Consider the following 55,480-nt stretch of genomic DNA (forward strand, 5'->3'; position numbering starts at 1 on the left):
GACGGCTTGCCGTGCACCACGACCCGGTTGCCCTCGGCCACCGCGGGGCCGCCGTCGCGCACCAGGCCGATCGGGGCGGTGAGCTGCAGCGACACGTCAGCGGCGGGGTCGCGCAGCACCAGGAACGCGGTGCCGGTGCCGGCTCGTGCCGTCACCTGCGCGAGCTGGCCCTCCACCCACACCGCGCCGAGCCGGTCGACCCACTCGGCGATCTTGCGGGCCACCGTGCGCACCGGCCACGGCTGCTCCGGTGAGGTCGGGGCACTCACCCTTCGGTGACCGTCGTGATCCGGTTGGAGAGCATCGTGACGAACGGCGCCCGGTTGTCGTGCGTGGTCTCCCACTCGAGCAGGGCGCGCAGGTCGTCCGCGGTCAGGTGCCGCAGCCGTCCGCGCAACTGCGGGATCGTCAGGTCCTGGTAGCCGGGAAGCGCGTTCGGCCCGGACCCCTCCGAGACGGGAGGCTCGGCGCGGTCTGGGGTGTCGCCCTCCGCGGCCGCCGCGGTGGTCGCCGCCGCCGTCTCGACGGCGGTGTCGACGGGCGGGTCCGGCTCCCGGTGCGGCCGCAGCTCGGTGACCCCGCCCGACCCGTTGCCGGAGCCAGGCGACTCGTCCTCGTCGTCGAAGGTCGCCCATCCGGGCCGCTCATCGACGGGCCGGAGCGTGCTCAGGGCCTGGTCACCCTTGATCGCCAGCTCCGTGACCTTCTGCTGCACGCGCATGGACGCCTGCAGGGCTTGGCTGACGGCGGTGACGGGCAGCTCGACCACGAGGCGCGGCAGCTCCCTGGCCTGTTCGACGGCGGACGCGACGAGGCCGGCGGCGACGCGGACCGGCAGCGGCAGCGGACTCATGCTCACAGTCTCCCCCGCGGTACCACCCTCACAACCCCCGGGCCCGTCGAAGAAAGTGCGGTTCGTCCCTGTCCGGAGCTGTGCGGGCGGCCGGTCCGTAGGCTGGGGGCATGTCGGGTGCTACGAAGCGCGTCCTGCTGGCCGCGCCGCGCGGGTACTGCGCAGGCGTCGACCGGGCCGTCGAGGCCGTCGAGCAGGCGCTCGAGCAGCACGGACCGCCGGTCTACGTGCGCAAGCAGATCGTGCACAACGTGCACGTCGTCGAGACCCTCATCGAGCGCGGCGCGATCTTCGTGGACGAGGCCGACGAGGTGCCGGAGGGTGCGCTCGTCGTGTTCTCCGCCCACGGTGTCTCACCCGCGGTGCGGGACCAGGCGAAGGACCGCGGGCTGCGCACGATCGACGCCACCTGCCCACTCGTCACGAAGGTGCACGGGGAGGCCAAGCGCTTCGCCCGCGAGGACTACGACATCCTCCTCGTCGGCCACCACGGGCACGAGGAGGTCGAGGGCACGGCCGGCGAGGCGCCCGAGCACATCCAGCTCGTGGAGACCGCCGACGACGTCGCGAACGTCGAGGTTCGCGACCCCGAGAAGGTCGTGTGGCTCTCGCAGACCACGCTCTCGGTCGACGAGACGATGGAGACGGTGCGGGCGCTGCGCGAGCGGTTCCCCGCGCTGCAGAACCCCCCGAGCGACGACATCTGCTACGCCACGCAGAACCGGCAGGTGGCGGTGAAGGCGATGGCGCCGCAGTGCGACCTCGTGCTCGTCGTCGGATCGAAGAACTCCTCCAACTCGGTGCGGCTCGTCGAGGTGGCGCTCACCGCGGGCGCCGGGGCCGGGCACCTCATCGACTACGCCCGCGAGATCGACGACGCCTGGCTGGAGGGCGTCAGCACGATCGGGCTCACGAGCGGCGCGTCGGTACCCGAGGTGCTCGTGCGCGGCGTGCTCGCCCACCTCGCCGAGCGCGGCTGGGAGTCGGTGGAGGAGGTCACCACCGCAGAGGAGACCCTCAGGTTCTCGCTGCCTCGCGAGCTGCGCCCCGCGCGCTCGGCCCGCTAGCGATCAGGCCCCGCCAGTGATCAAGCACTGAGCGGGCGCTGCAGCACGATCCGCAGCAGGCCGAGCACCAGCACGGTCCCGGTGGTCCACGCCATCACCGGGAACGCGTTGACCAGCGGTGCCCCGATCACCAGTAGCTGTTCTGCCACCCCCTGGCCGGGGCGGGGATTGCCGGCCATCAGCACCACCACCGGCACGGCGGCGGCCACGAGCAACGGCGGCTGGACCATCGGTCCGAAGAGCCCGCTGCGGCGCACCCAGATCACCGCGAGCACGCAACCGCTGATGTGGCAGACCGTGAAGACGGTGCTGAGGTTGCCGATCCGGGTCAGGTCGACGAGAACGCCGATCGCGGTGAGCGCCGCCGCGATCCCGACCGCCGCGATCGGCGGCACGCCCAGCACGGTGGGCAGCGCCGAGCGATCGGCCATCGGCCACCGCCCACCCGTTCCACGCTCCGGCTCCGATTTGCTCGCGGGCTTCTCCGGAGGGGTCGGGGACCTGCGCGCTTTCATCGGTGCGCCGCCGTCGGCGGCCCGGCTGCTACGGGCCTTCGTGCCGGGGGCGCCGGACCGGGAGCGGGCGGCGCTGCCACGTGCGGAGTCGGCGGACGGGCGGCGTCGGGGGGTGCGCTCGCCTGCCGGGTCGGTCATCCCGTCACGGTAGCTCGCGACTCACCGCGTCCGTCGCCGCCAGTGCGTTCACCCGGCCGGTCGACGCGGTTGAGCTCGTGCAACGCGATCAGTGAGTCGGCGGCCGACGCAACCAGCTCCGGGGCGGCCACGGTGCGCGGCGCGCGTTCGATCTGGGTGAGCTCGTCGATGTCGCCGTCGGCCGCCCCCAGGTCGGTGAGCTTGCGCGCCGTGACCAGTACCCGCGCCTCGAGCGACGACACTGTCTGGTTGTAGCTCGCCACGGCCGAGTCGAGGCTGCGGCCGAGCTTGGCGACGTGGGTGCCCATCGTCGCGAGCCTGCTGTGCAGCTCCTTGCCCAGCTGGTGCACCTGCGCGGCGTTGCGCGCGAGCGCTTCCTGCCGCCACGTGTAGGCGACGGTGCGCAGCAGCGCGATCAGCGTGGTGGGCGTGGCGATCACGACGTTGCTCGAGAACGAGTACTCCAGGAGTGCCGGATCGGACTGCAGGGCGGCCTCCAGGAACGGGTCGCCCGGCACGAACAGCACCACGAACTCCGGCGACGGCTGGAACGCGGCCCAGTAGCTCTTCGCGCTGAGCGCGTCGACGTGCTGGCGCAGTTGACGGGCGTGGGCGGTGAGGCGCTCCCGATGGACGTCGGGATCGCGGGACTCCACGGCCTCCAGGTACGCGGCGAACGGTACCTTCGCGTCCACCACGACCTGCTTGCCGCCCGCGAGGTGCACGACGAGGTCGGGGCGCAATCCGCCGTCCTCGCCCTGCGCGACGACCTGGGTGGAGAAGTCGCAGTGCTCGACCATCCCCGCCAGCTGCACGATCCGCTCCAGCTGCAGCTCACCCCACCGCCCGCGCACCTGCGGCGCCCGCAGCGCGTTGACCAGCTGCTTCGTCTCGTCCTGCAGCCGCTCCGAGCTGGCGCGCATCGCGGTGACCTGCTCGCGCAGCCCCGCGTAGGCCGACTCGCGCTCCTTCTCGACGGTGCGCAGCTGGCCCTCCACCCGCTGCAGGGTGGCGGCCACCGGGTCCAGCAGCTTGCCGATCGCCTGGGCGCGGGCCGTGGCGTCACCGTCGGCCTTCGCGGTGAGCGCCGCCGTCGCCTCCTTGATCCGGCCCTCCGCCAACGCGACGAACTGCTCGTTGTTGCGGGCCAGCGCGTCGGCCGACAGGGCCTGGAACGCCTGCTTCAGCTCGGCGTCGCGCCGGGTGAGCATGGCCTCCCGCTGCGCGCCCGCTTCCCGTTCGCTGCGCAGCGCCGCCGCGGCGGCCGCAGCCTCCGCCTCTGCCTTGCGAAGCCGGTCGACCGCGAGGTCGTGCGTGGCGGTCAGCTCGTCGAGCCGCTGCACGAGACCGGCCCGCTCGGCGCGCAAGCCCGCGGCGTCGGCCCGGAGCATCGCCGTGGCGTCGGCGGTGGCCCGCGCGGCCTCGGATGCGGTGAGCCGGGCCCGGGTCGTCAGGAGGAACCACACGGCACCCGCGCCGAGCACTGCGCCCAGGATCAGGCCGATGAGCAGCACGGATACGGTCGCGGTGTCCATCCGACCAGCGTCACGGACCGGACGGCCGATCCGCGGAAGGCACGCGGAACGCGGACGGATTGATCGCTGAACGGTCGAACGAACGGTCGAACCCCAGCGAGTCGTGAGTGGATACGCGTGCCATAGCGCGCGTATCCACTCACGACTCCAGATCAGGGCCTCTCGTGGTCCAGGAGCGCCTGCTTGATCTCCACTCCCCAGCGGAAGCCGCCGAGCGTGCCGTCGGTGCGCAGCACCCGGTGGCACGGGACGAACAGGGCCGCCGCGTTGCGGGCGCAGGCCGACGCGGCCGCGCGCACCGCCGCGGGACGGCCGGACTTGGCGGCGTACTCGGTGTAGGTGACCGGCGCGCCGGCCGGCACCGTACGGAGCACGTCCCACGCGTGCACCAGGAACTCGCCCGACCGCTGCCGCACGGGCACGTCGTCGATCGCGGAGAGGTCGCCGTCGTGGTAGCGGACGATCGCGTCGGCAACGGGGCCGATGTCGCCCTCGGCGAGCTCGGTGGGCCGCAGGGTCGGGTGGACCTGCGGGAGCAGCTCGTCGAGCCGCGCGGTCCAGCCAGAGGCCAGCACGGCCCCGTCGGCGTCGACGACCGCGGTGAACGGCCCGATCTTCGTGTCGATCGTGGCCCAGGTGGCGGTGTTCTTCTCAGCGCTCATGACGTCCTCCCGTTCGAGGTGGTGACGGGCATCGCCCGCCAGAGGTGTGTTGCGGCGTACGAGCGCCACGGCGCCCAGCCGGAGGCCCGTGCCGTCAGACCGGCGAGGTCGGACGGGAGGCCGAGAGCGGCTGCGCCGCGGCGCACGCCGAGGTCGGTGGCGAGCAGCTCGTCGGGGTCGCCGAGCAGCCGCATCGCGAGGTAGCCCGCCGTCCACGGCCCGACGCCGGGCATTGCGCAGAGTGTCGTGCGAAGTTCGGTGGGGTCGCAGCCGGGGTCGAGCACGAGCGAGCCGTCGGCCACGGCCGAGGCGAGCCCGAGCACGGTCGCGATCCGCCGCTGCGGTCCGGTGAGCACGTCCGCGGCCCGCTCGGCGATCGCCTCCGGGGTCGGGAACAGCACGCCAGGGCCGTCACCGGCCAGCCCGGGAGGGAGCCGCTCGCCGAGCGCCGCGGCGAGCCGGCTCGCCGCGGTACGGGCGGCGGCCACCGAGACCTGCTGGCCCAGCACCGCGCGCAGCGCCGTCTCGACGCCGTCGACCGTGCCCGGGAGCCGGATCCCCGGCACTGCCGCGACGGCCGGTGCGAGGTCCGGGTCGGCGCCGAGCGCGGCGTCGACGGCCTCCGGGTCGGCGTCGAGGTCGAGCAGCCTCCGCAGCCGGGCGACCGCGGGGCCGAGGTCGCGCGGATCCGCGAGCCGCAGCGTGGCGACGACGTGGCCGTTGCGCGGCGTCGGCGTGAAGTCGAGCGCCACCGTCGCCGCGCCGTGCGGCAGCCGCATGGTGCGCCGGTACGTGCCGTCCTCGACCGACTCGACGCCCGTGATGGCGCGGGCGGTGAAGAACGTGAGCAGCCCGTCGGCGTCGAACGGCTGGCGGTATGGCAGCCGCAGCACCAGCGTGCCGGCGACGGCCGGTGTGGTGTTGCCGCGACGACCCGCCTCCGCGCGCAGCGTCGTCGGTGGCACGCCGTATACCTCGCGGACGGTGTCGTTGAACTGCCGCACGCTGGCGAACCCGGCCGCGAACGCGATGTCGGCCATTCCGAGCGGTGTGGTCTCGATGAGCAGCCGGGCGGTGTGCGCCCGGTGTGCCCGCGCGAGGGCGAGCGGGCCGGCCCCCAGCTCCGCGGTGAGCACCCGGTTCAGGTGCCGCTCCGAGTAGCCGAGCCGGGCCGCGAGCCCCGGCACGCCCTGGCGCTCGACGACTCCGTCGGCGATGAGGCGCATCGCCCTCGCCGCGAGGTCGGCGCGCAGGTTCCAGTCGGGCGAGCCCGGCACAGCGTCGGGCTGGCAGCGCCGGCAGGCGCGGTACCCGCGCTGCTGGGCCGCCCCCGCCGTCGGCAGGAACTCGACGTTGTGCCGCTTCGGCGTCACCGCGGGGCACGACGGCCGGCAGTAGATCCCGGTGGTGCGCACCGCCGTGATGAAGTGCCCGTCGAAGCGGGCGTCGCGTGAGGCGACGGCGCGGTAGCAACGTTCCTGATCGAGCAGCACGCCCATGACTCTGCCACCCGGAACCGCCCTCGACTGGCGGAAATCGGACGCTGCCGCCGGATGAGAGCCCTCTCATCCGGCTCTCATCCACGGGCCACGCGCGGAGTCCAGGATCGGGCCCGTGCGCCTCCCCCTGATCATCGCGACGGCCGTGCTGCTCGTAGTCGGCGTCCTGGCCGGGGCCGTCGCGCTGGGCTCGGCCGCGGACCCCGAACCGCCGCCGATCGAACCGATCACCGTCGAGGCACCCGCCGCGCCGCCCGCACCGCTGCCGGCTCCGGCGGGGCCGGCCCCGCGTGACTCCGAGGGCTACGTCGCCCCACCCCCACCCGTCGACGACGACGATGACGGCCGCGACGACGACCTCCCCGACGGCGACGGCCCCGACGATGACGGCCCGGATGACGACGACTGATCTCCGTGTCAGCGAGGATGTTGGCGCCCAGCACCGTTCCACCTCGCCCGCAAGGACAGAGATGGCCTCCACGCCCGACCCGCCGGTCCACCGGTGGCGCCCGACCCGGGCCAGGACGCGGATCATCGGGTGGGTCCTGCTGCTCGTGCTCCTCGCGCTCGGCGTCGTCACGCTCGTGACGTGGCGGCTGCTGATCCAGGCCACCGACCACCGGATGAACGAGGCTCTGCGATCCGAGGTCGACGAGTTCGCCGGGTACACGGCCGCCGGGATCAACCCGCGCACCGGCCAGCCGTTCCGCACGGTCGACGAGGTGATCGGCGAGGCGATCGCCTACAACGTGGCCCGCCCGAACGAGAAGTTCCTCGGCTACGTCGACGGCGTCTACCGCACCCAGAGCCGGCAGGAGCCCGGCACGCCCGCGGTGCTCGCGGCTGACCCGGCGTTCGCCGCACTGGTGGCGAGGGTCGACGTCCCGCGCTCCGGAACATACGAGAGCCCTGCCGCCGGCGAGGTGCACTACCTCGCGATCCCGGTGACCCTCGTGGGCGACCCGGCCGGCGGCGTGATCGTGGCGGCCTACCTGGCCGACGCCGAGCGCGCCTCCGCGAACACCGCTGCCCAGCTCATGCTCGTCGTCGGCGGCGTCACCGTGCTCGGAGCGGGGGCCGCGGCGTGGCTGGTGGCCGGGCGCATCCTGCGGCCGCTGCGCGACGTCGCCGAGACCGCACGGACGATCACCGACACCGACCTGTCCCGCCGTATCCCCGATGCGGAGGAGTCCGACGAGCTCGGCGATCTCGTCCGCACCGTCAACGCCATGCTCGACCGCGTGGAGTCCGGCGTCGCGGCCCAGCGCCGGTTCGCCGACGACGCAGGCCACGAGCTGCGCACCCCGATCACGATCGTGCGAGGCCACCTGGAGGTCCTCGACCCGAACGACCCGGAGGACGTGCGGGCCACGGTCGCGCTCGTCGACGACGAGCTGGGCCGGATGAACCGGATGGTGTCGGACCTGCTGCTGCTCGCCCGCTCCGAGCAGCCGTCGTTCCTGCACGTGGAGCCCGTGGACGTCGCCTCGCTCACCGCGGAGGTCGTCGAGAAGGTCGAGCAGCTCGGCGACCGGGAGTGGGTGCTCGAGACCGCCGCCGATGTGGACGCCCGGCTGGATCCGCAGCGCATCACGCAGGCCGTCGTCGCGCTCGCCGACAACGCCTGCCGTCACACCGGTCCCGGCGACCGCATCGCCATCGGGTCGCAGGTCACCGGCGGACGGCTGCGGTTCTGGGTGGCCGACTCCGGCGCCGGCGTCGATTCCGCCGACCGTGAGCGGATCTTCGAACGATTCGCCCGCGGCCCGGCCGCCCGCCGCTCGGAGGGCGCGGGCCTCGGGCTGTCGATCGTGCGGGCCATCGCCGTCGCGCACGGCGGGCAGGTGCTGCTGGACAGCGTTCCGGGGCGCGGGGCGACGTTCACCGTGGAGATCCCGGCCGTGGAGGTTCGGTGAGCGAGCGTCAGCGAGCGAACCATAGACACAGCGTCGGCGCGAAGCGTCGGCCGAGCGCCAGCGAGGCCGAACGGTGAGTCGCATCCTGATCGCGGAGGACGAGCCGCGCATCGCCGCGTTCGTCGAGAAGGGGCTGTCGGCGAACGGGTTCGCCGTCACCGTGGTCGGCGATGGGCCATCGGCCCGCGACTACGCGATGACCGGTGGCTTCGACCTGATGGTGCTGGACATCGGGCTGCCGGGCCTCGACGGGTTCGCGGTGCTGCGGTCGTTGCGGGAGGACGGCTGCCCGATCCCCGTAATCGTGCTGACCGCGCGCGACAGCGTGCAGGACACCGTCGCGGGCCTCGAAGGCGGCGCCGACGACTACATGCCCAAGCCGTTCCGGTTCGAGGAGCTGCTCGCGCGGGTCCGGCTGCGGCTGGCCTCGCACCGGACGCCCGAGCTCACCGTGCTCTCGCACGGGGACCTGCAGCTGGACCTGCGCACCCGGCGCGCCCACGTCGACGGGCGCACCGTGGACCTCTCGGCCCGCGAGTTCGCACTCGTCGAGACGTTCCTGCGCCACCCGGGCCAGGTCCTCACCCGGGAGCAGCTGCTCAGCCACGTGTGGGGGTACGACTTCGATCCCGGGTCGAACGTGGTGGATGTCTACGTCCGCTACCTGCGCCGCAAGCTCGGCGCTGAACGGATCGTCACGATGCGTGGGATGGGGTATCGCCTGGATGACGGGTTCAAGGGGCCGTCCAGATAGCTCGATGACGCTAGTTCGACCGGCAGATCTCGCCGCGGATCCGGCCGTCGTCGCAGGCGTCGCGGATCTCGTCGCGCAGATCGTCCCACCGGTCGTCGTCGCCGGCCCGCCGCGCGATGCGCTCGGCCTCGGCGCGGGACTCCTCCTCGATGAGGGCCGCGGCTCGCTCGCGGGCCGGTGCGAGGGCGAGGGCGGCGATCTGTGCGCCGGTGATCGCGGGCCCGGGGGTGGCGGCCGGCTCCGCGGCGGAGGGAGCCTGTTGCTGGGCGGGCGAGGTGATCTCGGGGACCGGCACGGCGGCGGCCTGGGTGTTCCCGGGCATCAACAGCACGGCGCTGCTGCTGGCGGCGACCATGGCGATGGCCGAGGCTACGAGGACGAGTCGGGGCGGGAACCGCACGAAGATCACCCTTCCACACCGGCGACAGCTCCACTCAGACCATCGGCCCGGCCCCGGCCGCGTTAGCGGGGGTCCGCGAACGGCCGATGAGGCGCGACGAGCGGTGCTCGCCGGGGACGGGGTGCGCGGGCCGCCCTGCCGCACGCACCCCTGCAGCCCCCGTCAGTCGTCGTCGGGAGTGTCGTCGTCCGGCGTGTTGTCGTCGTCAGGGGTGTGGTCGTCGGGGCTGTCGTACGGCGACTCGGGCGAGTCGACCGGGCTCTCGAACGGGGAGTCCGCTGACTCGGGGGAGGGGTCGGCGGCGAGCGGCGCCCCGACGGTGTCCGCGGCGGCCGAGACCGAGATCGGCTGCGGCGCCGCCGCGGGGACGCCCTCCTCGGCCGCCGCGATACCGGCGCCTGCGACGCCGAGGCCGGTGAGGGCCGCGCCGATGGTGAGAACCTTCCAGGTGGACATGTGGATGCTCCTTCAGGAGTGCTCGGATTGACGTGATCCACGATCGCGGCGGCCGGTGAGGACCGCGGGAGAGCGGGATGAGGCCGTTCTCATCCGGCCGTCCACCGCTCGGCGAGCTCGAGGCGGGCCCGCGTGTGCTGCGCCCATCCGGCCTGCTGCACCCGGAAGGGCCCGGTGGCGAGGCCCAGCACCGCCGCGGCCACGCGGGGACGCAGCTCGTCGCGCGCGAACCGTTCCTCGGCGTGGGTGAGCACCCGGGCGCCGTAGGGCCGGGCGGCCGCGGTGCCGTGCAGGGCGAGCACGGACAGGTGGGCGAGCAGCGTGGCCCACTCGTCGATGCGGTGACCTGGACCGGCCGTGTCGACGTCGACCAGCCCGGTGATGCCCTGCTCGCCGCAGAGCAGCTGCCCGTCGTAGAAGTCGCCGTGCACGGCGACGTCGGGATGCGTACCCGGATCGGCCCACGCAAGCGCGGTGGCCAGCGCGTCGAGCCGCGCCCGTTCGGCCTCCCCGGTGACCGCGGTGGCGGCCAGCACCGCCGTGAAATGCCGTACTCGCTCCAGGTGGGTGCGGCGGCGCGGCAGGTGGAGGAGCGCGGGCGGGAGGGCGTCGAGCAGCTCGCCGAGGTCGGCCGGGGCCGGCAGCGGGAGATCGCCGCTGAGGCGCGACCGCAGCGACGTGCCATGGCACTCGCTGAGGACGAGCATCCCGTCAGCGGTGGCCGCGAGGGGGCGCGGCGCGGGCACGTGCGCGGCAAGCAGGTCGTGCCGTTCCCGCAGCGCCGCGACGGCCCGTGGCCGGACCACCTTGACGAAGAGCCGCGGCCCGCCGCCGTCGACCTCGAGCACGGCCCGCCGTCCCGGCCGGTAGGCCCGCGTCCGGATCCGCGTGACGTCGTCCCGGGGCAGCCCGGCCGACCTCAGTGCCGCGGAGAGCCGGACCGGATCGGTCGCGGTGGCGAGCGCGGGCAACGCCGGGTCCTGCGGCCAGCGCCACACCCCGACGTGGACACCGTGGCCTGCGAGCACCGCGGCACCATCCGGGATGCGGTCGCCGGTGGTGGCGGCGAGCGTCTCCCGGGTGCGGCGGCCGTCGGCGCGGTCGACATCGGCGGCGTACTGCACGACGGTGGCGCCGCTCGGCTGCACACCGACCGTGGTCACCCGGAGCGCGCGCAGCCTGCTGCCGTAGCCGTCGATGGCCGCGGCGAGCAGTTCGGGTGCCTCGGGACCGAGCAGGAGTGAGAGCGGTGCAGTCGTCACCGATCCAGGCTCGTCGCGCGGCGTTCCATGGAGATGAGGCCTGGATGAGAGGGTCCTCATCCGAATCGCGAGCGCAGCGCCAGCGCCGTGACCAGCACCGCCACCAGCAGGATCGGGACCCAGGCCGCTGTCGTCACCACGAACGCGCCGACCCGGTTGCCCAGCAGCACGAGCGTTGCCGCCCACCCGCTGCCCGACACGATCAGCACCGGCCCGACCATGCGGTACGGCACTCCCGCCGCGCCCGCCACCCGCGGCAATACCGGTCGGGCGGCCGCCGCCCAGTGACCGCACGCCAGGAGCATCGCGGTGGCCGGTCGGCCGCGCTCGGCGAGCCACGTGCTCGCCAGCTGAATGCGCGCATCGGCGAGCCGGCCGCTCGCGGCGCCGGATCGCCCGCGCAGCCATCCGAGGTGAGCGCCGGTGACGGTGGCGACAGCCGCCACCGCGACGGCAAGGGCGAGCGCGTCCGGGGCGGCCACCGTCCACAGCCCGAGCGCGACGAGCAGCGTCGTGCCGGGCAGGAGGATGCCGAGGAGCGATCCGCTCTCCACGATCAGCAGCGCACTCGCGGCCGCCAGCACCACGGGCGGCGGCCATGCGGCAACGGCATGGAGGATGGCCGTCAGCACGGCGAGGGATGGCGACGGATCACTCCGGTCACGCTGCCGTTCGGAGGCCTCCGGCTGCATCCGGGCAAACCCGTGATCGATCTCGGGGGCACCCTTACCCGGGGCAGGGGGAGGTCGGCGCGCCGCGACTACCCTGGAGCCCCGTGTCACTCACCCTCGGCATCGTCGGCCTGCCCAATGTCGGCAAGTCGACGCTGTTCAACGCCCTCACCCGCAACGACGTGCTCGCCGCGAACTACCCGTTCGCCACCATCGAGCCGAACGTCGGGGTGGTGCCGCTGCCCGATCCGCGCCTCGACGTGCTGGCCAAGATGTTCTCGTCGGCGCGCACCGTGCCGGCCACCGTGTCGTTCGTCGACATCGCGGGCATCGTGAAGGGTGCGTCCGAGGGTGCGGGGCTGGGCAACAAGTTCCTCGCGAACATCCGCGAGTCCGACGCGATCTGCCAGGTCGTGCGCGTGTTCGACGACCCGGACGTCGTGCATGTCGAGGGCCGCATCGACGCCGCGAGCGACATCGAGACGATCTCCACCGAGCTGATCCTCGCCGACCTCCAGACCCTGGAGAAGGCCGTGCCGCGCCTGCAGAAGGAGGCGCGCACCCAGAAGGACCGCCGTCCGGCGCTGGAGGCGGCGGAGCGCGCCGCCGAGATCCTGAACGGCGGCACAACGTTGTTCGCGGCAGGCGTCGACCGCGAGCCGCTGCGCGAGCTGTCGCTGCTCACGACGAAGCCGTTCCTCTACGTCTTCAACGCCGACGAGGCCGTGCTCTCCGACGAGGGGCGTCGCAAGGAGCTCGCCGCGCTCGTCGCGCCTGCCGATGCCGTGTTCCTCGACGCCAAGGTCGAGGCCGAGTTGCTGGAGCTGGACGAGGAGTCCTCCCGCGAGCTGCTGGAGTCGATCGGCCAGGACGAGCCGGGGCTCTACTCGCTGGCCCGCGCCGGCTTCCACACCCTCGGCCTGCAGACCTACCTGACCGCGGGCCCCAAGGAGTCCAGGGCGTGGACGATCCGCAAGGGCTCCACCGCGCCGCAGGCGGCCGGCGTGATCCACACGGACTTCGAGCGCGGGTTCATCAAGGCCGAGATCGTGTCCTTCGACGACCTCGTCGAGGCCGGATCGATGGCGGCGGCCAAGGCCGCGGGCAAGGTGCGGATGGAGGGCAAGGACTACGTCATGGCCGACGGTGACGTGGTGGAGTTCCGGTTCAACGTCTGACCGCTGGTCAGGTTCCACACCCGACTCTTCCGCCCGGTCGCTGCTCGTCACCGCGATCCCGCGGCCACCAGCGTCGCGGTGATGGGTTCGAGCGCGGCGACCAGCTCGTCGAGCTCGGCGGGGGAGAGCGCGTCGTACGGCGGGGCGGCGAGCTCGTCGGTAAGGGCTTCGATGCGTTGCTTGGTCTCGCGGCCGGCGTCGGTGAACCAGCCGTCGGCGTCGACGAGCCCGCGCTCGCGCAGCCCGTCCATGACCTCGGCCAGCCGCTCCTTCGGCAGGTGGTGGATCCGCCCGAACGACTCCGGTGGGTGGATGCCCTGCTCCAGCGCGGACAGCACGTGGGCCTCCGCACCGCCGATGCGCGCGCAGAGGAGAGCGGCGACGTGCCCGTCCCCGCGGTGCTCACGGAGCATGGTCGCGGAGTGCCACAGCCGGGTGACCGGGTCGCTGGGCACCGGAAGGGTACGCCACCCGGCGTACATCACCCGGCCTTGCGTGGGCGCGCTCGTCGCGGCCTTGGTGGTCAGGTCGGCGGCGCGCGCCAGGCCGGGGGACTGAGCCAGCTCCTCGCCGAGAATCCGCCGTACGGACGCCGCGCTGCCCCGTCGCCACGCGGCGAAGGAGGCCTCCGGCGGGATCGTCTCCCACGCGCTCGGGATGTGCCGCGCAGCCTCGCCGTCGGCGAAGCTGTAGAAGGCCGCGTGCACGACCTGCGCCGGCACCCGGCCCAGCGGTGCGGCGCGGCTGGCGAAGTAGCCGTCCCAGTAGGTGCGGTGGCCGAGCGCGGCCAGCTCATCGTTGGACTCGTCGGCGAAGTAGGTGACCAGGCAGATCGGCTCGAGGAGCTCGAACATGCGGCGGGCGGTTCTCGCGGTGGGCATGACTGATCAGACCCGGCGAGCGCCCCGGACTCATCGGTGCCGTCGGGTGCCGGCGTCAGTCGAAAGGTGAACGACAACCAACCGAGCGTGTCAGTAGCCACGGTGCGCGGGCTGCTGGATCGGCAGTTCGCGCATTGGGCTGACCGACCCATCACGGAGGGGCCTTCCGCAGGGGCGGGCAACGCGTTGTTTCGTCTCGGTGACGACTTGGTGGTGCGTCTTCCGCTCCATCCCGGGTCGGCGGCGGCCGTCGACATGGAACTGACGTGGTTGCCATGGCTCGCCGCGCAGTTGCCGTTGGCCGTGCCGGTTCCCGTCGCCGCGGGCGCCCCGGATGAATCATTCCGCCGGCCATGGGCGATATTTCGGTGGCTTCGTGGGGTGAGTTTGGACAGCAACCCTCATGTTGATCTCTCAGACCTTGCGGTGCGACTTGGCCAGTTTGTGGCTGCGCTCCGGAACATCGAGGTCGCGGGTGTTCCGGCTTCGTTACGCCCCCACCCTTTGCAGGGCGACCGCGGTGAAGTCCGCTCCGATATACGTGCGCTTGGCGCAATGGGCATGGTTGACGAAGTGCTGGCGGCCGCCGTGTGGGATAGTGCGCTGGCCGTGCCAGCGTGCCAGCTCTCCACATGGATCCACGGGGACTTGTTCCCGATGAATCTCTTGGCGGACGGAGGCGCATTGTGCGCCGTGATTGATTTCGACTTGATGGGCGCGGGCGACTCTGCTGTCGACATGGTGCCGGCATGGACATTACTGACTGCAGAGACGCGGCAGTTGTTCCGTGAAGCATCTGGTGTCGACGACGACACCTGGGTTCGCGGCCGAGGATGGGCGTTGAAGGCCGGGCTCGGCGCGGTACGCAGATACGGTGCGGGTGGCCACCCTCAAGCGGTTGTCGGGCGATACGCACTGTCGCAAACAATCGCCGACCATCGGCAAACTTCTTGACGTCCGGGCCGAGACCGGGCGTTACCGCGGTAGAGCCGGCAGCAGCCGGATGGCGCGAGCCCTCTCCTGCACGTTCTGAGGTCTGTGCGCGTCGCTGGCGCAACTGGTCTGCTGCCTCTCCTAGGGTCGGTCCCATGGGCTCCCCGTCATCAGTGCGTCGTCCTGCCGATCTCGACATCGTTCGCGAGTCCTACGACCGGGTCGCGGACAACTACGTGGAGATGGTGGCGACCACCGGTCTCGGAGACATTCGTGCTCACCCCTGGCTACGAGCGGCGATGGACCTGTTCGCGGACGCGGTCGGCGGGCTGGGGCCGGTACTCGACGTCGGGTGCGGCCCAGGCAGCGTGACGGCGTATCTGGTTGATCGCGGTGTGGCCGCGTCCGGCGTGGACCTGTCGCCTCGCATGATCGAGCACGCACGCCGGCTGTACCCCCAGTGCAGCTTCAGCGTGGCCTCGTCGACCGATCTCGATCTGGCCGACTCCTCGTTGGGTGGAGTGCTGGGGTGGTGGTCGTTGTTCAACCTGCCTCGCGACGTTCTGCCGCAGGTCCTGTCGTCCTTCGCCAGGGCCCTGATGCCGAGCGGGCAACTGATCATCGCGACGCACGTGGGGGACGCCGATGTGGCTCGTACCGAGGCCTACGGCGGTGTCGCTGTCAATTGGACGACCTACCAATGGCAACCGGAACAGCTCGCCGCGCTGGTCGAGCAGGCAGGACTACGACCGGTAGCCGAACTGCGGCTTCCCGCCGAGGGACCAATAGGCCCGGTCGTGGTGCTCGTGGCTCAACGCGATCAGTGACTCGCGGCAACCCAGATCCGGGTGTCGGTTCTGTCCAAGACCCGCGGACACCTGCCGCATAACGTGTGCAGGCCGATGACGTCGACGGCCCGCTCGCCGTCGGACCGGGAAGGGAGAACCGCAGCATGCGCGACCTCGTCTACACCGCCTTCATGTCGCTCGACGGCGTCGTGGACTCCCCCGGCGGTGGCCCGGGTGAGGAGCACCGCAGCGGTGGTTGGGTGATCAAGGACGTCGAGTTCCTGCCCGAGGCGTTCGCGCTCAAGGGTGAGGAACTCACCGAGACCACGGCGTTGATGTTCGGCAGGCGCAGCTACGAGGCCTTCGCCCCGACGTGGCGCGATTCGCAGGACCACGCGGCGTACAAGGACCTGCCGAAGTACGTGGTCTCCTCGACGATCTCCGAGGACGCCATCGTCGAGGGCTGGGGCCAGACCACGATCCTGCGCTCAACCGCCGACGTCGCGGAGGTCAAGAAGGGCGAGGGTGGGGCGATCTTCATCCACGGCAGCGCCGAGTTGGCCCGCAGGCTGTCGGACGCGGGACTGATCGACCGCTACAACTTGCTGGTCTTCCCGGTGCTGCTCGGTGCAGGTAAGAGCCTGTTCAGCGACGCCGACCGCGACAGGCAGAAGTTGCGGCTGCGCGAGTCGCAGGGCTACCCGAACGGCGTCGTGAAGTTGCTCTACGACGTGGTCGGCTGAGGAAGGTCCAGCGCGAGGGCGCCGCCGCTGCCTTCGTGCAGCTGGGTGGCGGTGCGCCCGACGTAGCGGCGAAGTGCTCGCGCCAGGTGCGGCTGGTCGAAGTAGCCGAGCGAGGCGACGACATCGGTGGCCCCTTTCCCCACGGCCAGCAGGTAGGCCGCCTCGCGTGCCCGCTCGATCTGGCGCACGGCACCCCGGGTGAGGCCGGTCGCCGCTCGGAATCTCCGCTCGAGAGTGCGATCCGACATCTGGGGACGGCCGCCACGTACCACCTCGCCGACGATCGGGTCGCGAACGACGGCGCCGTCCCGAACGAGGCGCTCGACCAGGGCTTCAGCGTCGTCCGGGCCCGGTCTCTCCCAGCGCGACCCGGCGAGCTGGAAAGACCTCCGCGTCGTGTCCGGGAGCTCCACCCCACCGTCGGTGAGCGATGAGGGCGGAATACTCCGCAGGGAGGTACCGATCGCGAACTCGATCCCCACGAAGGTCGCCTCCTCCGGGACCGGCGCGGTACCGGTCGCGGTCTCTGGTCCGCTCACCCCCGCGTAGTGCCTCCCGTCGCGCTCCCAGAAGACCAGCCCGCATCGCGTCGCCGCTACCGAGGTCATCTCGCTGACCTGGTCGCTGGTGCACGTCCACACGGCATCGACCCACGGCGAGTCCGACCGGCGTGTGGTGAACCGCAGTCCCATGCGCGCAGTCATAGCCTGCTCTGCCGCTCCGGCGGTATCACCGCCAGCCCAGCTCCGGGGCGAGGTGGGTGAGCACGCTCTCGATGACGTGCGCGTTGTAGTCGACGCCGAGCTGGTTGGGAACGGTGAGCAGCAGCGTGTCCGCGGCGGCGATCGCCTCGTCCTCGGCGAGCTCGGCCACCAGCTTGTCCGGCTCACCGGCATACGTCTTGCCGAACCGGGCGGTGCCGCCGTCGAGCCGGCCGACCTGGTCGGTGCTGCCCCGTTCCCGCCAGAAGAGCTCCCGGTCGATGTCGCTGACGATCGGGAAGATGCTGCGGCTGACGGAGACGCGCGGCTCGCGGGTGTGTCCCGCCACCTTCCACGCGTCCCGGAACCGCTGGATCTGCTCGGCCTGGAGCTGGTGGAAGGGCACGCCTGTGTCCTCGGAGAGCAGCGTCGAGCTCATCAGGTTCAGCCCCTGCTCCGCCGTCCACTCCGCGGTGGCCCGGGTGCCCGCGCCCCACCAGATCCGGTCCCGCAGACCCGGTGAGTGCGGCTCGACCCGCAGCAGGCCCGGTGGGTTGGGGAACATCGGGCGCGGGTTCGGCCGGGCGAAGCCCTCGCCCTTGAGCACCTCGAGGAACACCTTGGTGTGCTCGCGGGCCATGTCGGCGTCGCTCATGCCCTCAGCTGGCACGTGCCCGAAGTAGCGGAAGCCGTCGATCACCTGCTCCGGTGAACCCCGGCTGATGCCCAACTGGAGGCGGCCACCGGAGATGAGGTCCGCGGCACCGGCGTCCTCGGCCATGTAGAGCGGGTTCTCGTACCGCATGTCGATCACGGCAGTGCCCAGCTCGATCCGGCTGGTTCGCGCCCCCGCCGCGGCGAGCAGTGGGAACGGCGAGGCGAGCTGCTGGGCGAAGTGGTGCACCCGGTAGTACGCGCCGTCGGCGCCCGCCTCCTCCGCGGCCACCGCGAGCTCGATGGACTGCAGCAGGGCGTCCGCCCCCGACCGCACCATCGAATGCGGCGAGTCCGACCAGTGTCCGAAGGACAGGAACCCAATCTTCTTCACACTGCAACGAACTCCGTGGCGGTGGGCGACATTCCGACACCGACTGCGGCCGGCTCGCCCCTCAGGGGAGGTCCTCTTCGGCGACCAGCACTTCGAACAGCGGGCGCAGTCGTCGTTCGAGCGCTGCCGGGTCGGTGCCGGCGAGCGCCGGGCTGCCCACGACCTGCCGCATGAGCTGCACCCCTGCCAGTACGGACAGGAACAGCGCGGCCCGCTCCCGGCGGTCCGCCCCGGGCAGGAGCGCTTCGAGCGGGCGCTGGAAACGCAGCTCGATTGCGTTGCGCAGGATCTCCGTGGCCTTTGGGTTGGCCACCGATCGCAGCATCAGCAGGAAGCCGTCGACCGACCGGGGTTCGGCTGCCACGAGTGCGGCGGCGGCGAACCGGCTCATCGACTCGACGTCGTCGGCGATCAGCGTGCGCTGCGCGAACGCCGCCTCGACGACCTCGGCGAACAGCTGCTCCTTCGAGCCGAAGTAGCGGTTCACCAGCATCGCGGTGACGCCGGCGGCTCCGGCGATCTCCCGCACCCCCACCCCGTCGTAGCCGTGGTGGGTGAACGCGACGAGCGCCGAGCGCAGGATCGCGTCCCGAGTGGCGGCCGCATCACGGCGTCGAGGCATGTCTACGAGTGTAGACTTAGGTGACCGAGAGAGGAGAGACCGATGGTCAAGACCTGGCTCATCACCGGTAGCTCACGCGGATTCGGGTGGGAGCTCGCGGGCGCGGTGCTGGAGCGCGGAGAGAACCTGGTGGCCACCGCGCGGCGGCCGGCCGACCTGGACGGGCTGGTGGCCGAGTACGGCGCCCAGGTGCGAGCAGTGGCGCTCGACGTCACCGACGCCGAGGCCGCCCGTGCCGCCGTGCGCACCGCCGTCGACGAGTTCGGCCGGTTGGACGTGGTGGTGAACAACGCCGGCTACGCCAACAGCGCGCCGATCGAGGAGATGGCCGAGGACGACTTCCGGGCGCAGATCGAAGCCAACCTGTTCGGTGTCGTCAACGTGACCCGGGCGGCCCTGCCCGTGCTGCGTGCACAGCGCTCCGGCCACATCGTCCAGTTCTCGTCGATCGGGGGACGGGTCGGCGGCACCCCCGGGATGGGTGCGTACCAGACCGCGAAGTTCGGCGTCGAGGGCTTCTCCGAGGTGCTTGGCGCCGAGGTCGCGCCGCTCGGCATCAAGGTGATCATCGTCGAGCCAGGGCCCTTCCGCACCGAGTGGAGCACGACGTCGATGGTTCGTGCCGACGTCGGGCCGGACTACGAGAAGACGGTGGGCGAGGTCAACCGCGTGCGCGAGGCCACGGCCGCCGGCTGGCCCGGCGACCCGGCACGAGCCGCGAAGATCATCCTCGACGTCGTGGACATGCCCGACCCACCGCGGCGTCTGCTGCTGGGCGCGACCGCGGTCGATCTCGCCGTGCGTTCCGCCGGCGAGCGCACCGCCGAGGCGCAGCGGTGGGCCGACCTGAGCCGTTCCGCCGACTTCCCGGCGGCGTGACCTCCCCGCCCGCCCGGTACCGCTGACTTCACACACTCAGCCCCCGCTTCACACAAGGCCCGCCTTGTGTGAAGTGGGGGCTGGATGTGTGAAGTCCTACGGCTACGTTGCGGGAGCGTCCTCCGGGTCGCCGCCCGATGGATTGTCGGCCGGCACCTGCTGCCCGCCGAGCTCCTCGCCCGCTTGGCCGTTCGTCGACGGGCCGGTGTTCCCCGTGCCTGTCCCGGTCGAGGGCGGCTGGGTTGGGGGCGGCACGGTGGACGGCGGCTGCGTGGTGGAGGTTGTCGGGGTGGACGTCGGCGGAGTCGTCGTTGTCGTGGTCGGTTGCGGGTCGGGCTTGTCGTTCTCGTCCGGTTGCTCCTGCGGTGCAGGCCGGCCGCCGCCGTTCTGCTGCCGCGGCGCCACCCTGCCCTGGTTCTGTGCCGGTGCCTGGTTGCCACCCTGGTTCTCGACGGCCGCCGGCTCGGGGCTCGGGGCGTCCGTGAGCTGGGGGACCTCCACCGCTGAGGTTGCCGTGCCGCTCGTCGGGGCCGGGTTCGGGTTGTCCGGCCCGTACAGCAGGGCGGCGCCGATCGCGGCCGCGACGAGCAGGCCGCCTGCCCCGAACACCACCGCAGGCCGGCGGGATCCACTGCCAACCGGCATCGGCGGCGAGACGGTCGGCGGCAGGGACGGCACCGGCGGCCGCGGCGGGTCCGCGGCCGGGGGCAGCGGCGTCGTCAGGGCGGCCGGCACCGGTGCGGGCACCGGTGGTGCGTACGGCGGGACCGGCGGGATGTTCGCGGCCGGCCACGACTCCGGGCGCGGTGAGATCGACAGTGCGGCGCCGAGCGCGATCGCGTTCTTCGGGTCGGCGTCCACCGCCACCGGACGGTCGAACGCGGCCGAGACCAGCTGGGCGATCAGCGGGATCCGCGACGATCCGCCCACGAGCAGCACGGCGCTCAGGTCGGACGGCGCCAGGCCCGCCGACGCCACCGCGCGGTGCAGCGCATCGACGCTGTCCTCGAGCTGTGGGCGGATCATCGCCTCGAACTCGCCACGGGTCAGGCGCACCGCGGTCTGCAGCCCCGGCAGCAGGACGGCGATCCGCACCTCGGTGTCGGCCGACAGCGCCTCCTTCGCCTCCTTGCACTCGCGCCGGAGCCGGGACACCGCGCCCACCACCGTCTCGTCGGCCGGGTCGAGCTGGTCGAACGCGCCTCCGATGGCCTCGCGGACGTGGGTGAACACCTCGTCGTCGAAGTCGACGCCGCCGAGCCGGTCGATGCCCTCCGGCCGGCCCAGCAGCGTGAACGTGCCGTTCTTGCGGACCACCGCGGAGTCGAACGTGCCGCCGCCCAGGTCGTACACCGCGATCGTGGACCCGCGCTCCACCCGCTCCGCCGCCGCGTAGCTGAGGGCGGCGGCCTGCGGCTCGGCCAGGAACGTCACGTTCAGCCCGCGCGCGGCCAGCGCGCCGTGCAGCAGATCCTTCTTGTGGGGCCCCCACGAAGCGGGGTGCGTCAGGGCGATCCGCCGGGCCGGGGCGCCCTCGCGCTCGGCCACCCGCTGGACGACCCAGGCCACGAGCATCGCGGCCAGCTCGTGGGCCGGGATGGGCCGGCCGCCGACCACCAGCGGGATCTCGTCGCCCAGCTGCCGCTTGAACTCGCGCACCACGCGGTCCGGATCGGTCGCCGCCCGCCGCTCGGCCGCCTCGCCGACGAGAATGCCGCCGTCGGGCGCGAGGTACAGCACGGACGGCACCTGGACCGAGCGGTCGCCGAGCGACACCATCTCCGGGTCGGCGTGCTGCTGTTCCGTCGCGCGGGATACGGCCGCCGCCGTGTACGTCGTCCCGAGATCGATCCCGAGTTGGTAACTCATGGGTGCCCCCTCGCCCTTTCCGAGGGGAGCCTCCATGGCCGTGTGCCCGCGGTCATCCCCCGGAGGGCAAGTCGCCGTCCGATCCCCTAAACCCCCCAAGCCGGAGGGCCATCGGGGTCCGGTCCTGGCGCGTTCCGACTCCGTCGCATCCCTGATTGCAGGCCGCATCGGACTTCGTAGGGTTACTGCGTGTCTGCTGAGCCGAGCGCCTCCATCTGGGAGGTCACGCGGATGATCCTGGAGAGTCCCGGGACCAGTCCGTCTCTGATCGCGCACGCGCACGGGTTCAGCGCGGTCGAGGTCGCCGAGCTCCTCCCCATCTTCCTCGAGAACCTCCGCACCGACTTCTCCTCCGCCGACGGGCCGGCACCCGCACTCGTGCCACCCGCACCACAGCCCGACGAGACACCCGAGGCGCACGCCGACCGCTACCTGAGCGAGCTCGCCCAGAACCAGCACCTCGACGTCGTCGCCTACGACACGCTCGCGGCCATCGACGGCGACCTGGACGGCGACCTGGACCGCGACGACCTGGACGGCGACGACCTGGACGGCGACGGTCTCGAGGACGCCGACCTCGACGACCTCGGCGAGAGCGGGACGTTCCCGGACAGGCCCGCCGAGACCGCCGGTCTCGACGACCAGGTGGACGACCAGGTAGACGACCAGGTGGACGACCAGGTGGACGACCAGGTGGACGACCAGGTGGACGCCGCCGCCGCGGCCGACCAGCCGAATGGGGACCTCGCCGGCCTCGCGGAGGACGACCCGTTCGCCGCGGCGGCACCCCCGGAAGCCGGCACCCCGGACGACTCGTTCGACGAGGGTCTCCCCGACGACCCCGGCGAACCGTTCGCGATGAGCTAACGCCGCGCGCCCTGCGTCCGAGTTGAACAGTGCGCGCACTGTGTATCAGCGCCCGTTCGGGCGTCTCCTGTACCCGGTCGGCTCGCTACCCTGATCGGGCTTCCCGGCTTCGCAGCGACAGCGTCAGGTACGGCGACGGACGACGGCATCGACACGGGAGGGCATGCCTCGGTGCAGACAAGGGGCCGGACCGTCATGGCCGCGGTGAAGTCCGAGAGCGCTGCCTCCGACAGCGCGCTCGCCGGCGCCCCTGCCGCTCGCCGGCTCTACCGGGAGATCGCGTCCGCGCCCACGACGCCCCGCCACACGGTCGTGGTCGGACCGGGTGGCAGCGGCAAGAGTGTGCTGCTCGGCGTGCTGGGCGAGCTCTACGGCGCCGCGGGAGTCAGCGTCCGGCATGAGGCCCCCGGGCCCGACGAGCCGTTCGAGCCGAACGTCGTCCTCCTCCTCGACGACGCCCACGAGCTCGACGAGGTCGCGCTGCAACGGGTGCGGGCCTGGGCCGCCCAGCCCGAGTCGCAGGTCGTTCTCGCCCACCGGCCGTGGCCCCGCGGCGGACCGCTCGCCTCGATCGTGGTCGCGTTCGGGGCCGGCCGTGGACCGGTCGTGCTGGGGCCGTTCGACCGTCCCGGGGTCGCGGCACGCGCGAACCTGCTCCTCGGCGAGCGGCCAACGGCCGAGCTGGTGGACCTGGTGTTCGAGCAGACCGGGGGATCGCCGGACCTCGTCGACCGGCTGCTCGTCGGGCTGCGCGACGAGCGGGCGCTCGACCGCCTCGGCTCGGCGGGCGAGCCGCCCGCAGCCGTCGTCCGGCAGCTCGGATATGAGATCGACGCGCAGCCGGTTGGCGTCCGCGAGCTGCTGCTGGGCCGCACCGTGGGCGCCCCGCTCGACCCGGAGGTGCTCGGCGCGTTGCTCGACGTGGCCCCCGGCGCGGTGGGGGAGGTGCTCGACCAGGCCGCTGCCACCGGACTGATGACGCCCGACGGCGAGGTCGTGCCGCTGGTGCGGCACGCGCTGCAGCGGGCGGTCCCGGCCGCCCACCGGCTGATGGTGCGGCGCAGGCTTGCCGAGATCCAGCTCGACGCCGGTGGCAGCGTGCTCGTCGCCGCTCGGGGACTGATCGGCAGCGGGGCGACCGGCACCCGGGTCGCCGCGGCGTTCGAGCGGGCGGGCGACGAGGCGCTGCGCGAGTGCCTTCCCGTCGCGGCGGACCTGTACGACGCCGCGGTCGAGGCCGGGGCATCGCCGCTGCCACTCTCGGCACGGCGGGCCGAGGCCGCGCTGTTCGCAGGCGACCTGGACGCGGCGCTGCGGCGCGCCGACCAGGTACTGGCCGAACCGGCTGCTGTGGACGGCGACGCGGCGCGGCGGGCGGTGGCGGTGGCGGCAGCGGTGCTCGCTCACCGCGGGATGCTGAGCCGCGGCGCCGAGCTGTACCGGTGGCTCGCCGCGCAGCCGTTCGGCGGTCCCACGCTGCTCGCGGTGCCCACACTCGTCGGCATCGGGGCGCTCGACGAGGCCGGCGAGGTCATGCACGCGGCGTCGGGCCGGGCGCCCACCGTATTGGCCGGTGCGGAGGCACTGCTCGCCCAGGGGATCCACGACACCGTCGCGGGCCCGCGTACCGCGGCGCTCTCCCAGCTCACGCGCGCGTCCGTGCTGCTGGAGTCGTCCGGGCGGGCGGCGTTGCTGCCGGAGACCCCCTGCGCGCTGGCCGCACTGGTCGCGATCCACTGCGGGGAGCTGGACGTCGCGCAGTCCGTGCTGGGGCAGGCCGTCGCCGCCGAGCTCGGCGGCCCGATCTTCGCGGCCCGCCACCTGCTGCTTCAGGCGCTGGTCGCGATGCACCGCGGCTCGAGTGCGCACGCTCGGGCGCTGCTGCAGTCGGCGTCGGGCGCTGGCCGGCTCGAGCCGAGGGACGAGCTGCTGGCGGCCGCGCTCGAGGTCGGTCTCGCGCGCCGGGCGGGTGATCTCGCCGGGCTACTCGCCGGATGGCGCCGGGCCCGCGAGGCGATCGTCCGGCACCCGGTCGACCTGTACTCGCTGCAACCGCTCGGCGAGCTCGTGGTCGGCGCCGCCCGGCTGAACGAGCAGGGCTGGGTGCAGCCGTACCTCGACGAGGCCGAGGCCCTGCTCGACCGGCTGGGCAACCCGCCGCTGTGGGCGGTCGCGCTGCACTGGTCCGGGTTACAGGCCGCGATCGGTTCCGACGCGGGCACCGTCGCGCAGCGGCACGTGGCCGCGCTGGACGACATGGCCCCCACCAGCCGATACGCCACCGCCGTTGCGGCCGCGGGTCGGGAATGGCTGCGGAGCCTCGCGGGTGACGTCGACGCGGACGCGGTCGAGGCCGCCGCGCGTGGCCTGCACTCGGCCGGCCTCAGCTGGGAGGGCGGCCGGCTCGCCAGCCAGGCCGCGATCCGCTGCCGGGACCGCAAGAGCATGAACGCGTTGCTCGGCTGCGCCAGGGCGTTGCAGGCCGGAGCCGAGCCCGTCTCCAGCTCGGCCCCCACGGACGTCGCGCCCGGCCGGGCCCAGCCCGTACGGCGCGTGAAGGTGCCGGAGCAGGCCACGGAGAGCGCGGCGGGCTCGATCAGTGGCCGGGAGCGGGAGGTGGCGGAGCTCGTCCTGTCCGGCCTCACCTACAAGCAGATCGGCGAGCAGCTGTTCATCTCGGCCAAGACCGTCGAGAACCACGTCGCCCGGATGCGGCAGCGGCTGGGCTCTGGCAGCCGCGGCGAGCTCTTCGCCCACCTCCGCATGCTGGTGGGCGGGGGCAAGTAGCCGCCGTCTTCGGTGCCTCAGCCGAGGCCCGCCAGTATCCCCTCACAGCTGCGCACCACCACGCGAGCCGCATTGGCCATGGCCCGGCTGGCCAGCGGGCTCTCCGCCCGCCGCCGCCACGCCGTCAGCCGCTCCAGCGCAGCCGCGCGCAGCTCGTCCCGGCCTGCGTCGGGTGGGAGGCCGAGTCGCTGGCTGGGAGCGTTGCCGTCGGCGCCGATGAGCCGCTCTGCCTCCTCTGCCTGGTCCTTCGGCGGCCGCAGCACCCGGCCGCGCAGGTCGGACAGCAGCCGCAGCTCGGCGAACTCGTGCGCGCCCGCGAGTATCCGCTCGACCTCGCCGGCGAGCGGGGTGGCGGCGGGCCGGGGTTCGCGGCGCAGCACCAGGTCGAGCGCGATGAGCGCGGAGCGGGCCTTGAGCACGTCCCGGCGCTGGGAGAACTGGCTGGCGAGCACCTCGCGCAGCTCGACGAGCCCGCTGCGCTGCACCAGCTCGGCCGCGAGCGCCGAGGCGTCGGCGACGCCCTGCCGGATGAGGGTGGTGGACAGCCGCAGGCCGAAGAGCCCGAACCGTTCGAGCAGCTTCGCCCTGGTCGCGGTCGGGAGTTCGATGACGTCCTCTGAGCTGACGAAGCGGTCGACGGTCAGCAACAGCGCGTCCAGCCGGTCAGGCGGAAGGGCGGCGAGCTTGGTCAGCGCCGCGTACTCGTCCTGACGCATCGTGCGGCCGGTCACGGCGAGCAGCCCGGCCACGGGGACGACGGTCTGGCAGAAGGCACGCAGCGTCTCGTCGGCGCGGTAGCGCGCGGCGATCAGGCGCGCCGAGCGCAGGGCGTCGACGCGGCCGACGCCGATCTCGTCGGCGCGCGACAGCACCGCGATGGTGTTGACCGGTGCCGCCCGCGCAACGCCCTGGTCGTGGAACGACTCCAGGAACCGCATGTCGGCCGAGTGCAGGTGGCGCATCAGGTACAACACCGCGTCGGCGGCGGACGGCGCGTCCTCAGGGGCGAGGAACCGTTCGCTCCGGGCGGAGACGTCCAGCGAAAGGGAGGCGATGCCGGGCGTGTCGATGAGCGTGGTGGACCGGAGACTCGCCGACGGCCAGGTGACCTCCAGCCGGTCAACGGTTTCCGGCGGCACACCCAGGTCGATGTGCAGGGCGCCTTCATCGCGCGCGATCCGCAGCGGGCGGGGCGTGCCGGCCTGCGGGTACATCGTCACGGCCGGGGCGTGGCCGTCCTGGTACCAGGTCACCACGCGGGTGCACTCGCCGGCGTCGGTCGGCGCGATCTCCTCGCCGACCAGCGCGTTGAGCAGGGTCGACTTGCCGGCTTTCACCTTCCCGGCGATGGCGAGGCGCAGCGGCTCGTCGTAACGGTCGAGGTGGTGGCGCAGCCAGCGGAGGGCGTTCGGGCTGTCCCGGTAGGTCCCGACGGCCTGCTGCAGCACCGTGCGGACCGCGTCCCGCAGCGCGGGGGCCCCGCCCGCTGGCGCCGTCACGACGCCTCCATCAGCGCGCGGGCCCGGTTGGCGAGGCTCGCGACGCGCTCGACCTCCGCCTTCAGATCCCCGATGCGGGTGCCGCGCTCGGACTGCGTGGCCTTCACCGCGCTCTGCGCCGCCGCCACCGACTCGGCCATCGACGTCTGCATCTCCTCGGCGATGGCCGTGAAGTGATCACGCAGGGTGCGGTGGGTGCGGCGCAGCATGTCCTTGGAGTCCTTGCCGACCTGGAACTGCACCTCGTCGATGTGCTTGCGCACGAGCATCTTGGCCTCGGCCTGCCGACGCTGCAGCGCTCTCTTCTTCTCGTCGCGGACCTGCTTGCCGCCGAGAAGCAACGCGCCGCCGAGCGCGGCGAACGGTGCGGCGATCGCCAGGCCAGGGATGAGGCTCAGCGGCATGAAGAACATCAGCCCGCCGCCGTAGCCGCCGCGCAGCCCGCTCAGGGCTTTCTCCCCGAAGCTCATGGGTTGGATGTCGGGGCTTTCGAGCGCCGCCACCCGCGGCGCGGGCCCGGCGGAGGCGGTGGGCAGCTCGGGGAGGCTGACCTGCCCGTCCTCGGCGAACAGCGCGGCCACCCTGCGGGCGAGGGCGCCGGCGCGCTCGTTCGCCCATACGAAGTTGGCCGACGCGGCGACGGTGACCTGGTGCTGGACCCACTTGGCGAGCTGGTCCCACACGTCGGCCGGGTCGGCGTCCTCGGCGAGCGTCTCGGCCTCGCGCATCACGGTCCTGAGCCGGTCGCGCAGGTCGTGATCGATGTCGGCGGAGAGGTCGGCGACGGCGTCGTTGAGGGTGACCTGCCACCGCGCCGTGCGCTCCTTGAGTCGGGTGGCCGCGCCCCTTGCCTTCTCCAGCTGGGCCACCAGCTCGTGGGCCTTCTCCGGGTTCTCCTGCGCGGTGAGCTCCGCCTGCATGGTGGTGGTCAGCAGCGCGCAGACCGAGAGGATGTCCTGGCCGGTGGAGCGGCGGGCGAGCTGCTCGGCCTGGCCGAGCACCCGGTTGCGCAGGTAGGTGACCAGCGCGGGGTAGCCGGACTCCTCGTTGAGAGCTTTGTTCTTGGTGCGCAGCGCGAGCTGGCGCACCGCGGACGAGATCGGGATCAGCTCGGTGGCGACGCCCGCGGCGGCGAGGTGCGCACGGTCGAGGTCGGCGATGCGTCGCCACGCCGGGTAAAGGTCGATCTTGGTGAGCACCGCGACGACGTTGGGGCACATCTGCATCGCGGTCGCGAGGAAGTCGAGCTCCGGCTTCGTGTACTCCTGTGCTGCGTCGGACACCAGCACCACCGCGTCGGCGCCAGCCATCGCCGCCATCGTGGCGGCGCCGTGCGCCGACCCGAGCCCGCCGACGCCCGGCGTGTCGACGAGCACCAGCCCGCCGGCGAGCAGGGCGCGGGGCAGGCCCACCTCGGCATAGGAGATCCGTTGCCGGTTGTCCGGGTTGCCGGACTCGGAGACGTGCCGTGCCAGCTCCCCGACCGGGATCTCGGTCCGCTCCGGCTCCCCACCACCGGCCGACTCCTTGACCAGGGCGGCCGTCGGGGTGGCGGCGTGGCGCACCATCGTGGGCACCGCGGTGGCGACGTCGTCGTCAACGGGACACACGGACGCCGACACCAGCGAGTTGACGAGCAGGCTCTTGCCCTGCTTGAACTCCCCGACGACGAGCACCCGGACACTCGGGTCGGACAACCGTTCCTTCGTTCGGGCCAGTTTCGTCGTGAGGTCGGGTCTTCCGTATGCCTCGGTCGCCTTGCGGGCGACGTCGACGAGCTGGATCGCATCGGACAGCGCCACGTTTCCCCCAAGTGAAGAGCTTGCCGCGACGTGCGACCGACTCAGCACCTCTCAGAGGTGCTGAGTCGGTCTGGTGGGTGCCGGGCGTTACCGGGCGCCGGGATCAGAAGTTGATTTCCTGGTCGCTGCCCGTGTCGACCTCGACGTCCGCGCTCGCGTCGGCGTCGCCGCCGTCGCCACCGGTCGCGCTGCCGCCGAAGCCGCTGCCACCCGAACCGCCGTCGCCGCCGTCACCGGCGTCCGACTCGAACGGGAAGTCGTTGCTGTCGCCGCCGTCGCCCCCGTCGCCACCGTCACCGCCGGTGCCGGCTCCGCCGGTCGCGTTCCCACCGTCGGCGCTGGCCGACCCGCCGGTCGTGTCCCCGACGGTCACCTCGCTGTCGTTGTCCTGCTGCTGGTTGGCCTGCTTGTTGTTGTCGCCGACCGCGACGTTGGTGGCCTGCTGACCGCTGCCGAAGTTGTCGTTGCCGCTGCCGATCGTGGTGGCGGAGCCGCCGACGCTGACAGCGCTACCGTCGGTGGCGTCGATGTCGCCGGTGTTGCCGACGTTGTTGTCGCCGTCCTGCAGCACGTTCTCGTCGCCCGTGGCGGCCTGGTTGTCGTCGCCCTGCTGCAGCACGCCACCCGCACCGATGTCGCCCGTGGCGATGTCCACGTCGTCGAGCTCGCTGTCGTCGATGAGCACGCCGCCCTCGCCGACGTTCTGCTCGCTCTGGTCGATGTCGACGTCGACGTCGCCGCCGGCGAGGATCTGCTGGTTGATCGAGTTGTCCTCGATGTTGTTGATCGTCGTGAACTGCTGGTAGTTGTTCACTTCCTGCGTGAGGTACTGCACGTACTCCTCGGGGCTCGCGTCATACGGCGGCGGCGAGTCGGGCACGTAGACCGGCGCGGAGGCGGCGGCGGTCTGCGTCGCGGCCTGGGAGGCGCCCTGTGCGCCGGACTGAGCCGTGTCCAGGTTGTAGTTGCGGCTGAAGTCGGCCTGGGCGAAGAAGGTGTTCCAGCCCTCGGTCAGCTCCTGCGGCGTGGTGTCGTGCTCGGCGGCGAAGTCCTGGACGTTGCCGTCCGGGTGCTCGAGCAGCCACGTGCGCAGAGCCTCGAGCACTCGGCCCAGCTGGTCAGTCGTTCCTGCGGTCATTGTGATCGTCTCCTCGATCTGTTCCCGATTCGCGCTCCGGCGATGTGAGAAAAGCTATGAGCCGGCAGCCGCATGGACATCGGGGATCGGGCGAGCGCACGACCGGCAGGATTGTGGGGTCGGGACGTCCTTGGGGGATGAGGGATTGGGGGATCGACCGCCCCCCGACCCGGCTCGCCGCGGGCGTGACCGACGCCGGACGGATGCAGCCGGGGGCTATCCGGCTCGACGCGTGGGTGGCATCGGTATCCCACCGGTTCGCGGTCCCATGGACTCACCGACGAGCACGCCTACGGCCACCAGCAGCGCAGCACCCGCAGCGACCGGTGCCACCGCCAGGGCAGCCGCGCTTCCGCCCGCGTCGGCGACGCGACCGGCCACGGCCTGCGCGATCGCCGTGCCGATGGGGCCGCCCGCGCTGACCGCCATCAGTGTCGTGGCCGTGCCGCGGCCACCGGACAGGCGTTCCGCGAGGGCGTAGGCGGAGATCATGTACGGGGCGATGGAGAAGCCGGCGACCGTGATCGCAAGGGGCAGCCACGCGGAGCCCGCCGCCAGAACGGTCGTGCCGAGCAGCAGGCCCAGCGCCGCTCCCGCGTAACGATGGGTGTCGCGGATGCGCGACGGCAGCCACGCGTACGCGATGCCCGCGACCGAGCTCCCGACCGCGAGCAGGGCGTAGAGGAGGCCTGCGCCACCGGGCTCTGCGCGTTCAGCGGCGTAGCTGGTCACGCCGGTCTGCACGGACCCGAACACGGCGCCCAGCGCGGCCGCCGCAAGCGCCATCGCGACGAGCGGACCGTACCGGGGCCGTGCCGCAACGGCAGGTCGGCGAGGCGGCGCCGTGCGGGCGTAGAACAGCGCGAATGGCGTCGCCGCGCCCGCGGAAAGCAGCGCGACCGCGGAGAGCGGCGCGACCGGGCCGATGGCGGCGGTGAGCAGGCCCGCGACGGCCGGCCCGACGACGAACCCGATCTCGTCGGCAACGGTCTCGTAGGACAGGGCGGTCGACACCAGATCGACGCGTCCCCGCGCTCGCAGGAGGCGGGCCCAGTGCACCCGCGCCATCGGACCGACCGCGGGCTGCGTGAGGCCCATGGCGATCGCGGCGGCGACCATCGCAGGCCGCTCGCCCCCGCTCGCGGCGACGAGAGCGCCCGCGCAAACGGCATGGGTGGTGGCGGCGGTCAGTCCGACGGCGCGGGGACCGAACCGGTCGGCCAGCGCGCCGAGGCCGATTCCGCCTGCCGCCGTGGCAATGCTCTGCGCCGCGGTCGCCACTCCGGCGAACGTGTGGCTGCCGGTCGCGGCGTACAGGAGGGTGAGCGTGCCGATCGGCGTGATCGAGTAGTGCAGCCTGGCGACCAGGCCGAGGAGAAGGAAGGGCGGCGGAACGGCACGTGCGAGCTCGCGGTAGGACACCGGGCGTCTCCTGGCATGTCGAGGAGACGCGCCATCCCTTCCGCCTAGCGCGCACCTGTCCCGCGTGCTGGAGCCAGGCTAGCTCTTGAGTTGAGCGATCTGGATGAGGTTTCCGCAGGTGTCGTCGAAGACCGCCGTGACGACGGGCCCCAGGTCCGTCGGCTCCTGCACGAACTTGACGCCCGCGGCGCTCAGGCGCTCGTACTCGGCGTGGGCGTCCTCCACGGCGAACTGCGTGAAGGGGATGCCGTCCGCGACGAGCGCCTCCTTGTACACGCGCGCCGCCGGGTGGCCGGTGGGCTCGAGCAGGAGCTCGACCCCGTCGGGGTGGGCGGGGGAGACGACGGTGAGCCAGCGGGCGTTGCCGGCGGGCACGTCGGTCTTCTTCACGAAGCCGAGCACGCCGGTGTAGAAGTCCAGCGCCTTCGCCTGGTCGTCGACGTAGACGCTCGTGACGTTGATCGTCAGCATCATTGCTCCTGAGGGGTCGGCCAGCGCTCGACGATCGAGCGCAGGGGGGTGGTGTCGAGGTGGTGGAACTTGTAGCGGCCCTCGCGTCGGGTGGTGACCAGCCCGGCCTCCTCGAGCACGGCGAGGTGCTGGGAGATCGCCTGTCGCGACGAGCTGAGCCCGTGCTTCATCGCCAGCCGTCCGCAGATCTCGAACAGCGTCTGGCCGTTCCTGTCGGTGAGCTCGTCGAGGATCGCCCGCCTCGTCGGGTCGGCGAGAGCCTTGAAGAGCGTGTCGTACACGCATCTTTATAGGCAAGCGACGACTTGCCTGTCAAGCTGGTGTCGATTCCGGGCGGTCCCGGTTGTCGGTGTGGTGTCCGACCGAGGAGAGCGAGGAGGGACCCAAGATGCAGTACATGCTGTTGATCTGCGGTTACGAGGGCGACGAGGTGGCGCCGGAGGACCAGACGGGCTACACCATCGAGGACTGGGTGACGGAGATGGACGGTCGCGGCGTGCGGCTGACGGGCAATCGCCTGCGGCCGCGGTCCGACACCACCACCGTGCGCGTCCGGGGCGGCGAGGTGCTGATCTCCGACGGCCCGTTCGCCGAGACCAAGGAGCAGATGTTGGGCTTCGACCTGCTGGAATGCGCCGACCTCGACGAGGCCATCGAGGTGGCGTCCAAGCACCCGAACGCCCGGCACGGCGTGATGGAGATCCGGCCGGTCTGGCCGCTCGAGCAGGAATGACCGGGGTCGAGGCCGCGGTCGCCGATGCGTTCCGCGACGAGTGGGGCCGGGTCGTCGCCACCCTCATCCGGATGACGGGCGACTGGGACCTCGCGGAGGAGTGCGCGCAGGACGCCGTCGCGCAGGCGCTGGCCAGATGGCCGCGCGACGGCGTTCCGCGCAACCCAGGCGCGTGGCTGACCACCACCGCGCGCAACACCGCGCTCAACCGGCTCAAGCGCAGCAAGATCGAGGCGGCGAAGCTGAGGGAGGTGGCGACGATGCCCGTCGGGCCTGACGACCCGGGTGACGAGAGCGCTGTGCAGGACGACCGGCTGCGGCTGATCTTCACCTGCTGCCACCCCGCGCTCCCCCTCGAAGGTCGGGTGGCGCTGACCCTGCGCACGCTCACCGGCCTGACCACACCGGAGATCGCGCGGGCGTTCCTGGTGCCGGAACCGACGATGGCGCAGCGGCTGGTGCGGGCGAAGCGCAAGATCCGCCAGGCCGGGATCCCGTACCGGGTGCCGCCGGATCATCTGCTGCCCGACCGGCTCGTGGGCGTGCTCGGCGTCGTGTACCTGCTCTTCAACGAGGGCTACGCGGCTGCCGTGGGTGGGGATCTGATGCGGCACGATCTGTGTGCCGAGGCGATCCGCCTCGCCCGCCTACTCGCCGCGCTCATGCCGGACGACGCCGAGGTGCTCGGGCTGACGGCGCTGCTGCTCCTGCAGTACTCGCGGCGCGCGGCCCGCCTCGATGCGGACGGCGAACCGGTGACGCTGGAGGACCAGGACCGCAGCCGCTGGAACCGCGACGAGATCGCCGAGGGGCTGGCGTTGCTCGATGCGGCGCTGCGCCGTCGGGAGCCGGGCCCGTACCAGGTGCAGGCTGCGATCGCCGCCTGCCACGCGCGGGCCGAACGCGCCTCCGACACCGACTGGCCGCAGATCGCCGCGCTCTACGGCCGGCTCGCCGAGCTCGTCCCGTCGCCGGTGGTGCGGCTCAACCGGGCCGTCGCGGTGGCGATGGCGGACGGCCCCGCGGCGGGCCTCGCCCTCGTCGAGGAGCTGGGTGACGAGCTGGCCGGCTACCGGCACGTCCCCGCGACCCGCGCCGACCTCCTGCGCAGGCTGGGGCGGCACGCGGAGGCAGCGGAGGCGTACCGGGAGGCGCTGTCGCTGACGGAGTCGGAAGCGGAACGCCGCTTCCTGACCCGCCGCCTCACGGAGGTAGGCGGCTGAGCAGGCACTTCACACACCGTGCCCCGGCTTCACACAGGGCCCGCGCTATGTGAAGCGGGTGCTGGATGTGTGAAGTGCGGTCAGTCGCGGCGCCCGGCCCTCGATCGCGGCCCGGACCCACGCCACGACTCGTCGCCCGACCTCGTCGGGCGTGCGGTCGGAGGTGTCCACCACCGTGACCTGCCACCGCGGATCGCCCGTTGGCAGTTCCGTCCAGCGAGCCCACTGCATCGCCTCCCAGCCCTCACCGGTCAGCACGTGCTGCATGTGCTGAGGATCGCTGGCGTGAGCGCGCATCCAATCGGCGAACGCGACGTGGTTGGGGAGGAGGGCGGGGTCGTCGCCGCGGGCGGTCAGCCGCGCGGTCTGCACGTCCGGGCGGGCGTCGAGCAGGCACGCCGCGATTCCGTCGAGTTCAGGGGCCGATGGCACGGCGAGGAGCTCGCCGACCGCGACCGGGTCGCTGGCGAGCAGGAAGTGCGGGCGGTCGAAGCTCAGTGCGGCGCGTACGGCCGCCTCGGTGGCCTGATTCCGCCATTCGATCGTCGGCACGGCGGGAACCGCCGCCACATCCCGCAGCTCCGCGCAGTGCACGACGTCGCCGAGCTCGGCCTCGACGTAGCGTCGGGCCGTCGACTTCCCGACGCCGCTGGCGCCGGTGAGGAGCAGGAACAAGACACCTCCGAGTTCAGCGGGTTCGTTCGCGATCGTGAACGTTCTTGCCGGTTCGGCGATGTGTCCGCCGAACACCGCGCATTCTCTCGAACTGCCCTGGCTGATCGAGGGGGAGCGTTGGCGCGGCTCAACATCAGGGACGACAAGGGGCGATTTGCCAAGCGACCCGGCGGGGGTGCGTTGCTCGCCATCGTCCTGGCCACGGCGATCGGTGCCGGGGGGACTGCGGGCGTCGCCGGTACGGCGGGCGGCGCGGGTGGCACCACGGCGAGCGCGAGCAGCGCCCGTGCCAGCAGCCAGGCTCGGCGACAGGACGCGAACGCCGCCCGCGCGCGCCTGCTCAGGCAGGGGTTGCGGATCGAGCAGCACTTCGACGGCACGGACGACTGCGTCGCCCACTCCTACGGGAAGGTGCGGGAGTTCTTCCAGCGGCAGCCCTGCATGGCGCTGCACCGCGCGTGGTTCGAGGTGCGCGACGGGCGGCGTGGAGTCGTGCTGGTCGCCGTCTCGTGGGTCGAGATGCCGGACACCGGTAGTGCTCAGGAGTTCCACGAGCTGGTCGACACGCACGGCACCGGAAACGTCACAGAGCTGTCCCGAGAACAGGGCCGGTACCGGCGCGTGCGGTTCACGGGTCAGCACTACGTGTCCCGCCGCGACGGCACCATGGTGGTGAACGCCCAGGCCGAGCCGATCGGGCGTGCCTGAAGGCGCACTCCACACATCCAGCACCCACTTCACACAGGGCCCGCCCTATGTGGAGTGGGTGCTGGATGTGTGAAGTGGCAGCTGCGTTCAGCCTCGCCGCGTGGCCACCGCGGCCGCCAGCTGGTCGAGCAGCGCCGCCGTCGTGTCCCAGTCCATGCACGCATCCGTGATGCTCTGGCCCCTCGTCATCTCCGGGCCCAGGTCCTGTCGCCCGGCCACGAGGAAGCTCTCCATCATCACGCCCGCGATGCCCTTCTCCCCGGCGCCGATCCGCCCGGCGAGCTCCTGCACGACGCCCGCCTGCCGGACGTGGTCCTTGCCGCTGTTGCCGTGGCTCGCGTCCACGATCACCCGCGCCGGCAGCCCGCCGCCGCTGAGCCGGTCCAGCGCGCCGGCCACGGAGGCGGTGTCGTGGTTGGGGCCGCTGGTGCTGCCGCGGAGGATGACGTGGCAGTCCGGGTTGCCGGCCGTGGTGATCAGGGCGGCGAGGCCGTCGGGGTTGATCCCCATGAACACGTGGCTCGCCGCGGCAGCGCGGACGCCGTCGATCGCGACCTGCACGTCACCGTCGGTCGGGTTCTTGATCCCGACCGGCATCGAGAGGGCGCTGCAGAGCTGGCGGTGCACCTGGCTCGCGGCCGTGCGAGCGCCGATCGCGCCCCAGCTCACGACGTCGGCGAGGAACTGCGGGGTGATCGGGTCGAGGAACTCGCAGCCGACCGGCAGGCCGAGCGCCGAGACGTCCAGCAGCAGCCGGCGCGCGGTGCGCAAGCCTTTGTTGACGTCGTACGTCCCGTCCAGGCCGGGGTCGTTGATCAGGCCCTTCCAGCCCACGGTCGAGCGCGGCTTCTCGAAGTACGCGCGCATGACGACGCGCAGCTCGCCCGCCACGCGCTCGGTGTGTGCAGCCAGCCGGTGGGCGTAGTCCATCGCGGCATCGGGGTCGTGGATGGAGCACGGGCCGACGACCACGATCAGCCGGTCGTCCCGGCCGTCGAGGATGTCGACGACCTCGGCTCTTGCCCGTGTGACCGTTTCCGCCACGGCGGCGTCGACGGGGAGCTCATGGCGCAGTAGGGACGGGGACAGCAGCGGACTGATCCGGGTGGTGCGGTGCTCGTCAAGTGCGGGGACGGCGGTGAGGGTCATGACGGCGCTCTCTGCTTCAGGCGAGCCGCGCCCGTCGAGAAACCCGCCGAGCCGGCTCGAGATCCGGCTCGGGGTGGAAGGTCAGCGCGGCGGTTCGCCCGCCGACCCATCCCGGGCCGGTCGGATAAACCAGTAGTACCGCTGCACGGGCACGACTCTAGCCGACGTCACCGCCACACGACCGCGGGTCCTCGGTTTCCATTCAGCCGACGGGCTCGGGCATGCGCTGCACGCCGTACGCCAGGTCGAGGGTGCGTCCGGCCACCGGGTCGGCGAGCTCGACGTGCCACCGGTCGGCGAACTGGTCGACGTCCGGCAGCATCGCGATCGTCCCCGAGAGCAGCACCGTGCCGGGTACGAGTAGTTGCGGGATCTCGTCGAGCCAGTAGCGCGGGGGGAGCAGCGCGGCGACCGGGGCGTCCTGGATCAGCTGCTCGGTGCCGCCGTCGTGCGTCACCCACGCGCGCAGGCGCAGCTCGTCGATGTGGTCTTCGACGTCCGCGAGCCGCCAGGCGCCTGCGCCCAGCACGTCGAGTCCCGCGTTCTTGCTCCACGCGACGCCGTGCACCTCGAGCGCGCGGTCGGTGTGGTCGCAGGCGACCGTGAGCAGGAGGTCGTCCGGGCCCGCGACGACGAGCGCCCATTCGGCCTCGCCGGACGTGCGGCCGTGCTGCACCGGGACGGTGTCGGCCTGGGCGGCGAGGTAGGGCGCGACCGGGTACAGGGCCGGTGTCACGGCGGGTGCGGGGACGCCCAGCTCCGCGAGCTCCGCCACGTGCGCGGCGACCTCCTGCTGCTCGCGGCCCGCGTACCCGGCGTTGAGCAGGCGCGTGACGGTGACGGGGACGGATGTCCCGTCCGGCAGGTCGAAGGCGAGCTCGGACATCCAGGACTTGCGCATGCCGCTTGTATACATGAAGTATGACGCGATCCTCCACCTGACAGGAGGAGCGCATGCCCCCGGAGATCGACCGGCGCTCGCTGGTCAAAGCCTTCACCGCGAGCCTCACCGGCACGTCGCTCGAGTGGTACGACTTCGCGGTCTACTCCGCGGCCGCCGCGTTGGTCTTCCCGCAGCTGTTCTTCCCCGGCTCCGACCCGCTGACCGGCACCCTGCTCGCCTTCTCGACCTACGCCGTCGGCTACGTCTCGCGCCCGCTGGGTGGGTTCGTGTTCGGGCGCCTCGGCGACGTCATCGGGCGCAAGCAGGTGCTCGTCGTGACGTTGCTGCTGATCGGGGTCGCGACCTTCCTGATCGGCCTCCTGCCGACCTACGGCACGATCGGCGTGGCCGCCCCGATCATCCTGGTGCTTCTGCGGTTCGCGCAGGGCGTCGGCGTCGGCGGTGAGTGGGGCGGCGCGGTGCTGCTGTCCAGCGAGTTCGGTGACCCGCGCAAGCGGGGGTTCTGGTCGTCGGCGGCCCAGGTCGGCCCGCCCGCGGGCAACCTGCTCTCCAACGGGGTGCTTGCGCTGCTGTCCGCGGTGCTGACGGACGAGGCGTTCCTCGGATGGGGCTGGCGCCTCGCGTTCCTGCTGTCGGCGGTGCTGGTGGCGTTCGGGCTCTGGATCCGGCTGCGGCTGGAGGACACGCCGGTCTTCCGCGCCATCAAGGAGCGCGGCGAGCAGCCGGCAGCACCGATCGGTGACGTGTTCCGCACGCAGGGCCGCGGCCTGCTCGCAGGCGTGCTCAGCCGGATCGGCCCGGACGTCACCTACGCGCTGTTCACGGTCTTCGTGATCACGTACGCCACCACGGTGGTCGGCATGACGCGCGGCCAGGTGCTCGCCGCGATCCTCATCGGGTCGGCGTGCCAGCTCGGCCTGATCCCACTGGCGGGGGCCGTGTCCGATCGCGTGAACCGGCGCGCGGTGTACGGCGCCGCGGCCGCGGGCGCCGCGATCTGGCCGTTCGTGTTCTTCCCGGCGATCGGGAGCGGATCGACGCTGGTCCTGATCGTCGGTGTCGTGGTGGGGCTCGCGCTGCACTCGTTCATGTACGGGCCGCAGGCCGCCTTCATCACCGAGCAGTTCAGCCCTCGCCTGCGCTACACGGGCAGCTCGCTCGCCTACACGATCGCGGGCGTGTTCGGCGGCGCGGTCGCCCCGCTGGCGTTCACGGCGCTGCTGAGCGCGTGGGGCACGTGGGTGCCGGTGGCGCTCTACGTGCTCGTGGCGTCGCTTCTCACGCTGGGCGGGCTGGCGCTGGGCCGCGAACCCGACCCGGCGGAGGACGAAACATATCTCGTCACGCTTGGAGGAACAGCTGCTGCGTGATCCGCAGGTGCTCGGAGATCGCCGCGTGCGCGGCCGCCTCGTCGCCGGACTCCAGCGCGTCGACGATGCGGCCGTGCTCCGCGCAGACCGCCCGCTGTCGGTCCATGGCCCGGAAGAGCGCGGCGACCCCGACCCGGACCTGCCGCGTCCGCAGGCCTGCGTAGGTGCGGGCGATGAGCTCGTTGCCGGCCGCGTCGACGAGCGACTGGTGGAACCGGCGGTCCCACTCGATGAACTCGTGCGCGTCGCACGGCTCGGCGGTCAGCAGGTGCTCCTGCTCGGCGAGCGCGGCCCGCATGGTCTCGAGTGGGACCGAGTGCTGCGCGAGCGTCACGGACGCCGCATGCTGTTCGAGCAGCGTTCGCAGCTCCATCAGCTCGCGGATCTGCCGACCGGACAGCGGGGGGACGTAGGCTCCCCGCTTGGGCACCATCTCGACCAGGCCTTCGGCGACGAGCAGGAGCAGTGCCTCCCGCACGGGGGTGCGGGACACGCCGATGTCCTGGGCGAGGTCGACCTCGTTGAGGAAGGTTCCTTGCACCGCAGGATCGACCAGCACCGTCTCCCGCAGGTGGCGGTACGCGCGCTCACGGCCGGAGACCTGCTGCATGCAACAGGTATACATTAACTGGAGGTTTCGTGCGGATCGCCCTCGCTCAGATAGCCGCAACGGCCGACCCGGCCGAGAACCTCGATCTCGTCGCCGACGGGGCGCAGCGGGCCGCGGCAGCCGAAGCTGACATCGTCGTCTTCCCCGAGGCCACCATGTGCGCCTTCGGCCATCCGCTCGGCCCGATCGCCGAGCCGCTCTCCGGCCCGTGGGCGCAGCAGGTGCGCGAGATCGCCACCGGCGCGGGGCTCACCGTCGTCGTCGGGATGTTCACGCCGGCCGCCGACGGGCGCGTGTACAACACGCTGCTCGCCACCGGCGGGGGTGTCGAGGCGAGCTACGACAAGATCCACCTCTTCGACGCGTTCGGGTTCGCCGAGTCGCGCACGGTCGCGGCCGGCACCAAGCCGGTGACCACGGTCGTCGGCGGCGTCACCGTCGGGCTCGCAACCTGCTACGACCTGCGGTTCCCCGGGCTGTTCCAGACCCTTGCCGGCAGCGGGGCCACCGTCGTCGTGGTGCCGGCGTCGTGGGGCGCTGGGCCGGGCAAGCGTGAGCAGTGGGACCTGCTGGTGCGGGCCAGGGCCCTGGACAGCACTGCCTTCGTGGCCGCGTGCGACCAGGCCGACCCCACCAGCGTGGGCCGGGAGGCGGGCAACGCGCCCACCGGCATCGGAGCGAGCGCCGTTGCCGGGCCGCTGGGAGGCGTGGTCGAGCAGTTGGGCGCCGAACCGGGCCTGCTGGTCGCGGACCTCGATCTCGACGCGGTCGAACGTGCCCGCGCCGCGGTCCCTGTGCTCGCGAACCGGAGGTTCTAGACGGGCAGCCGTTTCCGCAGTCGGCTGCTTCGGTCGCGCAGCGCGACCTCACCCCGGTGGATGCTCTGCTCGAGCTTGGTGCTGCCGGGCATCAGAAGGCGCGCCGCCTGGCCGTACATCCCGAGGGCGATCGCGCCGAGCGGGATTCCCAGCGGCAGCAGGAGGACGGTCACGCAGAGCACCGCCGCGACGATCAGCAGGACCGTAGCCAGCAGGGACAGGACAAGCGCCAGTACCCCGCGCAGCACGCCGGAGACCAGTCCGACCACGGTGCCGAGCAGCCCCGATACCAATCCGGTCAGGCCGCCTACCAGCCCCATCACGACCACCTCGTCCCGTCGAGGAGATAGTGGAGGCGGGTCGACTACCCGGATTCGCACTCCCCTAAACGGCCGCTAGTGGGGTGCCCCGAGGATGCCGTCCAGCAGACCCGGGTAGAGCGCGTCCAGGTCGTCGCGGCGCAGGCAGGCGATCCGGCGGGTGCCCTCGGCGCGCATGCTGATCACCCCGGCCTCGCGCAGGATCCGGAGGTGGTGGGTGCGCGTCGACTTGGTGACCGGTAGCGGGATCATGCCGCACGCCACGCCCCCCATCGGGGTCTTCGCGAGCTCCCGCACGTACAACAGGCGGACCGGATCGCCGAGCGCGGCCAGTACCTGCTCGATCCGGATCTCCTCGCGGGCCGGCTGCGGGAGCTCGGCCTGCCGCTCGACGGTGGGCATGGCGTCAATAGTACGACGGGTATCGAAGTTCGACCACCGTCGTAGTACGGTGACCGTCGTACTTGTTCCCGTTGGGGAAGGCCCATCGATGTCCGCACGCACCTACCTGCTCGCCGCCGGCGCGTTCGCGGTCGGCACGAGCGCCTACGTGGTCTCGGGCGTGCTGCCCGCGGTCAGCGCCGAGCTGGACGTCTCCGTCACCGCCGCCGGACAGCTGACCACCGCATTCGCGCTCGCCTACGCGGTGAGCGCCCCGTTTCTCGCCACGGTGACCGCGCGCTGGGAGCGCAGGCGGCTGCTGCTGGCCGCGCTGCTCGTCGCGGCGCTGGGCAACGCGATCTCCGCGGTCGCCACGACCTACCCGCTGCTGCTCGGCGGGCGCATCATCGCGGCGCTCGGGGCGGCCGCGTACACGCCGGCGGCCACCCTCTTCGCCACGGCGCTGCGCCCGCCGGCCGAACGGGGCCGGGCCGTCGCCATCGTCTTCGGCGGGCTGACCGTCGCGCTCGCGCTCGGGGTGCCGATCGGATCTCTGCTCGCCGGGAGCGTCGGCTACCGCGGCGTGTTCGCAGTGGTCGCGGCCGTCAGCCTGGTCACGGCGCTGGCCGTGCGCCCGCAGTTGCCGTTGATGGCAGGCTCACCCGCCGTCGCGCTGCGCGAGCGGTTCGCCGTGGCGGCCGACCGCCGCGTGCTCACGCTGCTGGCGATCACCGTGCTCGGCGTCGTCGCCACGATGAGTGTCTACATCTACGTCGTGCCGCTGCTGACCGTCACCACCGGGCTCGCCGGCTCGACGATCGGCGGGCTGCTGCTCGCCTACGGGCTCGGCGCGATCGTCGGCAACGCGTGGGGCGGCCGGGCCACCGACCGCTTCGGCAGCGTCCCGACGCTCTTCGCCACGATCGCCGGCTTCGTCATCATGATCGCCACGCTGCCGCTGACGGCGACGACCGCGGTGGGCGCGGCGGTGGCCCTTTTCGTGTGGAGCGTGTTCACCTGGTCGTTCAACCCGCCGGTGCAGAGTCTGCTTCTGGAGCTGGCCCCGGCAGGCGGCATGGTCCTGTCGCTCAACGCCTCGGCGATCTACCTCGGCATGGGCCTCGCCGGGGTGCTCGGCGGCGCCGTGATCGGCACCGTCGGGGTGCTCGCCCTCCCGGGGGTGGGCGCGGCGCTGGGCCTGGTGGTCGTCGGGCTGATGCTCTCGCTGCGGGCAGGCGCCCGTCGCGAGCCCGCGCTCGCGGCCGACTGAACCTCAGGCGTTGGCCGCGTCGATCTCCTGCGAGATCGTCGCGGCCAACGCTACGTCCAGCTCGGTGACACCGCCCGCCGAGTGGGTGGAGCAGCGGAACGTGAGCGTGCGCCAACGGATGTCGATGTCGGGGTGGTGGTCGCGCTCCTCCGCGGTCGCGGCGACCCGGTCCACCACCGCGATCGCCACGGGGAACGACGGCAGCTCCGCTGTGCGCACGAGGGCTTCGTCCTCGCGCTGCCAGCCGGGGAGGTCCCCGAGAGCGGCCGCGATCTCGGCGTCTTCCAGCAACCTGGGCATGACGCCATCTTGCGCTAGGCGTCGCGGCGGAGCATCCGGAACACGGTGAGGCCCGCCCCCACCGCCAGGTAGCAGACGGCGCGCAGGGTGCTCGACAGCAGCCCGTCGGTGGGCATCGGGTCGCGAAGTACGTCGGCGCTCGCGGTCCAGCCGGTGGTGAGCAGGTAGGGCTGCAGCCACTCCAGCGCGGGAATGGCGGACAGCACCCCGAACACGATCAACCCGCCGAGTACCGAGGCGATCACCACCGACGGGTGCTCGGTGAGCGCCGAGACGGCGAGTGCCACCGCGCCGACCGCGGCCAGCTGGCCGATCGTCCAGGCCACGACCAGCGCGATCCGCCCGAGCGCGTCGCTCAGACCGAGGGTGGTGCCCGAGAGCGTGACGAGCTGGCCCTCGGGGCGGCCAACGACCACCATCCCCGCGACGACGCCCACCACCGCGAGCGCCAGCACGGCGAGGGTCGCGACCACGAGCACGCCGAACGCCTTCATGCCCACCAGCCGCAGCCGCCCGACCGGTGCGAGCAGGAGCCCGCGCAGGGTGCCCTGCGCGGCCTCGCCCGCGATCGCGTCCGCCGCCACCATCGCGACGGCCAGCGGCAGCAGCAGCGCGAGGGACACCGTGATCGCGACGACCGGCAGCATCAGCCCGTTGCCCGTGACGGCGCCGATCAGGCCTTGACCGGTGCCGTCGGCCACCGCCACCCCGATCGAGATCAGCACGGGGACGAGTGCGAACACGCCGAGCATCACGAGCGTCCTGGGGCGGCGCAGCACCCAGCCCACCTCCGCGCCGAGCAGCCGGCCCACCGAGACGCCGCGCGGCGTGTCGACGCTCGGGAGCGTGGCGGTGGCCGTCACGGGGACTCCTCGCCGGCGCTCGTCGGCGCCATGCCGGGCCGTGCTGTGCTCAATGGCGACCTCGCGGGCTCGGTCATGACGGCTCCTCGGTGAGTCGGGCGAAGAGCTCTTCCAGGTTGGTGCGGCTGCGGCGGGCCTCGTGCACGGCGACGCCCGCGCGCACGAGCAGCGCGATCAGCTCGGGTGCCGGCGGGCCGTCGTCGCCCACGACAACGGCCTGCTCCTCCGAGCTGGTGCGCTCGGCCCGGTAGGCCGTGGCGCCCGCGCCGCGCAGCGTGCGCAGCGCCATGTCGATGTCAGGGGTGGCGATGACGAGCCCGGTGGTCCCCGCCGCGAGCAGGGTGCGAAGCTCGCCCGCCGCGACGAGCGAGCCCGCCTGGAGGACGGCGACGTGCGTGCAGGTGGCCTCGACCTCGGCGAGCAGGTGCGAGGACACGATGACGGTGGTGCCCGCGGCGTGCAGCTCGGCGATGATCCGCCGCACGTCGCGGGTGCCTGCCGGGTCGAGCCCGTTGGTCGGCTCGTCGAGCACGACCAGCCTGCGCGGCAGCAGCAGCACCGCCGCGAGGCCAAGACGCTGCTTCATGCCGAGCGAGTAGCCCCGGTAACGGCGGTCGGCGGCGTCGGACAGCCCGACGCGCTTCAGTGCCACGTCAACCGCGCCCGCGATCTCGCGCCGGCCGAGCAGCGGCTCCATGGTCGCCACCCGGCGCAGGTTCTCCCGCCCGCTCATGAACGGGTGGAAGCCGGGGCCCTCGACGAGCGCGCCGACGTGGGGGAGCGCGCGGTCGATGCCGTCGGGCACCGGCTGCCCGAGTAGTTCGGCCGAGCCCGAGGTGGGCCGGGTGAGGCCCAGCAGCATCCGGATCAGCGTGGTCTTGCCGGAACCGTTCGGGCCGAGCATCCCGAGCACGGAGCCCGCGGGGACGTCGAGGTCGATGCCGTCCACCGCGACGGTGCGGCCGAACTCCTTGCGCAACCCGATCGCCCGCGCGGCGATCGCCGCTACGGGAGCGGCGCCCGCCGGAGCGGGCGCCGCGTCCACAGATGGCATGGCCGTCACCGGGCCAGCGCCTCGGTGAGCACCTGCTCGGGCACGGCTCCGGCGGCGATCCGGCCGTCGTCGGTGACGATCACGCTCGCCACGGCGCTCGTGATCAGCCTCCCGCTGCCCCATGGTCCGTTGATCGGCCGGCCCAGCTCGGCGAGATCGGGGAGGCGTTCGGGGTGCTCGGCGTCCGGTCCCGGGGCGGCGGCCACGAGGACAGTGTCCCAGCCGTCTCCCACCATCGCCGGTTCGGCGTGCCCTTCGGGCCGCCGAGCGTCCTCCACGGTGGCCCCTGGCGGAGGCGTGAACCGGAACAGCTCCGGATCCTGGGGGCCGAACGAGATATCGGTGAACCCGATCTGCAGTGCGGGATCGGCTGATCCCGTGGCGAGCACGGTGAGCCGCAGCGGCATCCGGTGCTCGGCGTCGACGGCCACCCGGACCTCCCGCAGGAGCGTGCGCTCCGACGAGGCAGGCGCGAGGACCAGGTCGTAGGCCGGGCGGCCCGCGACCTCCGACGTGCCGTCCACGCTGGTGACGCTCGTGGGCCGCAGCCTGGCGAGTGCCTCGGCCGCCATGGCGCCCGGGTCGGCGTTCGCCGCGTCGCGCTCGTGCTCACCCTGGGGGATCCGCCGCACGGTGCGGTCCTCCGAGTTCCACGACCAGAACGTCTCGCCGTCCGACACGAGCGTGCGTTCACCCGTCTCGGTGGGAAGCTGGGCGCGGCCGCGGCGATCGCCGTCCGACCAGATGCGCCCCGCGCTCGTGCCGTTCGCCGCCTGCGGCAGGCCGGGCAACGCCGGCAGCCCGAGCCCGTTCTCCAGCTCGATGGCGCCCGCGAGCGGCTGCGGATCACGCGCCAACACCGACCGGACCAGCTCCTCAGGGTCGACGGGCGGGAGCGCGGGCTGCGCGCCCGCACCCGCCGGAACCGCCAGCAGGCCCAGCCCCACCGCGCCCGCCACCGCGATGCCGGCGGCGGCCGTGCGTCCCAACCTGTTGCTGCGCGCGGTGGCCATGGGGCATAGCGTGACGGACGCGCGCTGAGAGTGTTCTGAGGTGTGCGGATAGAGCTACGGGTAGCGTCCGCCGAGTGGCGCGCGTGCTTGTGGTCGACGACGAGCCGGGCATCCGGACGGCGGTCGCGCGCGGCCTGACGGCCGAGGGAATGGAGGTCGTCGCGGTTGGCGACGGCCACTCGGGGTTGCAGGCCGCCCTCACGGGGAGCTTCGACGCCGTCGTGCTCGACATCATCCTCCCGGGGCTCTCCGGATACCGGGTGCTCGAGCAGCTGCGGGCCGCCGGGGTGGACACGCCGGTGCTGCTGCTCTCGGCGAAGGACGGCGAGTTCGACCAGGCCGACGGGCTCGACCTGGGCGCCGACGGCTACCTCGTCAAGCCGTTCGCGTTCGTCGTGCTGGTGGCGCAGCTGCGGGCCATGCTCCGCCGCCGGGACGCGGCGCTCGGCCGCACCGGTCAGCGCGTCCGGCTCGGGCCGCTGCTCGTCGACCCGGCAGCGCGCTCCGTGAGCTGGCACGGCGACGTCGTGGAGCTCTCGCCCCGCGAGTTCGCGCTGCTGCACGCGCTCGCCAGCCGGCCGGACACCGCGGTCGCCAAGGACGAGCTCCTGCGCCTCGTGTGGGGCGACGAGCAGGCCGCCAGCCGCAACGTCGTCGAGGTCTACGTCGGCTACGTGCGGCGCAAGCTCGACGGGGTGGGCGCGGGCCACGTGCTCAAGACCGTCCGCGGCTACGGGTACATCGTCGAGTCACCGTGAAGCTCCGGCAGTGGTGGTCGGCCCGGCCGCTGCGGCTGCGGATCACGCTCGTGGTCGGGTGCGTCGCGCTGGTCGGCATGCTCGCGCTGAGCCGGCTCGGCGTCAGCATGCTGTACGAGACGATGCTCGGCGCGGCCGACGCAGAGCTGCGCACCGACGCACGGGCCGTGGCCGAGCAGCTGGCGGCCGGGACACCTCCCGGTCAGGTCCGCCGGTTCGAGCTGCGTGTCGTCGACACGTCCGGGGTGCCCGTCGACGGTGGCCCCGCACTGCCGTTGCGGCTCGACCAGATCCGCGCGCTCGCGGCGGGCGACGCGTTCGTCGTCGGTGACTTCCGTGAGCTACGCCGCTGGCTCGCCGTGCCCGCCGTGATGCCGGACGGCTCGCCGCGGCTCGTCGTCGTGACGTCGGACCTCGTGGGCGGGGCGATCCTGCTGGCGAACGCGGCCGTCGGCTTCGTCGTCGGTGCGCTGGTCGTCGCCGCCGTGGTCGCGCTCGCGGCGTGGGCCGCCACCCGGGCCGCCCTGCGTCCCGTCGACCGGATGCGCCTGGCCGCCGCGGCACTCCCGCCGGGGGAACGCCTGCCGGTGCCGGGTGCCCAGGACGAGCTGCGCGCGCTCGCCGAGGAGTTCAACGCCCTGCTCGCCCGGCGCGACGAGGCGGTGGCCCGGCTCGAGCGGTTCACCGGCGACGCAGCCCACGAGCTGCGCTCCCCGGTGGCGGCGATCCGGGCGCAGGCGGAGGTGGCCGTCGCCCACCCCGATCCCGACCTGACGGACGAGACGCTGCGCGCGGTCGTCGACGAGGCCACCCGGCTCACCACGTTGCTCTCCGACCTGCTCGCCCTCGCCCGTGCCGACGCCGGGCAGCGCCCGCCTCCCCAGCCGGTGGACCTCGTGGCCGCCGCGCAGGCCGCCATCGCCCGCGCCGGTGGCGGGCCCGGCTGCGGCCGCATCGACGATCCGGTGCTGCAGCTCGTGGCGCCCACCCCGGCCGAGGTCGGGGCGAGCCCGTCGGAGGTCGCACTGGTGCTGGACAACCTCGTGTCCAACGCGCGGCGCTATGCCCGGTCGCTGGTGCGGATCAGCATCCTGCCTGCGGGCCGGGTGGTCCGGCTGCTCGTCGAGGACGACGGGCCGGGCATCCCGGCCGCCGATCGCGAGCGGATCTTCGACCGGTTCGTGCGGCTCTCGCCGGAGGGTGGCGGCGGGGCGGGGCTGGGGCTGGCGCTCGTCACCGCCCTCGTGCACGGCCGCGGTGGCGTCGTCTCGGCCGGTGCCACGCCGACCGGCGGCGGACGCATCGAGGTGCGCTGGCCCACGCTGAACAGCCGGACGAGTAGCAGCGGGCCCGACACACCACGCTGAGTCCGCCACGCCGCGTCCGGTGGTCTCGATACGGGCCGGCGCTGGGGCGCCGGCCCTACTCGACCACCGGGAGTGCTGGGGCGCCGGCCCTGCTCGACCACCGGCCGGGTGTGTCAGGGGTAGCGGCGCGGGGGTGCCACCTGCTGGTCCTGCTCCTCGGCCGGGATGCGGGACGGGCCAGGCACGTCCGAGGCCTCCGGGTCGCGAGGCGGGATCCGCATCGGCTGTGCGCGGGGCCCGTCGGTCGGGACGAGTCCGAGTTCGGCCAGCCCGGACTGGGTCTGCTCGAGCACGGCGCCCGGCATCGGCTCCGCCGCGCCCATCTGGGGCGCCGGGAACGAACCGGGCTGGACCGGCCAGCCGGGCGGCACCGCGAGCGCGGGAAGCGACGGCGGGGCGAGCGGCTGCTCGGCCCGGTGCTGCCCGCCGGACTCGGTGATGGCCGCGTCGGGGGAGACTGGTGCCGCGGGTTCGACGGGCACCGGTCCCGAGCTGGGCGGCATCTGGTCGACCGCCATCACAGGATGCTGGGCGGGCGGCTGCTGGACGGCAGGTGCCGTCCGCTGGTCGGACCCGTTCGCGGAGCCCGCGTCACCGTTGCCCGCCGCCCGTCCCTCGGGGATGGCCCTGTCGAGCAGCTGACGGCTCGTGTCGAGCTGCGCGGCGAGGTGGAGCCGCAGCTCCTGGAGGTCGTCGACCTCGCGCTGGGCGTCCTCGACGGTCTGCCGCACCGCTTCCTTCGCATCCGAGAGGACCGTGCGGGCCTGCTCGTCGGCCTCGTCCATCACGCGACGGGCGCTGCGCATCGCCTCGGTCTGCAGCTTCGCGAGCTGTGCCATCGCCTCGCGGCAGCGCAGCGCGAGGACCTGGCGGAACTCCTCGTCGGCCGTGGCGCGCCGGGCCGCGGCCTCGTCGTCGAGGCGGGTGCGCTCCACGGCGGCCTCGCGGCGCATCCGCTCGAGTTCCTCCTCGTCACGGGGGCCGCGCAGCTCCGCCTCGTCGAAGCCGAAGCCCTCGGGGCCGCCCGCCTCGGAACCGACGGAGGCGATGATCTCCGCGGCGTGTGCGGCTGCCTGGGCGGACGCGTCGGCGCGCAGGCCGCTGAACTCCTGTTTGGCCATGCGCAGCATCACCTGCAGCCGCTCGTTCATGCTGTCGATGGTGTCCGGCGGCCCGGCCAGCACCCGCAGCTCCCCGCGCAACCGCTCGATCTCGGCGTTCGCGGCGTCCAGCTCCTTGCGGCAGGACGCGAGCTGCTGACCGAGCTGGGCGGCCTGCTCGGCGGCAGCGGCGCGGTCGGCGGCGAGGATCGTGGTCTCGGCGTCGACGCGGCTGAGGTGATACGCGACCTGGTCCGGGTCGTAACCACGGCGTACGACGGCGAACGCAGGGGTGGCGATCGGCGGCTGCTCGGCTGGAGCCATGTCGATCACGGTACGAGCGGCATGCCGCCGCGGTCGCCAGTCCCACGGCTATTTCACCTGGTCGTGAGCGGGATTCGCGCCCCAACAGTGATCGTTCAGCGGACGCTGACACGATCGGGAGGTGCCCGTACTGCGGTCGACCGTGCTGATTGACGCCCCGCGGCGCACCGTCGCAGGCCTGCTGCGCGACGCCGAGGTGTCGGCGGAGGCGATGCGCCGCTGCGGCCACCGGTTCGCGGCGGCAGGCCGGCTGGTGTGTCTCGGCGAGACCGTCCGGTTCGGGGTGCGCGTGGCGCCCGGCGTCCGGGTGCCGCTGCGCACCCGGATCACGGCGGTGTCGCCTGCCGGACTCGAGTCCGTGCTGGTGGCCGGGCCGCTGCGCGCGTTGAGCCACCGCACCACGCTGACCGAGACCGCGGCGGGCACGCTCCTGCTCGACGAGGTCGGTTGGACGTCGCCGCTCGGCCCGCTCGGCCGCGTCGGCGACGTGGTACTCGGACGCAGGCTCGTGCTGCGGCTGCTGGCCGCGCGTACGGAAGCGCTGGTCGAGCGGGTGGCAGAGGTCGCGGGCCGGCCGGTCGTCGTCGCCACCGCCCTGCTGCGCGACGGTGCCGTGCTCGCCGCCCAGCGCACCCGGCCTCCCGAGCTCGCCGGGCGCTGGGAGCTGCCGGGCGGCCGCGTGGAGCGGGGAGAGACCGAGGTCGACGCGGTGGTGCGCGAGCTGCGGGAGGAGCTGGGCGCCGAGGTCCGCGTGACCGGACGGCTCGGCACCGACCTGCCGCTCACCGACGTGCTGCTGCGCGTGCACACCGCGGAACTGGCCCCCGGCAGCCCCGAGCCGAAGCCGCTGGAGCACGCGGCCCTGCGCTGGGTGGACGCGGCCGACGTCCCCGGTGTCGACTGGGTGCCCGCCGACCGCGCGGTGGCCGCCGACCTCGTGGCCCTCCTCCGGAAGGGGACGTCGGCTACCCCTGGCGACACCGAGGCCCGCTGAGCGAGGCCCGCGCACACCGATTCCGCCCACGCGACCCGTCGACGGGTGGCGTCGGCCGACAACCGGTGCGTGACCGGAGACCGGGTGCGCGACGGCTCCGGCCACAGGCCGGTTCACCCGATACCGGCAGGTCAGAGCAGTGATCAAGGGCTGATGGTAGCGATCGAAGATCATCTAGCGACCATCTCGCCTTGATCGCCGCATTGGCCCCGGAATGGCGACTTGATCAGCAGTTCGGCGCGTTCCTGGGTCGTTTTTGCCCGTTTCCGCGCCGAAGCCTCGATCATGGCCGTGGATCCGCCTCCGGTGGCGCCGCGCGCCCTGAGGGGCAGGCCTCTGGCCTGCCCGCGTTGCATGCCCCAGGGGTCGCAGAGGCTCGCGGGTCAAGGGTCGCGCAGCGATCGCGAAGCGACGCGCAGCGCCCTTGAGTCGTGAGGGGCGGCCCCGCACACTGCGCGGCGCCACCGGAGGCCCGCGAGACCGGCCGCCTGCCACGGACACACCATGCACCCCGCTTCCGCCGGCGCAACCCTTCTCGCCCCACGCCACCCAGCGACCGCGCGCGCCGGGCGACACCTGTCGCGTCGGCCGACACGGGGTGCGCGCCGTCGTCGTTCGCATCTGTGAACGGGACGGAACCAGACCATGATCGATCCCGTCCGTGCCGGCATGGTTCTGGAGCTCCTCCTCGCCCGCCAGGCGGGCGTGATCTCCCGCAAGCAGGCGATCCACGCAGGCCTCGGCGCGGCGGTCGTGGACCGGCTGGTGCGGACGCGGCGGTGGCGGCCGCTTCATCCGCGGGTGTACTCGGTCTCCGGGTACGAGCCGGGTGACGAGGCGCGGGTATGGGCCGCCGTCCTGTGGGCCGGCGATGGCGCGGTGCTCTCGGGTGCGGGGGCCGCGTGGTGGCACGGGCTGCTGCCCGAGGCGCCGCGCACGCTCGGCCTGACTGCGCCGGCGCGCAGGCGGGCGCGGCCGGGCGTCGTCGTGTGGAGCCGGCAGCTCGACGCGGCCGATCGGGCAGAGCACCGCGGCGTGCCCGTCACCGCACTCGGGCTGACCGTGCTGGAGGCCGCCGCGGAGCTCGGCGGGCCTGCGGGTGAACTCCTGCTCCACCGCACCCTGCGGGAGATCGGCTGGGCCGAGGTACTCGCCGCGTACCGTCGCAACCCCACGCTCGCCGGCAAGGCGCTCCTTTCGGCGGCCGCGGGCCGGCGCAGGCGTGATCTCCACCACCTCGAGGCGCGTATAGGGCCCCCCACCGGGGTGCGGAGGTGAGGCTGTCCTCACTCCTGCGGCAAGTGTGGCGCCGAGTCGGGCTACCGTGAAGTGTGAGCACAGCAGCATCCACCCTCGCGGCCCCCGCGCAGCGGTCCGGCGCGTCCCGCGAACCGGGCGGCCGGCTGCGCAACGTCGCCATCGTCGCCCATGTCGACCACGGCAAGACCACCCTCGTCGACGCCATGTTGCGCGCCTCCGGCGCGTTCGGTGAGCGCACAGCCGTGGTCGACCGGGTCATGGACTCCGGCGACCTGGAGCGTGAGAAGGGCATCACGATCCTCGCCAAGCACACGGCGATCGACTGGCACGGCATGACGCTGAACGTCGTCGACACGCCGGGCCACGCCGACTTCGGCGGCGAGGTCGAGCGCGGCCTGTCGATGGTCGACGGCGTCGTGCTGCTCGTGGACGCGAGCGAGGGCCCGCTGCCGCAAACCCGTTTCGTGCTGCGCAAGACCCTCGCCGCGGGACTCCCGGTCGTCCTGGTGGTCAACAAGACCGACCGGCCGGACGCGCGCTGCGCCGAGGTCGTCGACGAGAGCCTCGAGCTGCTCCTCGAACTGGGCGACGAGCTGGAGTTGGACGAGTCCACCGCCGGGCAGCTGCTCGACCTCCCGGTCGTCTACGCCAGCGGCCGGGCGGGGCGCGCTTCGCGCACCCGCCCCGCCGACGGTGAGCTGCCCGCCGACCCCGGCCTCGAGGCCCTGTTCGACACGATCATCGAGCACGTGCCGCCGCCGGCAGACGACCCGGACGCGCCGCTGCAGGCTCATGTCACCAACCTCGACGCCACCAGCTTCCTCGGCCGCATCGCGCTGTGCCGCATCCGGGCGGGGGTGCTCCGCCGGGGTCAGCAGGTCGCGTGGTGCCAGGCTGACGGGTCCATCACCCGAGTCAAGATCACGGAGCTGCTGCGGACGGAGGCGCTCGAGCGGGTGTCGGCGGAGTCGGCGAGCGCAGGCGACCTCGTCGCCGTGGCCGGTATCGCCGACGTCATGATCGGCGACACCCTCGCCGACCCCGAGCAGCCGGTGCCGCTGCCGCGCATCCACGTCGACGAGCCTGCGATCGCGGTCACGATCGGGATCAACACCTCTCCGCTCGTCGGGCGCGGTGAGCACCCAGGCACCAAGCTCACCGCGCGTCAGGTGAAAGGCCGCCTCGACGCCGAGCTCGTCGGCAACGTGAGCCTGCGCGTGCTGCCCACCGAGCGTCCCGACGCATGGGAGGTGCAGGGCCGCGGCGAGCTCGCACTCGCCGTGCTCGTCGAGACCATGCGCCGCGAGGGCTTCGAGCTCACGGTCGGCAAGCCGGAGGTCGTCACGCGCACGATCGACGGCAAGCTGCACGAGCCGTTCGAGCAGCTTTCGGTGGACGTGCCGACCGAGCACCTCGGCGCCGTCACGCAGCTGGTCGCCGGGCGCAAGGGCGAGCTGGGGCAGATGGTGCACGGCGACACCCGCGTGCGGATGGACTACCGGGTGCCCGCGCGCGGCCTGATCGGCTTCCGCACCGAGTTCCTGACGATCACGCGCGGTGCGGGCATCGCGAGCCACGTCTTCGACGGCTACAGCCCATGGGTGGGCGAGCTGCGCACCCGTCAGCGCGGCTCGCTGGTGTCCGACCGCACCGGTCCGGTCACGGCGTACGCGGTCGACCAGCTCTCCGACCGCGGCGTGCTGTTCATCGGACCGGGCACCCAGGTGTACAGCGGCATGGTGATCGGCGAGTACACGCGCAACGAGGACCTCGAGGTCAACATCACCCGCGAGAAGAAGCTCACCAACATGCGCTCGTCCACGGGGGACGAGCTGGTGAAGCTGACCCCGCCCACCGTGCTCAACCTGGAGCAGGCCCTCGAGTTCTGCGCCACGGACGAGTGCGTCGAGGTCACTCCGGAGTCGGTGCGGATCCGCAAGGTGGAGCTGGACTCGCACCTGCGTGCCCGGCAGCGGGCGAGGGCGCGCAACCCCCGCTGACCGAAGGCGACGGCACCTCCATACGGTGGAGAGCATGAGTGGGATGCGGGCGTCGGGCTGTGCTGCGCTGGTCCTGGCGCTCGTCGTGGCGCTGGCCGCCTGCTCGAACGAGCCGGTGGCGCAGCCACCGCCCGCGCCGATCCCCACGCCGCAGCGGGAGCCGACCCGGCTCGTGGTCGGTGTCGACGACATGGGTGCCGGCTTCAACCCGCACCTGCTCGCCCACCAGTCGCCGGTCACCACCACGCTCGCCACGCTCGTGCTCCCGTCGGTGTTCCGCGCCGACGCGGACGGCACGATGCGCCTCGACCCGACGATCGCGACGAGCGCCGAGGTCACCGCCACCGAGCCGTTCACGGTGAGCTACGAGCTCAACCTGGAGGCCTCCTGGTCGACGAACGCGCCGATCGCGGCCGAGGACTTCGTCTACCTCTGGGAGCAGATGCGCAGCCAGCCGGGCGTCGCCGACGCGGCCGGCTACCAGCTCATCACCGAGGTGCGTTCCCGGGCAGGCGGCAAGGCGGTCGACGTCGTGTTCGCCCACCCCTACCCGGCGTGGCAGCACCTGTTCTCGGACCTGTTGCCCGCGCACATCCTCAAGGACGCCCCCGGCTCGTGGACGGGCGCGCTCACCGATGGGATCCCCGCGTCCGGCGGGCCGTTCCGCGTGACTCAGGTCGACCGGGCCCGCGGCGAGGTGCTGCTCGCCCGCAACGACCTGTACTGGGACACCCCGACCGTGCTCGACGAGCTCCTGCTGCGCAGGCTCGGGCCGCAGGAGCTGGCTCCCGCGCTGGCAGCGGGTGACGTGGACGTGGCAATGCCGGAGGCGGAGCCGGCCATCCGCACCGCGCTCGGCGGGCTGCAACCGCCCCCCGATCTGCAGCTGGCGCCGGAGCCGGTCGTCACGCAGCTGGGGATGCGCGCCGACGGCGGGCCGCTGGCCGATGCCCGGGTCCGCCGCGGTATCGCGATGCTGCTCGACCGCGAGGCGATCCGGGCGGCCGTGGCCCCCGAGTCGCTCCCCGCGGACGCGTTCGGCCTTGCGCCGTCACAGTCGGGGTACGCCTCGACCGCGCCCGCGGACGCGCCGCTGCGCCCCGACCCGGCCGCCGCCGCCCAGCTGCTCGCCAGCGCGGGCTGGAGCCGGGATCTCACAACCGGCCGGTGGGCGGTCGCGGGAGGCCCGGTGTCGCTGGTGATCGGCGCCGCGAACCAGCGGCTGGAGGACGTCGACGTCGCCCGCGCCGTCGCCGAGCAGCTCGACGCGGCCGGCATCGACGTCACGCTGGTGGGCCCGTCGGCCGTGGACCTGTTCGGGCAGGCCGCGGTGTCTGCGGTCCCGCCGAGCCCGAGCCCCACCCCGTCGCCGACGACCCAGCCGGGAGCCGCGGGCGAAACCCCGGTCCCGTCGACCCCCGCCGCGCCCGTGACGACGTCGGCCGCAGCGGCCACCACCACCCCCGCGCTGCCCGCGACACCCGGCGGGGTGGAGGTCGACCTGATGGTGTTGCCGCGCACCGTTGGCGACGACCCGGGTACCGAGCTCGCCTCGGACTACGGTTGTCCGGCCCCCACGGCGCTCGTTCCCGACCCGCCGCGCCCGCCGACCGGGTTCTGCTTCCCCGCACTGCGCCCGGCACTCGACGAGCTCGTGTCGGCCACCCCCCGCCCGGAGACGGCTGGCGCCGTCGAGCAGGTGCTCTGGGCGCAGCTGCCGTTCCTCCCGTTGTTCCAGCCGGTGAATCTGGTCGTGAGCACGCCCGCCGCAGGCGCGGCGACCGGCATCGGGCCCGGGCCGCTCACGTCCGGCCCCGTCACCGGAGCCCAGAAGTGGCGCGCTACCTCCGAGTAAGTTACCGCGAGGTAATGGGATGTTGTCGCCCCGTTGGGTTCCGGTCACCCTTTGGTCACGATCGAGTGGCGGCGGATGACGGGCGCGAAAGCGCTTCCTACGGTGCCCTGGGTCGGTGCGCTGGTTCGTCACATGGGCCAGGTTTCGCCGAGCCGGTGACGGGACGCCCGACCCGGGGTGGTCCATCAGAGAGAGGTCAGGAAGTCCGATGAGGAGATCGAGGGCTGCATCACTTGCCGCCATCGGGGTAGTGGCGACACTGGTGCTCGCGGCCTGTGGCGGAGGTGACGGCGGCGACGGCGACGCCTCGGAAGGCGGGATCTACCAGGACTGCAAGGCCAGCCCGAACACCTGCAACGCCGTGCCGGCCGCGCAGTTGCAGCAGGGCGGCTCGCTCACGTTCGCCATCGAGAAGAACCTCCCGAACTGGAACGTGAACTCCTCGGAGGGCAACGTCTTCGAGACCGGCATGACGGTCAAGGCCTTCCTGCCATGGACGTTCACCACCACGCCGGACCTCAAGCAGGTCGTCAACGAGAACCTCCTCGTCTCAGCGGAGCAGACCAGCACGAGCCCGCAGACCATCGTCTACGAGATCCGGCCGGAGGCCGTCTGGAACGACGGCACGCCGATCACCGCCGACGACTTCGTCTTCCAGTGGAAGACGATGAACGGCAAGGACTGCCCTGGCTGCAACGCGTCCAACAACTCCGGCTACAACCAGGTCCAGTCGATCACGGGCTCGAACGGTGGCAAGACCGTCACGCTGGTGTTCGCCACGCCGTACGCGGACTGGAAGAACCTCTTCGCCTCCGGCACGCCGCTCTACCCCGCGCACATCGCGGCCCAGCACGGTGACCTCAACACCCCCGACGGGCTCGCGGCCGCCTTCACGTGGCTCGGCGCCAACGTGCCGACCTACAGCGGCGGGGCGTACCAGATCCAGAACTGGCAGGACAACGTCGCGCTGACCCTCGTGCCGAACCCCCAGTGGTACGGCAGGACGAAGCCCGCGCTCCAGCAGCTGATCGTGCGGGTGATCACGGAGGCGTCGCAGGAGCCGATCGCCCTGCAG

Annotated in this window: 56 protein-coding genes (2 of these 56 running past the window's edge); 24 read left to right on the top strand and 32 right to left on the bottom strand. The window is 72.7% G+C overall.

All coding sequences use genetic code 11. The features are described 5' to 3' along the window. Positions 1 to 269: the 5' portion of an exodeoxyribonuclease VII large subunit gene (gene xseA / locus K1T35_RS05070; protein ID WP_220259021.1), read on the bottom strand. It extends 1,009 nt beyond the left edge of the window; the window shows 269 of its 1,278 coding nt (coding positions 1-269); the start codon lies at positions 267 to 269; its stop codon lies off the left edge, out of view. Next, on the bottom strand, positions 266 to 853 hold the full coding sequence (locus K1T35_RS05075) for a lipid droplet-associated protein (protein WP_220259022.1): 588 nt from the start codon (positions 851 to 853) through the stop codon (positions 266 to 268). The genes xseA and K1T35_RS05075 overlap by 4 nt, the downstream gene beginning before the upstream one ends. A gap of 110 nt (positions 854 to 963) precedes the next feature. On the opposite strand from K1T35_RS05075, the gene K1T35_RS05080 reads away from it, so the two are divergent. Then, positions 964 to 1,920: a 4-hydroxy-3-methylbut-2-enyl diphosphate reductase gene (locus K1T35_RS05080; RefSeq protein ID WP_220259023.1), complete on the top strand. Its 957-nt coding sequence runs from the start codon at positions 964 to 966 to the stop codon at positions 1,918 to 1,920. A gap of 20 nt (positions 1,921 to 1,940) precedes the next feature. On the opposite strand, the gene K1T35_RS05085 is transcribed toward K1T35_RS05080, so the two are convergent. From K1T35_RS05085 to K1T35_RS05100, 4 genes are all read right to left on the bottom strand, one after another. After that, on the bottom strand, positions 1,941 to 2,573 hold the full coding sequence (locus K1T35_RS05085) for a DUF6542 domain-containing protein (RefSeq protein WP_220259024.1): 633 nt from the start codon (positions 2,571 to 2,573) through the stop codon (positions 1,941 to 1,943). Next, complete coding sequence (gene rmuC / locus K1T35_RS05090; RefSeq protein WP_220259025.1) at positions 2,570 to 4,108, bottom strand: DNA recombination protein RmuC; 1,539 nt, start codon at positions 4,106 to 4,108, stop codon at positions 2,570 to 2,572. The genes K1T35_RS05085 and rmuC overlap by 4 nt, the downstream gene beginning before the upstream one ends. Positions 4,109 to 4,260: 152 nt before the next feature. After that, positions 4,261 to 4,770: a methylated-DNA--[protein]-cysteine S-methyltransferase gene (locus tag K1T35_RS05095; RefSeq protein WP_220259026.1), complete on the bottom strand. Its 510-nt coding sequence runs from the start codon at positions 4,768 to 4,770 to the stop codon at positions 4,261 to 4,263. Further along, a complete protein-coding gene (locus K1T35_RS05100) occupies positions 4,767 to 6,269 on the bottom strand; it encodes a DNA-3-methyladenine glycosylase 2 (RefSeq protein ID WP_304940843.1) in 1,503 nt (500 codons plus the stop codon). The genes K1T35_RS05095 and K1T35_RS05100 overlap by 4 nt, the downstream gene beginning before the upstream one ends. 115 nt (positions 6,270 to 6,384) lie before the next feature. Here K1T35_RS05100 and K1T35_RS05105 point away from each other — a divergent pair, with 115 nt between their 5' ends. The 3 genes from K1T35_RS05105 to K1T35_RS05115 all read left to right on the top strand — a co-directional run bounded on the left by K1T35_RS05105 (position 6,385) and on the right by K1T35_RS05115 (position 8,939). Beyond that, positions 6,385 to 6,678: a hypothetical protein gene (locus tag K1T35_RS05105; RefSeq protein WP_255621597.1), complete on the top strand. Its 294-nt coding sequence runs from the start codon at positions 6,385 to 6,387 to the stop codon at positions 6,676 to 6,678. A 61-nt stretch (positions 6,679 to 6,739) separates the two neighbouring features. Continuing rightward, entirely contained in the window at positions 6,740 to 8,185 is a 1,446-nt protein-coding gene (locus K1T35_RS05110; RefSeq protein ID WP_220259028.1) for a cell wall metabolism sensor histidine kinase WalK, read from the top strand. Positions 8,186 to 8,258: 73 nt separating this feature from the next. Continuing rightward, the gene (locus K1T35_RS05115; protein WP_220259029.1) at positions 8,259 to 8,939 is read left to right on the top strand and encodes a response regulator transcription factor; all 681 of its coding nucleotides are present in this window, start codon (positions 8,259 to 8,261) and stop codon (positions 8,937 to 8,939) included. A gap of 10 nt (positions 8,940 to 8,949) precedes the next feature. Here the strand turns inward: K1T35_RS05115 and K1T35_RS05120 are convergent, their stop codons facing one another. The 4 genes from K1T35_RS05120 to K1T35_RS05135 all read right to left on the bottom strand — a co-directional run bounded on the left by K1T35_RS05120 (position 8,950) and on the right by K1T35_RS05135 (position 11,689). Then, entirely contained in the window at positions 8,950 to 9,339 is a 390-nt protein-coding gene (locus tag K1T35_RS05120) for a hypothetical protein (RefSeq protein ID WP_220259030.1), read from the bottom strand. Positions 9,340 to 9,501: 162 nt separating this feature from the next. Continuing rightward, a complete protein-coding gene (locus K1T35_RS05125) occupies positions 9,502 to 9,795 on the bottom strand; it encodes a hypothetical protein (RefSeq protein ID WP_220259031.1) in 294 nt (97 codons plus the stop codon). An 89-nt stretch (positions 9,796 to 9,884) separates the two neighbouring features. Further along, positions 9,885 to 11,057, bottom strand: coding sequence for an aminoglycoside phosphotransferase family protein (locus K1T35_RS05130; RefSeq protein WP_220259032.1), 1,173 nt, complete (start codon positions 11,055 to 11,057; stop codon positions 9,885 to 9,887). A 56-nt stretch (positions 11,058 to 11,113) separates the two neighbouring features. Beyond that, positions 11,114 to 11,689, bottom strand: coding sequence for a hypothetical protein (locus tag K1T35_RS05135; protein WP_220259033.1), 576 nt, complete (start codon positions 11,687 to 11,689; stop codon positions 11,114 to 11,116). Positions 11,690 to 11,832: 143 nt separating this feature from the next. Here K1T35_RS05135 and ychF point away from each other — a divergent pair, with 143 nt between their 5' ends. Continuing rightward, the gene (ychF, locus tag K1T35_RS05140; RefSeq protein WP_220259034.1) at positions 11,833 to 12,906 is read left to right on the top strand and encodes a redox-regulated ATPase YchF; all 1,074 of its coding nucleotides are present in this window, start codon (positions 11,833 to 11,835) and stop codon (positions 12,904 to 12,906) included. 47 nt (positions 12,907 to 12,953) lie between these two features. On the opposite strand, the gene K1T35_RS05145 is transcribed toward ychF, so the two are convergent. Then, positions 12,954 to 13,787 carry a MarR family transcriptional regulator gene (locus K1T35_RS05145; RefSeq protein WP_255621598.1) on the bottom strand — a complete coding sequence of 278 codons (834 nt, stop codon included), beginning with the start codon at positions 13,785 to 13,787 and terminating at the stop codon, positions 12,954 to 12,956. A gap of 66 nt (positions 13,788 to 13,853) precedes the next feature. Between K1T35_RS05145 and K1T35_RS05150 the strand changes: the two genes are divergently transcribed. From K1T35_RS05150 to K1T35_RS05160, 3 genes are all read left to right on the top strand, one after another. Continuing rightward, on the top strand, positions 13,854 to 14,741 hold the full coding sequence (locus K1T35_RS05150; RefSeq protein WP_220259035.1) for an aminoglycoside phosphotransferase family protein: 888 nt from the start codon (positions 13,854 to 13,856) through the stop codon (positions 14,739 to 14,741). Between the two features lie 134 nt (positions 14,742 to 14,875). Then, a complete protein-coding gene (locus K1T35_RS05155; protein WP_220259036.1) occupies positions 14,876 to 15,547 on the top strand; it encodes a class I SAM-dependent methyltransferase in 672 nt (223 codons plus the stop codon). A 125-nt stretch (positions 15,548 to 15,672) separates the two neighbouring features. Beyond that, positions 15,673 to 16,251, top strand: coding sequence for a dihydrofolate reductase family protein (locus K1T35_RS05160; protein ID WP_220262399.1), 579 nt, complete (start codon positions 15,673 to 15,675; stop codon positions 16,249 to 16,251). Here K1T35_RS05160 and K1T35_RS05165 read toward each other — a convergent pair. The 3 genes from K1T35_RS05165 to K1T35_RS05175 form a co-directional block, all read right to left on the bottom strand. Further along, the gene (locus K1T35_RS05165; protein ID WP_255621599.1) at positions 16,233 to 16,943 is read right to left on the bottom strand and encodes a helix-turn-helix domain-containing protein; all 711 of its coding nucleotides are present in this window, start codon (positions 16,941 to 16,943) and stop codon (positions 16,233 to 16,235) included. The two genes, K1T35_RS05160 and K1T35_RS05165, sit on opposite strands and share 19 nt — an antisense overlap. 37 nt (positions 16,944 to 16,980) lie before the next feature. Then, the gene (locus tag K1T35_RS05170; RefSeq protein ID WP_220259038.1) at positions 16,981 to 18,000 is read right to left on the bottom strand and encodes an LLM class flavin-dependent oxidoreductase; all 1,020 of its coding nucleotides are present in this window, start codon (positions 17,998 to 18,000) and stop codon (positions 16,981 to 16,983) included. A gap of 61 nt (positions 18,001 to 18,061) precedes the next feature. Continuing rightward, positions 18,062 to 18,622, bottom strand: coding sequence for a TetR/AcrR family transcriptional regulator (locus K1T35_RS05175; protein WP_220259039.1), 561 nt, complete (start codon positions 18,620 to 18,622; stop codon positions 18,062 to 18,064). A gap of 42 nt (positions 18,623 to 18,664) precedes the next feature. Between K1T35_RS05175 and K1T35_RS05180 the strand changes: the two genes are divergently transcribed. After that, entirely contained in the window at positions 18,665 to 19,501 is an 837-nt protein-coding gene (locus K1T35_RS05180) for an oxidoreductase (protein WP_220259040.1), read from the top strand. Positions 19,502 to 19,603: 102 nt separating this feature from the next. On the opposite strand, the gene K1T35_RS49610 is transcribed toward K1T35_RS05180, so the two are convergent. Further along, entirely contained in the window at positions 19,604 to 21,370 is a 1,767-nt protein-coding gene (locus K1T35_RS49610) for an Hsp70 family protein (RefSeq protein WP_220259041.1), read from the bottom strand. A 189-nt stretch (positions 21,371 to 21,559) separates the two neighbouring features. Between K1T35_RS49610 and K1T35_RS05190 the strand changes: the two genes are divergently transcribed. Both K1T35_RS05190 and K1T35_RS05195 read left to right on the top strand, forming a co-directional pair. Beyond that, a complete protein-coding gene (locus tag K1T35_RS05190) occupies positions 21,560 to 22,237 on the top strand; it encodes a hypothetical protein (RefSeq protein WP_220259042.1) in 678 nt (225 codons plus the stop codon). A gap of 195 nt (positions 22,238 to 22,432) precedes the next feature. Beyond that, the gene (locus K1T35_RS05195) at positions 22,433 to 25,024 is read left to right on the top strand and encodes a LuxR family transcriptional regulator (protein WP_220259043.1); all 2,592 of its coding nucleotides are present in this window, start codon (positions 22,433 to 22,435) and stop codon (positions 25,022 to 25,024) included. 17 nt (positions 25,025 to 25,041) lie between these two features. Here K1T35_RS05195 and K1T35_RS05200 read toward each other — a convergent pair whose 3' ends face one another. From K1T35_RS05200 to K1T35_RS05225, 6 genes are all read right to left on the bottom strand, one after another. After that, a complete protein-coding gene (locus K1T35_RS05200; protein WP_220259044.1) occupies positions 25,042 to 26,523 on the bottom strand; it encodes a dynamin family protein in 1,482 nt (493 codons plus the stop codon). Beyond that, entirely contained in the window at positions 26,520 to 28,325 is a 1,806-nt protein-coding gene (locus K1T35_RS05205) for a dynamin family protein (protein WP_220259045.1), read from the bottom strand. Before K1T35_RS05205 ends, K1T35_RS05200 begins: the two co-directional genes overlap by 4 nt. 103 nt (positions 28,326 to 28,428) lie before the next feature. After that, positions 28,429 to 29,463: a hypothetical protein gene (locus K1T35_RS05210; protein WP_220259046.1), complete on the bottom strand. Its 1,035-nt coding sequence runs from the start codon at positions 29,461 to 29,463 to the stop codon at positions 28,429 to 28,431. A 216-nt stretch (positions 29,464 to 29,679) separates the two neighbouring features. Then, positions 29,680 to 30,885, bottom strand: a complete 1,206-nt coding sequence (locus K1T35_RS05215) for an MFS transporter (protein WP_220259047.1) — start codon at positions 30,883 to 30,885, stop codon at positions 29,680 to 29,682. Between the two features lie 78 nt (positions 30,886 to 30,963). Then, complete coding sequence (locus K1T35_RS05220) at positions 30,964 to 31,356, bottom strand: VOC family protein (protein WP_304940844.1); 393 nt, start codon at positions 31,354 to 31,356, stop codon at positions 30,964 to 30,966. Then, the gene (locus K1T35_RS05225; protein WP_220259048.1) at positions 31,356 to 31,637 is read right to left on the bottom strand and encodes a helix-turn-helix transcriptional regulator; all 282 of its coding nucleotides are present in this window, start codon (positions 31,635 to 31,637) and stop codon (positions 31,356 to 31,358) included. Before K1T35_RS05225 ends, K1T35_RS05220 begins: the two co-directional genes overlap by 1 nt. Positions 31,638 to 31,744: 107 nt before the next feature. On the opposite strand from K1T35_RS05225, the gene K1T35_RS05230 reads away from it, so the two are divergent. Continuing rightward, a complete protein-coding gene (locus K1T35_RS05230; protein WP_220259049.1) occupies positions 31,745 to 32,089 on the top strand; it encodes a YciI family protein in 345 nt (114 codons plus the stop codon). Then, positions 32,086 to 33,312: an RNA polymerase sigma factor gene (locus K1T35_RS05235; RefSeq protein ID WP_220259050.1), complete on the top strand. Its 1,227-nt coding sequence runs from the start codon at positions 32,086 to 32,088 to the stop codon at positions 33,310 to 33,312. The genes K1T35_RS05230 and K1T35_RS05235 overlap by 4 nt, the downstream gene beginning before the upstream one ends. A gap of 45 nt (positions 33,313 to 33,357) precedes the next feature. Here K1T35_RS05235 and K1T35_RS05240 read toward each other — a convergent pair whose 3' ends face one another. Then, positions 33,358 to 33,987: an AAA family ATPase gene (locus tag K1T35_RS05240; RefSeq protein WP_220259051.1), complete on the bottom strand. Its 630-nt coding sequence runs from the start codon at positions 33,985 to 33,987 to the stop codon at positions 33,358 to 33,360. A 117-nt stretch (positions 33,988 to 34,104) separates the two neighbouring features. On the opposite strand from K1T35_RS05240, the gene K1T35_RS05245 reads away from it, so the two are divergent. Next, positions 34,105 to 34,695: a hypothetical protein gene (locus K1T35_RS05245; RefSeq protein WP_220259052.1), complete on the top strand. Its 591-nt coding sequence runs from the start codon at positions 34,105 to 34,107 to the stop codon at positions 34,693 to 34,695. Between the two features lie 87 nt (positions 34,696 to 34,782). Here the strand turns inward: K1T35_RS05245 and K1T35_RS05250 are convergent, their stop codons facing one another. Beyond that, positions 34,783 to 35,844 carry a 3-deoxy-7-phosphoheptulonate synthase gene (locus tag K1T35_RS05250; RefSeq protein ID WP_220259053.1) on the bottom strand — a complete coding sequence of 354 codons (1,062 nt, stop codon included), beginning with the start codon at positions 35,842 to 35,844 and terminating at the stop codon, positions 34,783 to 34,785. A 202-nt stretch (positions 35,845 to 36,046) separates the two neighbouring features. Further along, the gene (locus tag K1T35_RS05255) at positions 36,047 to 36,730 is read right to left on the bottom strand and encodes a DUF2848 domain-containing protein (RefSeq protein WP_220262401.1); all 684 of its coding nucleotides are present in this window, start codon (positions 36,728 to 36,730) and stop codon (positions 36,047 to 36,049) included. A 68-nt stretch (positions 36,731 to 36,798) separates the two neighbouring features. Between K1T35_RS05255 and K1T35_RS05260 the strand changes: the two genes are divergently transcribed. Then, positions 36,799 to 38,118 (top strand): MFS transporter, encoded by a 1,320-nt coding sequence (locus K1T35_RS05260; protein WP_220259054.1) that lies wholly within the window; start codon positions 36,799 to 36,801, stop codon positions 38,116 to 38,118. Here K1T35_RS05260 and K1T35_RS05265 read toward each other — a convergent pair. Next, entirely contained in the window at positions 38,090 to 38,728 is a 639-nt protein-coding gene (locus K1T35_RS05265) for a GntR family transcriptional regulator (RefSeq protein ID WP_220259055.1), read from the bottom strand. The genes K1T35_RS05260 and K1T35_RS05265 overlap by 29 nt on opposite strands. Positions 38,729 to 38,757: 29 nt before the next feature. Between K1T35_RS05265 and K1T35_RS05270 the strand changes: the two genes are divergently transcribed. Continuing rightward, a complete protein-coding gene (locus K1T35_RS05270; RefSeq protein WP_220259056.1) occupies positions 38,758 to 39,546 on the top strand; it encodes a carbon-nitrogen hydrolase family protein in 789 nt (262 codons plus the stop codon). On the opposite strand, the gene K1T35_RS05275 is transcribed toward K1T35_RS05270, so the two are convergent. Further along, a complete protein-coding gene (locus K1T35_RS05275) occupies positions 39,543 to 39,866 on the bottom strand; it encodes a hypothetical protein (RefSeq protein WP_220259057.1) in 324 nt (107 codons plus the stop codon). The two genes, K1T35_RS05270 and K1T35_RS05275, sit on opposite strands and share 4 nt — an antisense overlap. Positions 39,867 to 39,941: 75 nt before the next feature. Then, a complete protein-coding gene (locus K1T35_RS05280) occupies positions 39,942 to 40,268 on the bottom strand; it encodes a helix-turn-helix transcriptional regulator (RefSeq protein WP_220259058.1) in 327 nt (108 codons plus the stop codon). 88 nt (positions 40,269 to 40,356) lie between these two features. Between K1T35_RS05280 and K1T35_RS05285 the strand changes: the two genes are divergently transcribed. Continuing rightward, positions 40,357 to 41,517 carry an MFS transporter gene (locus K1T35_RS05285; RefSeq protein WP_220259059.1) on the top strand — a complete coding sequence of 387 codons (1,161 nt, stop codon included), beginning with the start codon at positions 40,357 to 40,359 and terminating at the stop codon, positions 41,515 to 41,517. Positions 41,518 to 41,520: 3 nt separating this feature from the next. Here the strand turns inward: K1T35_RS05285 and K1T35_RS05290 are convergent, their stop codons facing one another. From K1T35_RS05290 to K1T35_RS05305, 4 genes are all read right to left on the bottom strand, one after another. After that, on the bottom strand, positions 41,521 to 41,817 hold the full coding sequence (locus K1T35_RS05290; protein WP_220259060.1) for a 4a-hydroxytetrahydrobiopterin dehydratase: 297 nt from the start codon (positions 41,815 to 41,817) through the stop codon (positions 41,521 to 41,523). A gap of 14 nt (positions 41,818 to 41,831) precedes the next feature. Next, complete coding sequence (locus tag K1T35_RS05295) at positions 41,832 to 42,680, bottom strand: ABC transporter permease subunit (protein ID WP_255621600.1); 849 nt, start codon at positions 42,678 to 42,680, stop codon at positions 41,832 to 41,834. Between the two features lie 73 nt (positions 42,681 to 42,753). After that, positions 42,754 to 43,734, bottom strand: coding sequence for an ABC transporter ATP-binding protein (locus K1T35_RS05300; RefSeq protein ID WP_220259061.1), 981 nt, complete (start codon positions 43,732 to 43,734; stop codon positions 42,754 to 42,756). A 5-nt stretch (positions 43,735 to 43,739) separates the two neighbouring features. Next, entirely contained in the window at positions 43,740 to 44,747 is a 1,008-nt protein-coding gene (locus K1T35_RS05305) for an outer membrane lipoprotein carrier protein LolA (RefSeq protein WP_220259062.1), read from the bottom strand. Between the two features lie 83 nt (positions 44,748 to 44,830). Between K1T35_RS05305 and K1T35_RS05310 the strand changes: the two genes are divergently transcribed. Both K1T35_RS05310 and K1T35_RS05315 read left to right on the top strand, forming a co-directional pair. Beyond that, positions 44,831 to 45,505, top strand: coding sequence for a response regulator transcription factor (locus K1T35_RS05310; RefSeq protein WP_220262403.1), 675 nt, complete (start codon positions 44,831 to 44,833; stop codon positions 45,503 to 45,505). Beyond that, entirely contained in the window at positions 45,502 to 46,872 is a 1,371-nt protein-coding gene (locus tag K1T35_RS05315) for a HAMP domain-containing sensor histidine kinase (RefSeq protein WP_255621601.1), read from the top strand. Before K1T35_RS05310 ends, K1T35_RS05315 begins: the two co-directional genes overlap by 4 nt. A 113-nt stretch (positions 46,873 to 46,985) precedes the next feature. On the opposite strand, the gene K1T35_RS05320 is transcribed toward K1T35_RS05315, so the two are convergent. Then, the gene (locus tag K1T35_RS05320; protein ID WP_220259063.1) at positions 46,986 to 48,296 is read right to left on the bottom strand and encodes a hypothetical protein; all 1,311 of its coding nucleotides are present in this window, start codon (positions 48,294 to 48,296) and stop codon (positions 46,986 to 46,988) included. 121 nt (positions 48,297 to 48,417) lie between these two features. Between K1T35_RS05320 and K1T35_RS49615 the strand changes: the two genes are divergently transcribed. The 5 genes from K1T35_RS49615 to K1T35_RS05345 form a co-directional block, all read left to right on the top strand. Further along, positions 48,418 to 49,290, top strand: a complete 873-nt coding sequence (locus tag K1T35_RS49615) for an NUDIX domain-containing protein (RefSeq protein WP_304940845.1) — start codon at positions 48,418 to 48,420, stop codon at positions 49,288 to 49,290. A gap of 645 nt (positions 49,291 to 49,935) precedes the next feature. Next, the gene (locus tag K1T35_RS05330) at positions 49,936 to 50,568 is read left to right on the top strand and encodes a hypothetical protein (protein ID WP_220259064.1); all 633 of its coding nucleotides are present in this window, start codon (positions 49,936 to 49,938) and stop codon (positions 50,566 to 50,568) included. Between the two features lie 53 nt (positions 50,569 to 50,621). Continuing rightward, complete coding sequence (gene typA / locus K1T35_RS05335) at positions 50,622 to 52,550, top strand: translational GTPase TypA (RefSeq protein WP_220259065.1); 1,929 nt, start codon at positions 50,622 to 50,624, stop codon at positions 52,548 to 52,550. A 34-nt stretch (positions 52,551 to 52,584) separates the two neighbouring features. Beyond that, a complete protein-coding gene (locus K1T35_RS05340) occupies positions 52,585 to 54,405 on the top strand; it encodes an ABC transporter family substrate-binding protein (protein WP_220259066.1) in 1,821 nt (606 codons plus the stop codon). A gap of 250 nt (positions 54,406 to 54,655) precedes the next feature. Next, positions 54,656 to 55,480, top strand: partial view of an ABC transporter family substrate-binding protein gene (locus K1T35_RS05345; protein WP_370645310.1) — the 5' portion only. 885 nt of this gene lie beyond the right edge of the window; only the first 825 of its 1,710 coding nucleotides appear in the window; the start codon lies at positions 54,656 to 54,658; its stop codon lies off the right edge, out of view.

Origin of the sequence: Pseudonocardia sp. DSM 110487 (assembly GCF_019468565.1) — a bacterium.
In the GTDB taxonomy this organism is placed as follows: Bacteria; Actinomycetota; Actinomycetes; order Mycobacteriales; family Pseudonocardiaceae; genus Pseudonocardia.

What these genes read in the sequence shown, in the direction of transcription:
- K1T35_RS05175 (WP_220259039.1), bottom strand. Translation starts at nt 18,622, where the DNA reads ATGCCTCGACGCCGTGATGCGGCCGCCACTCGGGACGCGATCCTGCGC.
- K1T35_RS05255 (WP_220262401.1), bottom strand. Translation starts at nt 36,730, where the DNA reads ATGTCCGAGCTCGCCTTCGACCTGCCGGACGGGACATCCGTCCCCGTC.
- K1T35_RS05220 (WP_304940844.1), bottom strand. Translation starts at nt 31,356, where the DNA reads ATGCTGACGATCAACGTCACGAGCGTCTACGTCGACGACCAGGCGAAG.
- K1T35_RS05080 (WP_220259023.1), top strand. Translation starts at nt 964, where the DNA reads ATGTCGGGTGCTACGAAGCGCGTCCTGCTGGCCGCGCCGCGCGGGTAC.
- K1T35_RS05280 (WP_220259058.1), bottom strand. Translation starts at nt 40,268, where the DNA reads ATGCCCACCGTCGAGCGGCAGGCCGAGCTCCCGCAGCCGGCCCGCGAG.
- K1T35_RS05180 (WP_220259040.1), top strand. Translation starts at nt 18,665, where the DNA reads ATGGTCAAGACCTGGCTCATCACCGGTAGCTCACGCGGATTCGGGTGG.
- K1T35_RS05195 (WP_220259043.1), top strand. Translation starts at nt 22,433, where the DNA reads ATGGCCGCGGTGAAGTCCGAGAGCGCTGCCTCCGACAGCGCGCTCGCC.
- K1T35_RS05290 (WP_220259060.1), bottom strand. Translation starts at nt 41,817, where the DNA reads ATGCCCAGGTTGCTGGAAGACGCCGAGATCGCGGCCGCTCTCGGGGAC.
- K1T35_RS05100 (WP_304940843.1), bottom strand. Translation starts at nt 6,269, where the DNA reads ATGGGCGTGCTGCTCGATCAGGAACGTTGCTACCGCGCCGTCGCCTCA.
- K1T35_RS49610 (WP_220259041.1), bottom strand. Translation starts at nt 21,370, where the DNA reads ATGAGTTACCAACTCGGGATCGATCTCGGGACGACGTACACGGCGGCG.
- K1T35_RS05125 (WP_220259031.1), bottom strand. Translation starts at nt 9,795, where the DNA reads ATGTCCACCTGGAAGGTTCTCACCATCGGCGCGGCCCTCACCGGCCTC.
- K1T35_RS05210 (WP_220259046.1), bottom strand. Translation starts at nt 29,463, where the DNA reads ATGACCGCAGGAACGACTGACCAGCTGGGCCGAGTGCTCGAGGCTCTG.
- K1T35_RS05300 (WP_220259061.1), bottom strand. Translation starts at nt 43,734, where the DNA reads ATGCCATCTGTGGACGCGGCGCCCGCTCCGGCGGGCGCCGCTCCCGTA.
- K1T35_RS05095 (WP_220259026.1), bottom strand. Translation starts at nt 4,770, where the DNA reads ATGAGCGCTGAGAAGAACACCGCCACCTGGGCCACGATCGACACGAAG.
- K1T35_RS05235 (WP_220259050.1), top strand. Translation starts at nt 32,086, where the DNA reads ATGACCGGGGTCGAGGCCGCGGTCGCCGATGCGTTCCGCGACGAGTGG.
- K1T35_RS05160 (WP_220262399.1), top strand. Translation starts at nt 15,673, where the DNA reads ATGCGCGACCTCGTCTACACCGCCTTCATGTCGCTCGACGGCGTCGTG.
- K1T35_RS05285 (WP_220259059.1), top strand. Translation starts at nt 40,357, where the DNA reads ATGTCCGCACGCACCTACCTGCTCGCCGCCGGCGCGTTCGCGGTCGGC.
- K1T35_RS05305 (WP_220259062.1), bottom strand. Translation starts at nt 44,747, where the DNA reads ATGGCCACCGCGCGCAGCAACAGGTTGGGACGCACGGCCGCCGCCGGC.
- rmuC (WP_220259025.1), bottom strand. Translation starts at nt 4,108, where the DNA reads ATGGACACCGCGACCGTATCCGTGCTGCTCATCGGCCTGATCCTGGGC.
- K1T35_RS05145 (WP_255621598.1), bottom strand. Translation starts at nt 13,787, where the DNA reads ATGCCCACCGCGAGAACCGCCCGCCGCATGTTCGAGCTCCTCGAGCCG.
- K1T35_RS05075 (WP_220259022.1), bottom strand. Translation starts at nt 853, where the DNA reads ATGAGTCCGCTGCCGCTGCCGGTCCGCGTCGCCGCCGGCCTCGTCGCG.
- K1T35_RS05165 (WP_255621599.1), bottom strand. Translation starts at nt 16,943, where the DNA reads ATGGGACTGCGGTTCACCACACGCCGGTCGGACTCGCCGTGGGTCGAT.
- K1T35_RS05260 (WP_220259054.1), top strand. Translation starts at nt 36,799, where the DNA reads ATGCCCCCGGAGATCGACCGGCGCTCGCTGGTCAAAGCCTTCACCGCG.
- K1T35_RS05275 (WP_220259057.1), bottom strand. Translation starts at nt 39,866, where the DNA reads ATGGGGCTGGTAGGCGGCCTGACCGGATTGGTATCGGGGCTGCTCGGC.
- K1T35_RS05085 (WP_220259024.1), bottom strand. Translation starts at nt 2,573, where the DNA reads ATGACCGACCCGGCAGGCGAGCGCACCCCCCGACGCCGCCCGTCCGCC.
- K1T35_RS05340 (WP_220259066.1), top strand. Translation starts at nt 52,585, where the DNA reads ATGAGTGGGATGCGGGCGTCGGGCTGTGCTGCGCTGGTCCTGGCGCTC.
- K1T35_RS05230 (WP_220259049.1), top strand. Translation starts at nt 31,745, where the DNA reads ATGCAGTACATGCTGTTGATCTGCGGTTACGAGGGCGACGAGGTGGCG.
- K1T35_RS05250 (WP_220259053.1), bottom strand. Translation starts at nt 35,844, where the DNA reads ATGACCCTCACCGCCGTCCCCGCACTTGACGAGCACCGCACCACCCGG.
- K1T35_RS05320 (WP_220259063.1), bottom strand. Translation starts at nt 48,296, where the DNA reads ATGGCTCCAGCCGAGCAGCCGCCGATCGCCACCCCTGCGTTCGCCGTC.
- K1T35_RS05110 (WP_220259028.1), top strand. Translation starts at nt 6,740, where the DNA reads ATGGCCTCCACGCCCGACCCGCCGGTCCACCGGTGGCGCCCGACCCGG.
- K1T35_RS05155 (WP_220259036.1), top strand. Translation starts at nt 14,876, where the DNA reads ATGGGCTCCCCGTCATCAGTGCGTCGTCCTGCCGATCTCGACATCGTT.
- K1T35_RS05330 (WP_220259064.1), top strand. Translation starts at nt 49,936, where the DNA reads ATGATCGATCCCGTCCGTGCCGGCATGGTTCTGGAGCTCCTCCTCGCC.
- K1T35_RS05265 (WP_220259055.1), bottom strand. Translation starts at nt 38,728, where the DNA reads ATGCAGCAGGTCTCCGGCCGTGAGCGCGCGTACCGCCACCTGCGGGAG.